Origin of the sequence: Microbacterium tenebrionis, from assembly GCF_903645325.1 — a bacterium.
In the GTDB taxonomy this organism is placed as follows: domain Bacteria; phylum Actinomycetota; class Actinomycetes; order Actinomycetales; family Microbacteriaceae; genus Microbacterium; species Microbacterium tenebrionis.
Genome location: NZ_CAHJXQ010000002.1, coordinates 115,344 through 171,128, shown reverse-complemented (window position 1 = coordinate 171,128; position 55,785 = coordinate 115,344). Strand labels below are relative to the sequence as shown.

Annotated in this window: 52 protein-coding genes, 2 pseudogenes and 2 riboswitches (2 of these 56 running past the window's edge); of the genes and pseudogenes, 29 read left to right on the top strand and 25 right to left on the bottom strand. The window is 69.7% G+C overall.

Annotated elements, in window-relative coordinates:
- Positions 1-816, bottom strand: the 5' portion of a protein-coding gene (gene nhaA / locus HWX58_RS04170) for a Na+/H+ antiporter NhaA (RefSeq protein WP_175985787.1). Its footprint begins 351 nt before the window's first position; the window shows 816 of its 1,167 coding nt (coding positions 1-816); the start codon lies at positions 814-816; its stop codon lies off the left edge, out of view.
- A 156-nt stretch (positions 817-972) separates the two neighbouring features.
- On the opposite strand from nhaA, the gene HWX58_RS04165 reads away from it, so the two are divergent.
- Together HWX58_RS04165 and gdhA are read left to right on the top strand one after the other, a co-directional pair.
- Positions 973-3,603 (top strand): phosphoenolpyruvate carboxylase, encoded by a 2,631-nt coding sequence (locus tag HWX58_RS04165; protein WP_250646124.1) that lies wholly within the window; start codon positions 973-975, stop codon positions 3,601-3,603.
- 122 nt (positions 3,604-3,725) lie between these two features.
- Entirely contained in the window at positions 3,726-5,093 is a 1,368-nt protein-coding gene (gdhA, locus tag HWX58_RS04160) for an NADP-specific glutamate dehydrogenase (protein WP_175985785.1), read from the top strand.
- Between the two features lie 49 nt (positions 5,094-5,142).
- Here gdhA and HWX58_RS04155 read toward each other — a convergent pair whose 3' ends face one another.
- The gene (locus tag HWX58_RS04155) at positions 5,143-5,739 is read right to left on the bottom strand and encodes a gamma carbonic anhydrase family protein (protein ID WP_175985784.1); all 597 of its coding nucleotides are present in this window, start codon (positions 5,737-5,739) and stop codon (positions 5,143-5,145) included.
- A 203-nt stretch (positions 5,740-5,942) separates the two neighbouring features.
- Positions 5,943-9,467, bottom strand: a complete 3,525-nt coding sequence (gene mfd, locus HWX58_RS04150; protein ID WP_175985783.1) for a transcription-repair coupling factor — start codon at positions 9,465-9,467, stop codon at positions 5,943-5,945.
- Positions 9,468-9,739: 272 nt separating this feature from the next.
- Here mfd and HWX58_RS04145 point away from each other — a divergent pair, with 272 nt between their 5' ends.
- The 8 genes from HWX58_RS04145 to HWX58_RS04110 all read left to right on the top strand — a co-directional run bounded on the left by HWX58_RS04145 (position 9,740) and on the right by HWX58_RS04110 (position 16,776).
- On the top strand, positions 9,740-10,309 hold the full coding sequence (locus tag HWX58_RS04145; RefSeq protein WP_175985782.1) for a GNAT family N-acetyltransferase: 570 nt from the start codon (positions 9,740-9,742) through the stop codon (positions 10,307-10,309).
- Between the two features lie 41 nt (positions 10,310-10,350).
- Positions 10,351-11,214, top strand: coding sequence for an Fpg/Nei family DNA glycosylase (locus tag HWX58_RS04140; RefSeq protein ID WP_175985781.1), 864 nt, complete (start codon positions 10,351-10,353; stop codon positions 11,212-11,214).
- A gap of 54 nt (positions 11,215-11,268) precedes the next feature.
- Positions 11,269-11,414: riboswitch (FMN riboswitch) on the top strand.
- A 52-nt stretch (positions 11,415-11,466) separates the two neighbouring features.
- Complete coding sequence (gene ribD, locus HWX58_RS04135; protein ID WP_175985780.1) at positions 11,467-12,498, top strand: bifunctional diaminohydroxyphosphoribosylaminopyrimidine deaminase/5-amino-6-(5-phosphoribosylamino)uracil reductase RibD; 1,032 nt, start codon at positions 11,467-11,469, stop codon at positions 12,496-12,498.
- Positions 12,498-13,127 carry a riboflavin synthase gene (locus HWX58_RS04130; RefSeq protein ID WP_175985779.1) on the top strand — a complete coding sequence of 210 codons (630 nt, stop codon included), beginning with the start codon at positions 12,498-12,500 and terminating at the stop codon, positions 13,125-13,127. Before ribD ends, HWX58_RS04130 begins: the two co-directional genes overlap by 1 nt.
- A complete protein-coding gene (gene ribA, locus HWX58_RS04125) occupies positions 13,124-14,398 on the top strand; it encodes a GTP cyclohydrolase II (protein WP_175985778.1) in 1,275 nt (424 codons plus the stop codon). The genes HWX58_RS04130 and ribA overlap by 4 nt, the downstream gene beginning before the upstream one ends.
- On the top strand, positions 14,395-14,889 hold the full coding sequence (ribH, locus tag HWX58_RS04120) for a 6,7-dimethyl-8-ribityllumazine synthase (protein ID WP_175985777.1): 495 nt from the start codon (positions 14,395-14,397) through the stop codon (positions 14,887-14,889). Before ribA ends, ribH begins: the two co-directional genes overlap by 4 nt.
- Before the next feature lie 56 nt (positions 14,890-14,945).
- A complete protein-coding gene (locus HWX58_RS04115) occupies positions 14,946-15,305 on the top strand; it encodes a Fe-S protein (RefSeq protein ID WP_175985776.1) in 360 nt (119 codons plus the stop codon).
- Positions 15,306-15,393: 88 nt separating this feature from the next.
- A complete protein-coding gene (locus HWX58_RS04110; protein ID WP_175985775.1) occupies positions 15,394-16,776 on the top strand; it encodes an MFS transporter in 1,383 nt (460 codons plus the stop codon).
- Between the two features lie 60 nt (positions 16,777-16,836).
- On the opposite strand, the gene HWX58_RS04105 is transcribed toward HWX58_RS04110, so the two are convergent.
- The 4 genes from HWX58_RS04105 to HWX58_RS04090 form a co-directional block, all read right to left on the bottom strand.
- Entirely contained in the window at positions 16,837-17,871 is a 1,035-nt protein-coding gene (locus HWX58_RS04105; protein WP_175985774.1) for a S66 family peptidase, read from the bottom strand.
- Between the two features lie 36 nt (positions 17,872-17,907).
- Positions 17,908-18,960 carry an alpha/beta fold hydrolase gene (locus tag HWX58_RS04100; protein ID WP_175985773.1) on the bottom strand — a complete coding sequence of 351 codons (1,053 nt, stop codon included), beginning with the start codon at positions 18,958-18,960 and terminating at the stop codon, positions 17,908-17,910.
- Positions 18,961-19,093: 133 nt separating this feature from the next.
- A complete protein-coding gene (locus tag HWX58_RS04095; RefSeq protein WP_217702944.1) occupies positions 19,094-20,125 on the bottom strand; it encodes a CdaR family protein in 1,032 nt (343 codons plus the stop codon).
- A gap of 57 nt (positions 20,126-20,182) precedes the next feature.
- A complete protein-coding gene (locus tag HWX58_RS04090) occupies positions 20,183-21,136 on the bottom strand; it encodes an alpha/beta hydrolase (RefSeq protein ID WP_175985771.1) in 954 nt (317 codons plus the stop codon).
- A gap of 141 nt (positions 21,137-21,277) precedes the next feature.
- Between HWX58_RS04090 and HWX58_RS04085 the strand changes: the two genes are divergently transcribed.
- Entirely contained in the window at positions 21,278-21,484 is a 207-nt protein-coding gene (locus tag HWX58_RS04085) for an AsnC family protein (protein WP_175985770.1), read from the top strand.
- Between the two features lie 27 nt (positions 21,485-21,511).
- On the top strand, positions 21,512-23,401 hold the full coding sequence (locus tag HWX58_RS04080) for an ABC transporter ATP-binding protein (RefSeq protein WP_175985769.1): 1,890 nt from the start codon (positions 21,512-21,514) through the stop codon (positions 23,399-23,401).
- 189 nt (positions 23,402-23,590) lie between these two features.
- Here the strand turns inward: HWX58_RS04080 and HWX58_RS04075 are convergent.
- Positions 23,591-25,365 (bottom strand): annotated as a pseudogene (locus HWX58_RS04075) (phosphoenolpyruvate carboxykinase (GTP)).
- Positions 25,366-25,573: 208 nt separating this feature from the next.
- On the opposite strand from HWX58_RS04075, the gene HWX58_RS04070 reads away from it, so the two are divergent.
- A complete protein-coding gene (locus HWX58_RS04070; RefSeq protein WP_175985768.1) occupies positions 25,574-27,016 on the top strand; it encodes a helix-turn-helix domain-containing protein in 1,443 nt (480 codons plus the stop codon).
- A 72-nt stretch (positions 27,017-27,088) separates the two neighbouring features.
- On the opposite strand, the gene HWX58_RS04065 is transcribed toward HWX58_RS04070, so the two are convergent.
- Together HWX58_RS04065 and HWX58_RS04060 are read right to left on the bottom strand one after the other, a co-directional pair.
- A complete protein-coding gene (locus HWX58_RS04065) occupies positions 27,089-28,162 on the bottom strand; it encodes a winged helix DNA-binding domain-containing protein (protein WP_175985767.1) in 1,074 nt (357 codons plus the stop codon).
- A gap of 119 nt (positions 28,163-28,281) precedes the next feature.
- Positions 28,282-29,730, bottom strand: coding sequence for a glyceraldehyde-3-phosphate dehydrogenase (locus tag HWX58_RS04060; RefSeq protein WP_175985766.1), 1,449 nt, complete (start codon positions 29,728-29,730; stop codon positions 28,282-28,284).
- A gap of 127 nt (positions 29,731-29,857) precedes the next feature.
- Here HWX58_RS04060 and HWX58_RS04055 point away from each other — a divergent pair, with 127 nt between their 5' ends.
- The gene (locus tag HWX58_RS04055; RefSeq protein WP_175985765.1) at positions 29,858-30,508 is read left to right on the top strand and encodes an HAD-IA family hydrolase; all 651 of its coding nucleotides are present in this window, start codon (positions 29,858-29,860) and stop codon (positions 30,506-30,508) included.
- Positions 30,509-30,521: 13 nt separating this feature from the next.
- Here HWX58_RS04055 and murQ read toward each other — a convergent pair whose 3' ends face one another.
- The 3 genes and pseudogenes from murQ to HWX58_RS04040 all read right to left on the bottom strand — a co-directional run.
- Positions 30,522-31,466 (bottom strand): N-acetylmuramic acid 6-phosphate etherase, encoded by a 945-nt coding sequence (gene murQ / locus HWX58_RS04050; protein ID WP_250646085.1) that lies wholly within the window; start codon positions 31,464-31,466, stop codon positions 30,522-30,524.
- Positions 31,456-32,343, bottom strand: coding sequence for an N-acetylglucosamine kinase (locus HWX58_RS04045; RefSeq protein ID WP_175985763.1), 888 nt, complete (start codon positions 32,341-32,343; stop codon positions 31,456-31,458). Before HWX58_RS04045 ends, murQ begins: the two co-directional genes overlap by 11 nt.
- 176 nt (positions 32,344-32,519) lie before the next feature.
- A pseudogene (locus HWX58_RS04040) lies at positions 32,520-32,888 on the bottom strand (phosphoribosyltransferase); the annotation flags it as partial.
- Positions 32,889-33,036: 148 nt separating this feature from the next.
- Here HWX58_RS04040 and HWX58_RS04035 point away from each other — a divergent pair.
- Together HWX58_RS04035 and HWX58_RS04030 are read left to right on the top strand one after the other, a co-directional pair.
- A complete protein-coding gene (locus tag HWX58_RS04035; RefSeq protein ID WP_175985762.1) occupies positions 33,037-34,806 on the top strand; it encodes a thiamine pyrophosphate-binding protein in 1,770 nt (589 codons plus the stop codon).
- A gap of 38 nt (positions 34,807-34,844) precedes the next feature.
- Complete coding sequence (locus tag HWX58_RS04030; RefSeq protein WP_175985761.1) at positions 34,845-35,693, top strand: PhzF family phenazine biosynthesis protein; 849 nt, start codon at positions 34,845-34,847, stop codon at positions 35,691-35,693.
- A gap of 9 nt (positions 35,694-35,702) precedes the next feature.
- Here the strand turns inward: HWX58_RS04030 and HWX58_RS04025 are convergent, their stop codons facing one another.
- The 7 genes from HWX58_RS04025 to HWX58_RS03995 form a co-directional block, all read right to left on the bottom strand.
- Positions 35,703-37,457: a Na+/H+ antiporter gene (locus HWX58_RS04025; protein ID WP_175985760.1), complete on the bottom strand. Its 1,755-nt coding sequence runs from the start codon at positions 37,455-37,457 to the stop codon at positions 35,703-35,705.
- A 100-nt stretch (positions 37,458-37,557) separates the two neighbouring features.
- Positions 37,558-37,938 carry a VOC family protein gene (locus HWX58_RS04020; protein WP_175985759.1) on the bottom strand — a complete coding sequence of 127 codons (381 nt, stop codon included), beginning with the start codon at positions 37,936-37,938 and terminating at the stop codon, positions 37,558-37,560.
- 83 nt (positions 37,939-38,021) lie between these two features.
- Entirely contained in the window at positions 38,022-38,645 is a 624-nt protein-coding gene (locus HWX58_RS04015) for a response regulator (RefSeq protein ID WP_175986127.1), read from the bottom strand.
- A gap of 80 nt (positions 38,646-38,725) precedes the next feature.
- Complete coding sequence (locus HWX58_RS04010) at positions 38,726-39,679, bottom strand: sensor histidine kinase (RefSeq protein WP_175985758.1); 954 nt, start codon at positions 39,677-39,679, stop codon at positions 38,726-38,728.
- A gap of 10 nt (positions 39,680-39,689) precedes the next feature.
- Complete coding sequence (locus HWX58_RS04005) at positions 39,690-40,445, bottom strand: ABC transporter permease (protein ID WP_175985757.1); 756 nt, start codon at positions 40,443-40,445, stop codon at positions 39,690-39,692.
- Between the two features lie 11 nt (positions 40,446-40,456).
- Positions 40,457-41,428 carry an ABC transporter ATP-binding protein gene (locus HWX58_RS04000; RefSeq protein WP_175985756.1) on the bottom strand — a complete coding sequence of 324 codons (972 nt, stop codon included), beginning with the start codon at positions 41,426-41,428 and terminating at the stop codon, positions 40,457-40,459.
- Between the two features lie 68 nt (positions 41,429-41,496).
- Complete coding sequence (locus tag HWX58_RS03995; protein WP_250646084.1) at positions 41,497-41,895, bottom strand: hypothetical protein; 399 nt, start codon at positions 41,893-41,895, stop codon at positions 41,497-41,499.
- A gap of 21 nt (positions 41,896-41,916) precedes the next feature.
- Between HWX58_RS03995 and HWX58_RS03990 the strand changes: the two genes are divergently transcribed.
- The 4 genes from HWX58_RS03990 to HWX58_RS03975 are packed head-to-tail and all read left to right on the top strand — an operon-like array spanning position 41,917 to position 43,750.
- Entirely contained in the window at positions 41,917-42,408 is a 492-nt protein-coding gene (locus HWX58_RS03990; RefSeq protein ID WP_438268236.1) for an FGGY-family carbohydrate kinase, read from the top strand.
- Positions 42,409-42,430: 22 nt separating this feature from the next.
- Complete coding sequence (locus HWX58_RS03985) at positions 42,431-43,189, top strand: DUF6882 domain-containing protein (RefSeq protein ID WP_175985755.1); 759 nt, start codon at positions 42,431-42,433, stop codon at positions 43,187-43,189.
- A 4-nt stretch (positions 43,190-43,193) separates the two neighbouring features.
- Positions 43,194-43,538, top strand: a complete 345-nt coding sequence (locus tag HWX58_RS03980; protein ID WP_175985754.1) for a hypothetical protein — start codon at positions 43,194-43,196, stop codon at positions 43,536-43,538.
- Entirely contained in the window at positions 43,499-43,750 is a 252-nt protein-coding gene (locus tag HWX58_RS03975; protein ID WP_175985753.1) for a hypothetical protein, read from the top strand. The genes HWX58_RS03980 and HWX58_RS03975 overlap by 40 nt, the downstream gene beginning before the upstream one ends.
- Positions 43,751-43,760: 10 nt before the next feature.
- On the opposite strand, the gene HWX58_RS03970 is transcribed toward HWX58_RS03975, so the two are convergent.
- Together HWX58_RS03970 and glyA are read right to left on the bottom strand one after the other, a co-directional pair.
- Entirely contained in the window at positions 43,761-44,645 is an 885-nt protein-coding gene (locus HWX58_RS03970; RefSeq protein WP_175985752.1) for a bifunctional methylenetetrahydrofolate dehydrogenase/methenyltetrahydrofolate cyclohydrolase, read from the bottom strand.
- Positions 44,646-44,760: 115 nt separating this feature from the next.
- Entirely contained in the window at positions 44,761-46,035 is a 1,275-nt protein-coding gene (glyA, locus tag HWX58_RS03965; RefSeq protein ID WP_175985751.1) for a serine hydroxymethyltransferase, read from the bottom strand.
- A gap of 37 nt (positions 46,036-46,072) precedes the next feature.
- Positions 46,073-46,156, bottom strand: a riboswitch (ZMP/ZTP riboswitch).
- A 38-nt stretch (positions 46,157-46,194) separates the two neighbouring features.
- Between glyA and nagA the strand changes: the two genes are divergently transcribed.
- The 6 genes from nagA (at position 46,195) to HWX58_RS03935 (ending at position 51,738) form a co-directional block, all read left to right on the top strand.
- Positions 46,195-47,343, top strand: coding sequence for an N-acetylglucosamine-6-phosphate deacetylase (gene nagA / locus HWX58_RS03960; protein WP_175985750.1), 1,149 nt, complete (start codon positions 46,195-46,197; stop codon positions 47,341-47,343).
- Between the two features lie 371 nt (positions 47,344-47,714).
- Positions 47,715-49,160, top strand: coding sequence for a sigma-70 family RNA polymerase sigma factor (locus HWX58_RS03955; protein ID WP_175985749.1), 1,446 nt, complete (start codon positions 47,715-47,717; stop codon positions 49,158-49,160).
- Positions 49,161-49,311: 151 nt separating this feature from the next.
- Complete coding sequence (locus HWX58_RS03950) at positions 49,312-49,563, top strand: hypothetical protein (protein ID WP_175985748.1); 252 nt, start codon at positions 49,312-49,314, stop codon at positions 49,561-49,563.
- Positions 49,564-49,572: 9 nt separating this feature from the next.
- Complete coding sequence (locus tag HWX58_RS03945) at positions 49,573-49,944, top strand: YrdB family protein (RefSeq protein ID WP_175985747.1); 372 nt, start codon at positions 49,573-49,575, stop codon at positions 49,942-49,944.
- A complete protein-coding gene (locus tag HWX58_RS03940; RefSeq protein ID WP_250646083.1) occupies positions 49,941-51,302 on the top strand; it encodes an FAD-binding oxidoreductase in 1,362 nt (453 codons plus the stop codon). The genes HWX58_RS03945 and HWX58_RS03940 overlap by 4 nt, the downstream gene beginning before the upstream one ends.
- On the top strand, positions 51,295-51,738 hold the full coding sequence (locus HWX58_RS03935) for an NUDIX hydrolase (protein WP_175985745.1): 444 nt from the start codon (positions 51,295-51,297) through the stop codon (positions 51,736-51,738). Before HWX58_RS03940 ends, HWX58_RS03935 begins: the two co-directional genes overlap by 8 nt.
- Here HWX58_RS03935 and HWX58_RS03930 read toward each other — a convergent pair.
- Genes HWX58_RS03930 through HWX58_RS03920 form a run of 3 tightly spaced genes read right to left on the bottom strand, consistent with a single transcriptional unit; the run spans position 51,735 to position 54,463 of the window.
- The gene (locus tag HWX58_RS03930) at positions 51,735-52,514 is read right to left on the bottom strand and encodes a glucosamine-6-phosphate deaminase (RefSeq protein WP_175985744.1); all 780 of its coding nucleotides are present in this window, start codon (positions 52,512-52,514) and stop codon (positions 51,735-51,737) included. The genes HWX58_RS03935 and HWX58_RS03930 overlap by 4 nt on opposite strands.
- 57 nt (positions 52,515-52,571) lie before the next feature.
- Complete coding sequence (locus tag HWX58_RS03925) at positions 52,572-53,759, bottom strand: ROK family transcriptional regulator (RefSeq protein WP_175985743.1); 1,188 nt, start codon at positions 53,757-53,759, stop codon at positions 52,572-52,574.
- Positions 53,756-54,463 carry a type III PLP-dependent enzyme domain-containing protein gene (locus tag HWX58_RS03920; RefSeq protein WP_175985742.1) on the bottom strand — a complete coding sequence of 236 codons (708 nt, stop codon included), beginning with the start codon at positions 54,461-54,463 and terminating at the stop codon, positions 53,756-53,758. The genes HWX58_RS03925 and HWX58_RS03920 overlap by 4 nt, the downstream gene beginning before the upstream one ends.
- 43 nt (positions 54,464-54,506) lie before the next feature.
- Between HWX58_RS03920 and HWX58_RS03915 the strand changes: the two genes are divergently transcribed.
- The 3 genes from HWX58_RS03915 to HWX58_RS03905 all read left to right on the top strand — a co-directional run.
- The gene (locus tag HWX58_RS03915; RefSeq protein WP_284690598.1) at positions 54,507-54,896 is read left to right on the top strand and encodes a RidA family protein; all 390 of its coding nucleotides are present in this window, start codon (positions 54,507-54,509) and stop codon (positions 54,894-54,896) included.
- A 117-nt stretch (positions 54,897-55,013) separates the two neighbouring features.
- On the top strand, positions 55,014-55,484 hold the full coding sequence (locus HWX58_RS03910) for a hypothetical protein (RefSeq protein WP_175985741.1): 471 nt from the start codon (positions 55,014-55,016) through the stop codon (positions 55,482-55,484).
- A 132-nt stretch (positions 55,485-55,616) separates the two neighbouring features.
- Positions 55,617-55,785 carry the 5' end (the start) of a L,D-transpeptidase family protein gene (locus tag HWX58_RS03905; RefSeq protein WP_175985740.1) on the top strand. The gene runs 1,286 nt beyond the window's last position, so only the first 169 of its 1,455 coding nucleotides appear in the window; it begins with the start codon at positions 55,617-55,619; its stop codon lies off the right edge, out of view.

Genomic DNA, 55,785 nt, shown 5'->3' with positions numbered 1-55,785 from the left:
CGGGATCACGACGAACGCGGCGACGAACGCGAAGATCGGGAGGATCCCGCCGTTCACCCACGGCTCGAGCGCGTACCGGGCACGCATCGACGGCGACTGGGCGATGGCCAGACCCAGCATGACGCCGGCGATCGTGGCGTGGATGCCCGAGAGCAGCACGAACAGCCAGACGAGGATGCCGACGACGATCATCGCGGCCACGATGAGGCCGGTGTTCCGCTCGGGAAGCATCCGCGAGAGGAAGCCGAAGACGACCACCCCGACGACCGCCAGCAGCAGGTGCAGCCAGTTCAGATCGTGGGCGAACAGCACGGCGATGAAGACGATGCCGATGATGTCGTCGAGGATCGCGAGCGCGAGGAGGAACACGCGCACGGCGGCGGGCAGGCCCTTGCCGAACACGGCGAGCACGCCGAGCGCGAAGGCGATGTCGGTCGCCGTGGGGATCGGCCAACCGGATGCCGTCGCCTCTCCCCCGGCGATCAGCAGGGAGATGATGATCGGCACGAGCACGCCGCCGGCCGCGGCGATCGCCGGCTGCAGCGCCTTGCGGAAGGAGTTCAGCTCGCCCCGGGTCAGTTCGTACTGGAGCTCCATCGCCACGACGAAGAAGAAGATCGCCAGCAGGCCGTCCGAGATCCAGTGCGCGACGGACAGGTCGATGCCCGTGCCCGGGATGGCGATGTGCGACTCCAGCACCGCGGCGACGGGGGCATGCGTGGGCAGATTCGCCAGAAGCAGACCGAGCGCGGCGGCCGCCAGCAGGAGCACGGCGGGGAACTGCTGGGAGCGGAGGAGGTTCCGGGAATCAGACATCGGCTCCATGCTATTCCCGCCCCGTCGCACGGCGTCACGTGGTCAAGCAGCCCCACGGCCCGCGGCTAACCTCGAAGAGTGACCCCCGAACCCACTCACACTGAGGCCATCCGCGTCATCGGGCGATTCGAAGCCGAGCGCGGGATCCCCGACGAGATGCGTGCGGACGTGCGCATGCTCGGCGCCCTGCTCGGGCAGGTGCTGCAGGAATGCGGCAGCCCCGGGCTCTTCGAGGACGTCGAGCGGCTGCGACTTGCGACCATCCAGGCGTACGAAGAGGACACCGCTCTGGTCCCCGGAACCGGCGCGTTCGATCGCGCGACCGAGATCGCCGAGTCGTTCAGCGTCGAGCGCGCCGACGAGGTCGCGCGGGCGTTCACGTGCTACTTCCACCTCGTGAACCTCGCCGAGGAGCACCAGCGTGTTCGCGTGCTCCGCGAGCGTGCCGGGCAGCCGGCGCCGTCAGACGAATCCGCGGGCGCCAGGATCCCCGACACCCTCGCCGCCGCGTACGCGCAGCTGCGCGGCGAGGTCGGCGACGACGAGGCGCAGCGGCGCCTGTCCGGACTCCGGTTCCACCCGGTGTTCACCGCTCACCCGACCGAAGCACGCCGTCGGGCCGTGTCGACGAGCATCCGCCGGCTCTCGGAGCTCCTCACCGACCACGATGCGGCCAGCGACGGCGGCGCGGAACAGCATCGCGCCCGGCGCCGGATGCTGGAGGAGGTCGACACGCTCTGGCGCACCGCTCCCCTGCGCGCCCAGAAGCCCTCGCCCACCGACGAGGTCCGCACGGTCATGTCGGTGTTCGATGAGACCCTGTTCACGACCGTTCCGCACGTCTACCGCCGCATCGACGACGCGCTGCGCGGCGAGGAGTCGGGGGCGAGCGCTCCCGTCGTCCCCGCGTTCGTCCGCGTCGGATCGTGGGTGGGCGGCGACCGCGACGGCAACCCGTTCGTCACGGCATCCGTCACACGGGAGGCGGCAGACATCGCCGCCGACCACGTGTTGCGCGGTCTCGAACGCGCGCTCGACCGGATCGGCCGCGGCCTGACGCTCGACGCCGAGGGAACCCCGCCGAACGCCGATGTCACGGCCCTGTGGGATGCCTTCGCCGCCGCGCAGCCGGACGTCGCTGCCGAGATCGCCGCACGGTCGCCGGAGGAGCCGCATCGGCGCGCCGTCCTGTCGTTCGCCCGCCGCGTCGCCGCGACCCGCCTCGGCTCGGCGAACCCGTATTCCGCGCCGGAGGAGCTGCTGGCGGACCTGCGAGCGGTACAGGCGTCGCTCGTGGAGTCCGGCGCCAAGCGGCACGCGTTCGGCGGCGTCCAGCATCTGATCTGGCAAGTGGAGACGTACGGTTTCCACCTCACCGAACTCGAGGTGCGCCAGCACTCGCAGGTGCATCGCGCGGCACTGGCCGAGCTCGACGCCGGCGACGAGCTCAGTGAGCAGACCCTCGAGGTGCTCGAGGTGTTCCGCGCGATCGCCGGCATCCAGCAGCGCTACGGACTGCGCGCGGCCGGACGGTACGTCGTCTCGTTCACGCAGTCCGCCGAGGATCTCGCGAACGTGCACCGCCTCGCCCGGCACGCGCTCGGCGACGACGGCCCCGTACTCGACGTCGTACCGCTGTTCGAGACGTTCGCCGATCTGCAGGCGGCCCCCGGAATCCTCGCCGAGGTGGTGGAGTTCCCGGAGTTCCGCGCACGGATGGCCGCGACCGAGAACCGCCTTGAGGTCATGCTCGGGTACTCGGACTCATCCAAGGACGTCGGCCCCGTCGCCGCGAACCTCGCGCTCTACGAGGCGCAGGAGAAGATCGCGCAGTGGGCGCAGGATGCCGGTATCACGCTGACCCTGTTCCATGGCCGCGGCGGCGCGCTCGGCCGCGGCGGGGGGCCTGCGAACTCGGCCATCCTCGCCCAGCCCCCGCACTCCGTCGACGGCCGGTTCAAGCTCACCGAGCAGGGCGAGGTCATCTTCGCCCGCTACGGCGAGCCGGCGATCGCCATGCGGCACATCGACCAGGTCGCCGCCGCCACGCTGCTCGCCTCGTCGCCGACGATCGAGGAGCGCACCAGCAGCGCCGCCGCCCGCTTCGCGGACGTCGCGCAGGTGATGGATGCCGCATCCCGTTCGCGTTTCTTCGACCTTGTGAAGGCCGACGGCTTCGCGCCGTGGTTCGCCACCGTGACGCCGATGGAGGAGATCGGGCTGCTGGCGCTGGGCTCGCGGCCCGCTCGCCGCGGCCTGTCCGTCGAGTCGCTCGAGGATCTTCGGGCGATCCCGTGGGTGTTCGCCTGGACGCAGGCTCGCATCAACCTCGCCGGCTGGTTCGGGCTCGGCACCGCGCTCGAAGCAGTCGGAGACGAGGCGCGCCTCGTCGAGGCGTACCGTGATTGGCCGCTGCTGCGCACGATGGTCGACAACGTCGCGATGAGCCTCGCGAAGACCGATGAGCGGATCGCGCGGCGCTATCTCGCCCTCGGCGACCGCGACGACCTCGCCCAGCTCGTGCTCGACGAGCTCGCGCTGACGCGCGAATGGGTCATCCGTCTCACCGGCGGAAGCGTGCTGCTGGAGAACAAGCCCGTCCTCCAGCGGGCGGTGGCGCTGCGCAGCCCGTACGTCGACGCACTGTCGCTGCTGCAGCTGCGCGCCCTGCGCGAGCTGCGCTCCGCCGCATCCGCTCCGGAAGGATCCGGCGCCGACGACGAACAGCGCCGACTGCTGCTCCTCTCGGTCAGCGGTGTCGCCGCCGGCCTGCAGAACACCGGGTGAGCGTCACCCGGAACACCGCACCGAAATCTGCGGGGTAAGGTGAAATCTCGCGCCCGATCCGGCGCCTCGATTCACGCGACACGATCGCCCCCTCAGCCACAGAACCAGAAAGCCGTCCCCGCGTGACCGCCACTCTCACCGACTTCCACCCGCTCGCCGAGTCCGTCCAGCCCGTTTTCGACACTGTGCTCGCCCGCAGCCCGCACGAGCCCGAGTTCCAGCAGGCCGTGCACGAGGTCCTCGGCACGATCGCGCCGGTGCTCGAGAAGCACCCGGAGTACGTCGAGGCCGGCATCCTCGATCGCGTCGTCGAGCCGGAGCGGCAGATCATGTTCCGCGTGCCGTGGGTCGACGACGCGGGCAGGCTCCAGGTCAACCGCGGCTACCGCATCCAGTTCTCGTCGGTCCTCGGCCCGTACAAGGGCGGACTGCGGTTCCACCCGTCGGTGAACCTGTCGATCATCAAGTTCCTCGGCTTCGAGCAGATCTTCAAGAACGCGCTCACCGGCCAGGGCATCGGCGGCGCGAAGGGCGGCTCGGACTTCGACCCGCACGGCCGCAGTGAGGCCGAGGTCATGCGCTTCTGCCAGTCGTTCATGAGCGAGCTGTACCGCCACCTCGGCGAGCACACCGACGTCCCCGCCGGAGACATCGGTGTCGGCGGCCGAGAGATCGGCTACCTGTTCGGTGCCTACCGCAAGATCACCAACCGTCACGAGTCGGGCATGTTCACCGGCAAGGGCACCGGCTGGGGCGGCGCCGAGGTGCGCACGGAGGCGACCGGCTACGGTGCTGTCTTCTTCGCGCAGGAGATGCTCGCGGTGAGGGGCGACTCCTTCGAGGGCAAGCGGGTCGGCATCTCGGGCTCGGGCAACGTCGCGATCTACGCGATCCAGAAGGCCACGCAGCTCGGCGCGACAGCGGTCACGGCATCCGATTCCTCCGGGTACGTCGTCGACGACGCCGGTATCGACCTGGAGCTGCTGCGTCAGATCAAAGAGGTCGAGCGCGGCCGCATCGTCGAGTACGCGAATCGTCGTGCCAGCGCACGGTTCGTCGAGGGCGGCAGCGTCTGGGACGTCCCCGTCGACATCGCCGTGCCCTCTGCCACGCAGAACGAGCTGAGCCTCGCGGATGCCGAATCGCTCATCGGGAACGGCGTGCTCGCCGTCTCGGAGGGCGCGAACATGCCGTGTGTTCCGGATGCGGTCGCAGCGTTCCAGCGCGCGGGCGTGCTGTTCGCACCGGGCAAGGCCGCGAACGCCGGCGGTGTCGCGACCTCGGCGCTCGAGATGAGCCAGAACGCTTCGCGTCAGCGCTGGACGTTCGGCGACAGCGAGAACAAGCTGCGCGAGATCATGAGCGACATCCACCGTGCGGCTTTCGACGCGGCGGAGAAGTACGACGTCGGCGGAGACTACGTGGCAGGTGCGAACATCGCCGCGTTCCAGCGCGTGGCCGCCGCGATGCTCGCCCAGGGCGTCATCTGAGGTTCGGCTTCGACTCGTCGCTGAGCGAGCCGACGGCGAGTCGAAGCCTTCACACCGCCTGATCGTCTGCGTGGCGGGCGAGCGACGAGCCGTAGCGCTCCGTGAGCTGCACCATGAGGTCAGGCGTGTCGCGGTCGACCCCGAACACGTGACCGGGGAAGTCGAGGTCGGGCTGCGCTGCCGCGATCGCATCCGCCTGATCGGGTGAGAACAGCTGCACCGGGTCGCCCGCGGCCACCCACCCGATCGGCACGACGGTGCCTTCGGGAAGCACGGCCCTGCGGGTCACGATCGCGTTGACGCGGATCTCGCAGCGTGCCCCGACGATCGACCCGTTGAAGACGCGAGCGCCGGAGGCGAAGAACACCTCTTCGCCGACGGTGGCGCCGGCGATGCTAGCGAGGGTGCCGATGAGCGTGTGATCGCCGATGTGCACGGCGTTGGCCGCGGTGGCGCGGATGAGCGCGTTCTCCATGACGATCACGTGCTCGCCGAGCGTGATCGGCCCGCCCTCAGCAGTGATCACGGCACCGTGCAGCACCTGGCAGTTCGGGCCGATCTCCACGTCGCCGGAGATCACAGCGGTCGGCGCGACGACGGCGGTGTCATCGATGCGGGGCCGAGCCCCGAGGTGCTCGTACAACATGCCGTCAGACTAGTCCGACCGCGTCACCTGCGTGCGCAACCGACGCCGCCACCGTGCACAACTTCGGACGGCACCGGCGACACGCCGTAGCATCCGCCTCGGCACCGGCGCGTCGCGCGCCGGATCCGAAGTCGTGCATGGGATGCCGAAAGCGCGGTACCGACCGTGGGATGCCGCTGTCAGGATGCCGGGAGCCGGCAGGCTCAGGCGACCGCGACCGACTCCGGGAACATGGCCGTCAGCAGGGCGCTGACCCACTCGAGGATCGTGACGTCCTCCGGCACGGGGACCAGCAGCGCCTCTCCCCCGGCGACGATCTTCGCCTTCGGATACAGCCGCTGCAGCCGCACCTTCATCGAGTCCTCCAGGCGCGCAGGAGCGACCCGCAGGTTCGATCCCATGACGACGACATCGGTGAGGCCCGCCGATGCCGCCCGACGGCGCAGCCGCGCGACGGCGATGAGCCCGTCGACCTCCTCGGGAGGCGTGCCGTAGCGGTCGGTGAGCTCCTCGATCACGAGGTCGATCGCATCGTCCTTCGCGCTCGGCGCCGCGGCGGCCGACAGCTTCTGATACGCCTCGAGGCGCAGCCGCTCGCTGTCGATGTACGTCTCGGGGATGCGGGCATCCACCGGGATCTCCATCCGCAGCTCCACGTCGCCCTGCGTGTCCTCCCCGCGGAAGTTCGCCACGGCTTCGCCGATCATCCGCAGATACAGGTCGAAGCCGACCCCCGCGATGTGTCCTGCCTGCTCGGCCCCGAGCATGTTGCCCGCACCGCGCAGTTCGAGGTCCTTCAGCGCCACCTGCATGCCCGAGCCCAGGTCGTTATTGATCGCGATGGTCTGCAGCCGGTCGGCCGCCGTCTCGGACAGCGGCTTGGAGTCGTCGTAGAGGAAGTAGGCGTACGCCCTCTCGCGTCCGCGGCCGACGCGGCCCCGGAGCTGGTGCAGCTGCGAGAGTCCGTACTTGTCGGCCTTGTCGATGATGATCGTGTTGGCGTTGGAGATGTCGAGGCCGGTCTCGATGATCGTCGTCGACACGAGCACGTCGTATTTGCGCTCCCAGAAGTCGTCGACGACCTGCTCGAGCTGATGCTCGCCCATCTTTCCGTGCGCCACGGCGATGCGCGCCTCGGGCACGAGCTCGGCGAGCTCGGCGGCGACGCGCTGGATCGACTGCACCCGGTTGTGCACGAAGAACACCTGTCCCTCGCGGAGGATCTCGCGGCGGATCGCCGCGGCGATCTGCTTGTCGCTGCGTGCGCCGACGAACGAGAGGATCGGATGCCGGTCCTCGGGTGGCGTCGCGAGAGTCGACATCTCGCGGATGCCGGTGACCGCCATCTCGAGCGTCCGCGGGATCGGGGTCGCACTCATGGCGAGGATGTCGACGTTGGTCTTCAGCTTCTTGAGGCGATCCTTGTGCTCGACGCCGAAGCGCTGCTCCTCATCGATGATGAGCAGGCCCAGGTCCTTGAACATCACCTGATCGGTGAGCACGCGGTGCGTGCCGATGACCATGTCGACCGAGCCGTCCAGCAGACCTTCGAGGGTGAGGCGAGCCTCCTTGTCGGTCTGGAAGCGCGACAGCGGCCTGACCTTCACGGGGAACCCGGCGAAGCGCTCGGTGAACGTCTCGAGGTGCTGCTTGACCAGGAGTGTGGTCGGCACCAGCATCGCGACCTGCTTGCCGTCCTGAATCGCCTTGAACGCCGCTCGCACCGCGACCTCGGTCTTGCCGAACCCGACATCCCCCGACAGCAGCCGGTCCATGGGGATCTCGCGCTCCATGTCGGCCTTGATCTCGTCGATCGTCTGCAGCTGGTCCTGCGTCTCGGCGAACGGGAAGGCCTCTTCGAGCTCGCGCTGCCACGGGGTGTCGGGCGAGAACGCGTAGCCCTTGGCCGCCATGCGCGACGAGTACAGCTTCACGAGCTCGACCGCGATGTCGCGGACCGCCTTGCGGGCCTTGCCCTTGGCCGCCGACCAGTCGCTGCCGCCCATCTTCGACAGGGTCGGGGCCTCGCCGCCGACGTACTTCGAGAGCAGGTCGAGCTGGTCGGTGGGCACGTAGAGCTTGTCGCCCGGGTAGCCGCGCTTGGACGGCGCGTACTCGAGGACGAGGTAGTCACGGGTGGTCTTGGTCGCGTTTCGACCGCCGGTGGACACCTCGCGCTGGGTCATCTCGACGAACTTCGCGATGCCGTGCGTGGCGTGCACGACGTAGTCGCCGTTCTTGAGCTGCAGCGGGTCGACGACGTTGCGCCGACGCGAGGCCAGCTTCTTGACGACGCGCTGGTCGCCGCCGATCGTGCGCCCGTAGAACTCGTTGTCGGTGAGGACGGCGAGCTTCGCCTCTGGTACCTGGAACCCGGACTCGAGAGACCCGATCACGAGGGTCGCGACGCCGGCATCCGGTGCATCCGGCAGGGTCTCGACGGCTCGCGCGGCGAGTCCCCGGTCGGAGAGCACGTCCCGCGCGCGATCGACGAGACCGGTGCCGGATGCCACGACCACGACCCGCCAGCCGTCCGTCAGGCGGGCTTCGACGAAGGCGATCGCGCCGTCGACGTTGCCGTGGAAGGAGGGGATGATCGACGCGTCGATGTTCTCGGCATCCGCATCGTCGGTCGCGAACGGGCTGAACCGCCACCAGACGCCGTCACGCTCGCGGACGATCTCGCGCAGTCGTGCCACGCTGAGGAAGTCACCGGCGCCCAGGTCGATCGGGGCGGATGCGCCGGAGGTCGCCGCGCTCCACGCGGCATCCAGGAACTCCCGGTTCGTCTCGCCCAGGCTCTGCGCGCGGGCGCTCGCCCGCTCGGGGTCGACGAGGGCGACGGCCGTTCCGGGCGCGAAGTACTCGGCGAGCGAAGTGAGAGGGCCCGCGACGGCGGGCAGGAGCGACTCCATGCCCTCGACGGGGATTCCTTCGGCCATCTTCTCGAGCATCCCGGCGATCGCGGGGAAGCCGCCGACGAGCGATCGGGCCCGCTCACGCACCTCGGTCGTGAGAAGCAGTTCGCGCGTCGCGGGCAGTTCGACGAGATCGACGTCACCCGGCAGCGAGCGCTGGTCGGCGACCGAGAACGCGCGGATCTGGTCGATCTCGTCACCGAAGAACTCCACCCGGTACGGATGCTCGCTCGTCGGCGGGAAGACATCGAGGATGCCGCCGCGCACGGCGAACTCGCCGCGCCGGGACACCATGTCGACGCGGGTGTAGGCGCGCTCGACGAGCTGCTCGATGGCGTCGTCGAGCTCGAGGCCGCGAGCGCCGAGCGCGAGGGCGAGGGGTGCGGTGTCACCGAGATTGCCGGCGATCGGCTGCAGCGCGGCGCGCACCGAGGCGACGACGATGAGCGGGCGCTCGCCCGACCACGTCGTGATGCGGCGCAGGGTGTCCAGACGCCGCCCGACCGTGTCGGGGCTGGGGCTCAACCGCTCGTGCGGCAGGGTCTCCCAGGCGGGGAAGCTGAGGATCTCGGCATCCGGCACGAAGGACCCGAGCGCCCCCGCGAGGGACTCGGCACGCCTTCCGGTGGGCGCGATGACGAGGAGGGATGCCGGATGCCCCGCGCTGTGGCGCTTGTCGAGGAGACCGGCGATCGCCGGCGCGTCGAGGCCGTCGACCAGGCCGAGATCGGCGTCCGTCTGCGCCCAGGTGAGGGCGTCGCGGTACAGGGGGGCCTCTTCCAAGGCGCGCAGAATCCCGGGAACAGTCACCAGACAAGCTTAGACGCGGCCTCCGACACTGGAGGCGGCTCCTTGTCGCGCGTCACCCCGGCAACGGCTTTCGGGTGCGAAGCGACACCGCAGAGGGGTCGCAGGCGGTTGCCCCCGCGCCGGTATGGCGGCCATTCGCGGCCCCTGCTCGTACAGGCGATCCACTGAGGGGCCGTAAACGGTCGCCTCCGGGCCGCCGAGGCCACTACTTGCGCCCCCTCGCATGATGTCTGCGAGCGCGCTCCGATGTCGAGCCTGCATAGGATGCCGGGATGGAAACCGTCACGCTCCGCACCGACCGCCTCGTCCTCCGCCCACCCGCAGCGGACGACGTCGACGCGATCTTCGAAGCGTGCCAGGACCCCGAGATCCCGCGCTGGACGACCGTGCCGAGCCCGTATACGCGAGAGCACGCCGAGGGCTTCGTCGACCTCATCGCGCGCTGGTGGGCCGATGGCAGCCAGACGATCTGGGGCATCGTCCACGGCGATGTGCTCGTGGGCGTGGTCGGGCTCCACCACATCACCCCGCACGACACGGGCGGATCCGCCGAGCTGGGGTACTGGGCGACGGCCGAGTCACGCGGCAGGGGCTTCATGGTCGAGGCATCCCGTGCTGTGATCGATTGGGGGTTCGCCGAACTTGGCCTCGCCCGCATCGTCTGGCGGGCCGTCGCGGGGAACATCCCATCCGCCCGCACAGCCCGAGCGCTCGGATTCCAGTACGAGGGGCTCATGCGCCAGGCGCTGACGAGTCCGCGCGGGCGCGATGACGGATGGGCGGCGGGGATCCTGGCATCCGACGATCGGATACCGGTGGCCTGGCCGGTCGCGCTCGGCTGACGCCCCTCCCCGATGTCGGCGGCCGGTGGCAGGATGGGCTCATGCCTGAGATGCCGGAGATCCAGGGGCTCGTCGACTTCCTCGGCGAGCGCGCCGTCGGGCACGCGATCACCCGCACGAGCGTCGGCGAGATCGCAGCGCTGAAGACATACGATCCGCCGAACACGGCCCTGCACGGTGCGACGATCACGGCCGCGAGGCGGCACGGCAAGTTCGTCGTGCTCGCGTGCGGGCCTGAACTGCACCTCGCATTCCACTTGGCGAAGGCGGGATGGCTGCGCTGGTACGAGCTGCTGCCGACGACGCTCATCAAGCCGGGCAAGTCGCCGATCGCCCTGCGGGTGGCGCTGGACGACGACAGCGGGTTCGATCTCACCGAGGCCGGCACGAAGAAGTCCCTCGCCGTGTACGTCGTGCGCGATCCGATGAACGTCCCGGGCATCGCCCGCCTCGGGCCGGAGCCCCTCGACGACGGATTCACCCGAGACGTCTTCGCCGGGCTGCTCGAGGGCAGGCGGATGCAGATCAAGGGGCTGCTGCGCGATCAGTCCGTGATCGCTGGCATCGGCAACGCCTACAGCGACGAGATCCTGCACGCCGCCCGCATGTCGCCGTACGCGATCAGCGGCAAGCTCGACGACGCCGAGATCGACCGGCTGTACGAGGCGATGCAGACGACGCTGAAGGATGCCGTGGCTGCGGCATCCGGCAAGCCGCCGTCCGATCTGAAGGACGCCAAGCGCGCCGGCTTCCGTGTGCACGCGCGCCGTGACGAGGCATGCCCGGTCTGCGGCGACACGATCCGCAGCGTCTTCTTCGCGGATCGCTCACTCGAATACTGTCCGACCTGCCAGACCGGAGGCAAGCCGCTCGCCGACCGCCGACTCTCCCGGCTGCTGAAATGACGTCGCGCAACGCGGAATGAAACGCCGCCGCGCGCGTTCGGTACACTGAGCATCAACGTGCTCCGGGGTCGGTGAGAATCCGAACCGGCGGTGACAGTCCGCGAGCGCCTCGGCCGAGCCGAGGTGCCGATCCGGTGGAATTCCGGGACCGACGGTGATGCGAGAGAGATCTCGCTAGTCCGGAAGGGAGGCAGCACGGTGCGCGAAAGCGCGCGTTCTGTCATCCCCGGACTCTGGACAGAAGGACGACGGATGGCAGTGACCGAGGCGGAGCGCCGCGCGATGACGCATGCACTCGCACTCGCCGCCAGAGGCCCGCGCGGTCCGAACCCGCAGGTCGGCGCCGTCATCCTCTCCGCTGCGGGCGAGGTCATCGCCGAGGGCTGGCATCGCGGTGCCGGCACTCCGCACGCCGAGGTCGACGCCCTCTCGAAGCTCCCCCCGGATGCCGCACGCGGCGCGACCGCGGTCGTGACGCTCGAGCCCTGCAACCACACCGGGCGCACAGGCCCCTGCGCGCTCGCCCTCATCGACGCGGGCGTCTCCCGCGTCGTGTACGCACTCGACGACCCCGGTGCCGTCTCGGGCGGCGGCGCCGAGCGTCTGCGCACAGCCGGCGTCGAAGTCGAATCCGGCGAGCAGGCGGATGCCGCCACCGCCCTCATCACCGACTGGCTCACCGCGCAGCGGCTCGGCCGCCCGCACGTCACCGTGAAGTGGGCGCAGAGCCTCGACGGACGCGCCGCCGCCGCCGACGGCACCAGCCAGTGGATCACCGGCCCCGAAGCCCGCGGCGATGTGCACCGCCGTCGCGCCGTCGCCGACGCGATCGTCGTCGGCACCGGTACCGTTCTCGCCGACGACCCGGCGCTGACCGCACGCGACGGCGATGCCCTGTTCGAGCATCAGCCCGTCCCCGTCGTCATCGGGTCGCGCGAGACGCCGGCAGATGCCGCGCTGCGCCGCCACCCGCATGAGCCCCTGTTCTTCGACACCCGCGACCTGACCGCGGTTCTCGCCGACCTCCATGCCCGCGGCATCCAGACGGTTCTCGTCGAGGGAGGCCCGACGCTGGCGAGCGCCTTCATCGCGGCGGGGCTCGCCGACCGCGTCCTCGCCTATCTTGCGCCCGTGCTGCTCGGCGGCGACCGGCTCGCCCTGACCGACATCGGCGTCGCATCCATCGTCGAAGCCCGCAGACTCACGATCGACGAATGGGTGCCGCTCGGCGCCGACCTGCTCGCGATCGCCCACCCCGCACGCACAGAAGAAGGAGAACTCTGATGTTCACCGGAATCATCGAGGAGATCGGCGAGATCACCGCCATCGAGCCGTCGGGCGACGGCTGGCGCCTCACCGTCCGCGCACCGAAGGCCGCGCAGGATGCCGTGCACGGAGAATCGATCGCCGTCTCCGGCGTCTGCCTCACCGTCGTCGGATCGACGTCCGAGAGTTTCGACGCCGACGTCATGAAGCAGACCCTCGACGTGTCAGCTCTGGCGACGGCATCCGTCGGTACCCGCGTGAACATCGAGAAGGCGATGCCGGTCGGTGCGCGCCTGGGCGGTCACGTCGTGCAGGGGCACGTCGACGGCACGGGCGAGATCGCCGAGGTGCGACCCGGAGACCGGTGGAGCGTACTGCGCGTCACGATTCCCGCCGACCTCGCGCCCCTGGTCGTCGACAAGGGCTCCATCTCGATCGACGGAACCTCGCTCACCGTGAGCGCGGTCAGCACCGCGGGCGGCGACGAGCACTGGCTCGAGGTCTCCCTCATCCCCGAAACCCTCTCCGCCACGACACTCGGAGGCCGCGCCGTCGGCGATCGCGTCAACCTGGAGACCGACATCCTCGCCCGTCACGTCGAACGCCTGCTGGCGTTCCGGGCTGTACCGGAAGGAGGCTCGCGATGAGCCTTTCCACCATCGAAGAAGCCCTCGAGTCGCTGCGGGCGGGGCGGCCGGTCATCGTCGCCGACGACGAAAACCGCGAGAACGAGGGCGACGTCATCCTCTCCGCCGAACTCGCCACCCCCGAGTGGGTCGCGTGGACGGTGCGCTGGTCGTCCGGCTTCATCTGCGCCCCGATGCCGTCGGATCTGGCCGACCATCTGAACCTGCCGCCGATGGTCGAGGCCAACGAGGACGCGCGCTCGACCGCCTACACGGTGAGCGTGGATGCCGCGGAGGGCATCACGACCGGGATCAGCGCGTCGGATCGCGCGCACACCCTGAACGTTCTGGCGAACCCGGCGTCGACCTCGACGAGCGTCATCCGCCCCGGTCACGTCCTGCCCCTGCGCGCCGTCGACGGCGGCGTGCGCGAGCGCGGCGGTCACACCGAGGCCGCTGTCGACCTGATGAAGCTCGCCGGTCTCCAGCCAGTGGGCGCGATCGCCGAGGTCGTCGCCGAGGACGGCAGCATGATGCGCCTGCCCGGCCTGAAGGAGCTCGGCAAGCGCGACGGGGTTCCGGTCATCACTATCGAGCAGCTCATCGGCCATCTCAACGAGATCGACCCGTTGGAGGGGCCGGTGACCTCGTCCCGGACCGGACGGCGCCGCGTGAGCCTGCGAGCCGACGCCACAGTGCCGACCGAGCACGGCGTATTCCGCTTCCTCGCCTACAAGGACCGCGTGACGGGCACCGACCATATCGCGGTCGTCTCGGGCGAGCCCGGCGAGACCGCTCTGGTGCGCGTGCACTCCGAGTGCCTGACCGGTGAGGCGTTCGGTTCGCTCAAGTGCGAATGCGGTCCTCAGCTGGACGCAGCCCTCGACGCGATCGAGCAGGATGGCGGCGTCGTCATCTACATGCGCGGCCACGAGGGCCGCGGCATCGGCCTGATCAACAAGCTGCGCGCGTACAGCCTGCAGGAGGAGGGGCTCGACACCGTCGACGCCAACCTCGCCCTCGGCCTTCCCGCCGACGCCCGCGAATACGCTGCGGCCGCCGGCATCCTCGGCGACCTCGGCATCGCGAAGGTGCGTCTGCTCACCAACAACATCGACAAGGTGAGCCAGTTGCGCGAGCTCGGACTCGACGTGATCGAACAGGTTCCGCTGATCGTCGGCGTCGGACCCAACAACCATCAGTACCTCGAGACCAAGCGCGACCGCATGGGGCACATCATCGGCGAGGCAGAGCTCGCCGAGGCCCTCGCGCACGGAAAGGACCAGGCATGAGCCGCGCAGGAGCACCTTCCCCCACCGAGAAGATCGACGGCACGGGACTGCGCGTCGTCGTCATCGCCGGCACCTGGCACGACGTGATCACGAACGGACTGATCGCGGGCTCCGAGCGAGTGCTCACGGCATCCGGGGCGACCTACGAGATCGTCCGCGTGCCGGGATCTTTCGAGCTCGCCGCCGCGGCACAGGCCGCCTTCGCCGGCGGCGCGGACGCCGTCGTGGCGCTCGGCGTCATCATCCGGGGCGCCACCCCGCACTTCGAGTACGTGTCGGCGGCGACGACCGACGGCCTCACCCGCGTGGCACTGGATGCCGGCAAGCCGGTCGGCTTCGGCGTGCTCACCCTCGACGACGAGCAGCAGGGTCTGGATCGTGCGGGCCTCGAGGGTTCGAAGGAGGACAAGGGCGCCGAGGCTGCGGATGCCGCGCTGCGCACCACCCTGGTCGTGCGGGCCCTTCGACAGGCTCAGGGACCGCGCGGCTGAACCCGCTGAGGTTCACCTGGCTAGCGGACGCCGCAGCGCAGGGCTAGCCTGACGGCATGGAGACCCTGCGCCACGTCGTCGTCCTCGTCCACCTCGTCGGTTTCGCCGTGCTGTTCGGCTCGTGGGCCGTACAGGCCTTCGGCGGCAAGCGCCAGATCACGAAGATCATGGACTGGGGTCTCGCGATCGCCGGCGTCGCCGGACTCGCCCTCGCCGCACCCTGGGGCCTCGCCGACGGCGTTGAGATGAACTACGCCAAGATCGGCACGAAACTCGTGGTGCTGCTCATCATCGGCGCACTGCTGGGCATCGGCGGCGGACGGCAGAAGCGCGGTGCCACCGTGCCCCCCGCGATTTTCTGGCTCGTCGGCATCCTGACGCTCGCGAACGCCGGCATCGCCCTGCTCTGGCGGTAACACGCGGCGAGCTGTGCACAGCTGATTCTCAGGAAGGCGTAAACTCCCCGGGTGCTCGTTCATCGGGCACCCGATCGTCAGGAGCACCTTGAGCACCACAGTCAAACCCGCCAATCCCCGGTCGCGCGTCATCACGGCGAGCCTCGTCGGCACCACCATCGAGTTCTACGACTTCTACGCCTACGCGACGGCCGCTGTCCTGGTCTTCCCGATCCTGTTCTTCCCGAGCGACAACGAGACCGCGTCGCTGCTGGCATCCTTCGCGGTCTTCGGCGCCGCCATGGTCGCCCGCCCCATCGGCGCGATGGTCTTCGGACACTTCGGCGACAAGTACGGCCGCAAGGCGACGCTCGTCGCATCCCTGCTCACCATGGGCATCGCGACCGTCCTCATCGGCGTTCTGCCGACGTTCCAGCAGATCAACTGGGTCGCGCCCCTCCTGCTGCTCATCCTGCGTCTCGCGCAGGGCTTCGCGCTCGGCGGCGAATGGTCGGGAGCGGCCCTGGTCGCCACCGAGAACGCCCCGAAGGGCAAGCGCGCCTGGTACGGCTCGTTCCCGCAGCCCCGCGCCCCGGTCGGCTTCATCCTCGCCAACTTCATCTTCCTGGGGATCAACTGGCTGCTGCCGCACGCCGAGGACCCGTCGCTGAAGTCCGAGGCTTTCCTCGCGTGGGGCTGGCGCATCCCGTTCCTGTTCTCGGCCGTCATGGTCATCATCGGCCTGTGGGTGCGGCTGAAGCTCGTGGAGTCCGACACGTTCAAGAAAGCGTCGGAGGTCGGCGCGATCCGCAAGATGCCGCTGGCGACCGTGTTCCGCCACTACTGGAAGCAGCTGATCCTCGGCACGTTCATCATGCTGGCGACGTACGTGCTGTTCTACCTGATGACGAACTTCACGCTGACCTACGGCACCGCGCAGACCGACGCCGCCGTACCTGGTCTCGGATTCGCGTACACCGACTTCGTGCTCATGCAGATCATCGGCGTGGTGTTCTTCGGCATCTCCACGTTGCTGTCCGGCCCGGTCGCGGATGCGGTCGGCCGACGCCGCCTGCTCATGTGGGTGACGGCGGCGATCATCGTGTTCGGGCTGTCGTTCAACCTGTTCCTGCTGCCGCAGGCCGACCCGAAGTTCACCGGTGCTCTCACGCAGGCGCTGCTCGTGATCGGCTTCATGCTGATGGGCACGACGTTCGGCCCGATGGGAGCGCTGCTCCCGGAGCTGTTCCCGACCAACGTCCGTTACTCGGGCTCCGCGATCTCGTACAACGTGTCGTCGATTCTGGGCGCGGCGGTGGCTCCGTTCATCGCCGTGGCGCTGTGGAGCGCCGCCGGCGGATCGCCCGTGCTCGTGGGCGTGTATCTCGCGGCCATGGGCGTGCTGACGTTCATCGCGCTGATCTTCACACCCGAGACCAAGGACCACGACTACGAGGCAGACCTCGGCCTCGCGCAGAGCGCGGAGCTGTAACCCTTTTCAAGTAACGCAAATGACCGCATCTCACGCTGAGATGCGGTCATTTGCGTTACTTCAGCGGTAGTCGGCGAATACGCGCTGCACCGAGCCGTCGAGCACCATCCGGCCGCCGTAGGGAACGATCCACTGCGGTCGGGTGTGACCGAAGGGCACGCCGACGCAGACCACGGCATCCGGGTTGTAGCGGGCGACGGTCTCGATGACGACATCGCGCTGGGCAGCGCGCAGCGCCGCGGCCTCGTCCTGCGACGGACGGAACTCGAAGTCGCTCACCGGCGGACGCGCGACCAGGACGCCGGCGATCGCCGAGAGGATGCCGCGCTCCCCCAGGCCGCGCATCCATCGGCCGACCCAGGACGCCGGCGGCCGCTCCTCGCTCGTCTCGATGAGCAGGATCGCACCCTCCAGATCGGATGCCGCCGGCAGCCGCCCCGCGAACGCCAGCCCGTCGAGCACCTCGAGGCATCCGCCCCATGTGCGTCCCTCGACGCGCTTCGCAGGCCCGGCCCACGCCCAGGGTTCGGTGGGGACGCGATCGCCGAACTCCGTGAGGGCGCGCGGGTCCTCCCAGCGCCGGCCGACGTCCTCGGATTCGCCGGGTTCGGTCAGCTCGAGCTCGCCGCCGTCGAGCAGCGCCGCGCGCAGCGATCGCGCGTGGATGACGTCGACCGCAGGACCCGGCCCGAGGTGCACGGCCGTCGAGCCGCCGTAGAAGCCGGGGATGCCGAGGTCCCACAGCCAGTTCAGGATGTTCGTGTTGTCGCTGTACCCGATGAACGGCTTCGGGTCGGCCTGCGCGATCGCGGCGTTCAGATGCGGCACCACGAGGATCTGATCGTCCCCGCCGATCGTCGCGAGGATCGCCCTGATCGACGAGTCGGCGAACGCCGCGTTGACATCCGCCGCTCTCGCCTCGGGCGAGGCTCCGAGTTCGCGTGTCGTCGGGTACTCCACCGGAATCAGACCGGTCAGTTCCGTGAGCCTGCGCATCGCCTGCTCATGCAGGGCCGGAGCGATTGCGGGTGCGGCGAACGCCGGCGAGAGCACCGCTACACGGTCGCCGGGGGTGAGCATGGGCGGTGTCAGCATCAGGCCATCATGACATCACCGACACCGCCTGCCGCCTCACTGGGCGGCGAGGAGCTCGCGGAGAGCGGCATCCACCTGCGGGATGAAGGCGGGATTGATCGCGAACAGCCCGAGGTGCCCGGATACGTCGTCGATCACTCGCAGTTCGCTCCGCGGAATAAGCGCCTGCTCGGCCGCGCAGTCACGAACGGGGAAGAACATGTCCTCGCTGATCGGCATCACGAGCACCCTCGCCGTGATGCGAGCCAGCGCTGCCGCGAGGTCTCCGTCGGTGTGGCGGGAGACATCGCCGCGTTGCCACTTCCAGGCCATGGTGAGCAGCGCGTTGGGATCCATCGCGGTGAAGTACGGCTCGAGGAAGTCGCTCAGAAACGCGTCGCACGACGCGAACCCGAGGTCTGCCCATTTCTCCTGCTTCCAGAACTCCGTGGAGAATCCCATGGTCGCCCACAGGTGAGAATGACGTGCAAGACCGTCGTGCACATCGAGGTTCGATGCGTACTCGCCGCCGTTCCAGCCCGGATCCGACCAGATCTGCTCATTGAGCGTCTCGGTGAAGAGGAAGTCGTGAGGGGTGTTCTTCGCCGTTCCGGCGATCGGCGCCGCGCGGAGCACCTTGTCGGGAAAGCGTACCGCCCATTCGTAGGTCTGCTGCGCGCCCATCGATCCTCCGACGACCAGGGCCAGCCGCTCGATGCCGAAGTGCTCTCGCAGCAGTCGCTCCTGCGCGACCACGTCGTCACCGATGCGCACGTGGGGGAACCGTGACGCGGAGATCGATGCGTCCGCTGTGTTGTGCGGCGAGACGGACAGGCCGTTGCCGATCTGGTTCACGCACACGATGAAGTACTTCTCGGGGTCGAGCGCGTGCTCGGGGCCCACGTACGCGTCCGCCCAGATCTGATGAGTGCCGGAGTACCACGTCGTGATCAGGATCGCGTTGTCCCGCGCCTCGTTCAGCGTGCCCCAGGTGCGCACGGCCAGCGTGCAGTCGGGAATCACGCCACCTTCCTCGAGCGCGAGTTCGCCGATGGATATCAGCGTGAAGTCCTTGTGGACGTCAGCGGTGTAGTACGGGTTCTCAAGCATGGCGACACTCCTTCGTGATCGGGTCCGCACGATCCTCTCCGATCGACGGCACCCTCATCGTGTCGTGCCGCGCAAGCCCGCGGTACAGACAGGTGCGCGCGATGCGGGGTTGCGGCACCGACGATTGTCGGGGTCAGTCGGCGGGGACCGTCACCGCGTCGAGCACGGTCGAGCTCTGCACGCGCCACAGCAGGAAGCCGATGCCCATTCTCGTGCGGCCGAGTCCGGTCATCGGGTCGAAGCCCAGCGCGGCGGTGAGGGAATCCACCCGCGCGGCCATGGTACTCGGATGGATGCCGAGGACACGCGCTGCTTCACGCATCGTCGTCGTGCGGATGATCGCGTCCAGAGTCGACGCGCCCCAGCTGTGTGCGGTGACGCTCGTGATGCGATCGCGGTCCTCGTGCCCGCTCTGCTGCGCGAGATCGGCGAGCGTCACGGCGAGGCCTCCGAGATCATCCGCGTGGGATGCCTCCGCTGATCTGGCGTCGTGGAGTCGCACCGCCACCATGGCCGTGCGAAAGGACGTCGGCAGATCGCGCAGTGGTGTCGCGACTCCGATTCCCGCCGGTGTTCCCTCCGGACGGTCGCTCCCCCGGATGAGCGCCACGTGCAGCGGCCCGGATGCCGCCGGCACGACGTCTTCGGGTCCGCGCGGATGCGTCTTCCAGGTCGCGAACAGCGGAGCGAGGACGACACGGAACGTCTCCTCCGACGACAGCCGCAGCCGCGACGCCGCCTCGAGGCGGTCTGGTTCGGGAACAGTCGGATCGATGAGGAGCGCGAGATCCCGGCGGGGTGGTGTGCGGTCGGCATGATCTCGTCGCATCCGCACGGCGAGTGACAGCCGCTCGAGAAGCAGGTCATCGTTGAGGCGCACAGCATCCTCGTCGCCCTCGATCCACACCCGCACGCCATCGTCATCGTGCGCTCGTCTGACATGGGCCGTCTGATCAGCGACAAGCGCATCACCCGAGCGGGCGACGCGCATGAATCTGCCGGAGTATTCCGCGCCGGCCGTCGACCCCGAAAGGGCGGCGGCAGCCGCGACCAGCCCGTGGATCGACACTCCTCCGGCCATGAGCTCGTCGAAACAGGCGATGATCCGGATGCTCTCGCTGGCGTGCGGATCGAGCGAGTGGATGCGTCCGAGCAGCTCCTGCATCATGTCTCCTTCGCCAGGACTCCATTATGTCCCCGGGGCTGTCCGAGCGCGGCTGTCTCACGGCAGCAGAGTGCGCCGCACCCAGTCCGTGCGCGCACGGATCATCGCGCGCGCGATGGTCGTGTGCGGCGCGAAGATGTCGCAGGCGTGGAATGCGCCCGGCCAGACATGGAGCTCAGTCGGCACCCCTGCGTGCCAGAGGCGGGCGGCGAACTCGACCGATTCGTCACGGAAGATTTCCTCGGTGCCGACGTCGATGAAGGCGGACGGCAGTCCCGAGAGGTCCGTCGCCCGAGCGGGTGCCGCATACTCCGACACGTCGTCGGAGCCCACCGACTCGCCGAGCAGCGCGCGCCAACCGGTCTCGTTGCTGACGCGATCCCACACGCCGATGCCGTCGAACTCCGATGCCGAGGCTGTCACGCCTCGGTCGTCGAGCATGGGGTAGTCGAGCAGCATCCCGCACGCCTGCGGGCCGCCTCGGTCTCTGGCGAGGAGCGCGACGCCGGCGGCGAGCCCCGCACCGGCACTTGCTCCGGCGAGCAGGATGCGGTCCGGATCGATCTGCAAGGCGGCGGTCTCCTCGACGAGCCACACCAACGCGGCGTAACAGTCCTCGACGGGAATCGGATGCGGATGCGCCGGCGCAAGCCGGTATTCCACCGTCACGAGTCGCACGCCGAGTTCGGCGACGAGCGTGAGAGCGACGTCCATTCCGCTGAACCGATCGCCGAACATCATGCCTCCGGAGTGGAACGCGAGCAGTGCGGGAAGAGACCCGCCGGTGCCTTCAGGTGACACGATCGACGCGCTGAGGAGGGCACCCTGATATCCGGGGAACTCGATGTCATCGACCGTCACCGCGAGGCCCGCGAGAAGCTCGTCCCGCGGACCCGACGCATAGGAGCGGCGCATGAACGGTATGAGCTCCGGAGTGATCGTCGGCGGAAAGACTCCACCCACGATGGTCAGGGCCGCGCGCAGTTCCGGATCGATACGCGGATGCCGCATGATGTGCTCCTCATCGGGGTCTTCGCCGCTGTTTTCATGATCACATGCGCAGCACGTGCACGGAGTCACAATCCATGGACACGACGGTCCGGTGTCAACATCGCTTGACGATCCACCCGTCGTCAACGTACATTGACGTCCATGACCGCACACACCGCGCAGGCACTCGACCCGGACGGCGAGCCGATCGCCGAACTGCACCGGCTCGCCGGCATCCGTCTCGATATCACCCGCGCCGAAGAGGCGCAGGTGCGCCGCGCACGTCTGGCGGGATACTCCTGGCAGGCGATCGCCGGCGCCCTCGGCGTGACGAAACAGGCCGCGCACAGGAAGTACGGTCGTAGGTAAGCCCTTTTCTTCAGATCGAGGTCACGCATGTCTCGTACGGCGCCCACTCGCCGACGCGGACGCGGCGCGCCGCAGGACGGTCCGCGCGCCACCTTCCGCCAGCTCCTCCCCTTCCTGTTCGAGCACAAGCGCACGCTGATCGTCGTCGCCGTGCTCAGTGTCATCGGAGCGCTGACCTCGCTCGTCCAGCCGCTTCTCGTCGGCCAGGTCATCGGGTTCGTCCAGGACGGCAAGCCGCTCGGGATGCTCGTGTGGGCGCTCGTCGCATTCGTGATCATCTCGTCGGTGATCTCGGGTTACCAGCACTATCTGCTGCAGCGCACCGGCACGGCCGTGGTGCACTCCAGTCGCCGGAAGCTCATCGCCCGCATCCTGCACCTGCCGATCCGCGAGTTCGACGCCCGCCGCACCGGCGACCTCGTCTCGCGCGTCGGCACCGACACGACCCTCCTGTACGCCGTGCTGACGCAGGGTCTCGCGGATGCCGTCGGCAGCGTCCTGCTCTTCCTGGGCGCCCTGATCGCCATGCTGATCATCGATCCGCTCCTGCTACTGATCATCGTCGTCGTGGTCGGCGTCTCGCTCGCGGTCGTCGTGCTGCTCAGCGGCCGGATCCGCACAGCGTCGGCCGCGCAGCAGGTGAAGGTGGGCGAACTCGCATCGGCCGTGGAGCGCGCGGTGGGCTCGATCCGCACCGTGCGCGCATCCGGGGCGACCGAGCGCGAGACGGATGCCGTCAGCGGGCTCGCGGGCGAGGCGTACGGCATCGGCGTGCGGATCGCGAAGGTCTCCGCCCTCGTCGTGCCGATCGCTGGCGTGGCTCTCCAGTTGTCGTTGCTGGCCGTCCTCGGCGTCGGCGGCTTCCGCGTCGCGGCCGGGGCGATCAGCGTCGCATCGCTGGTGACATTCGTGATGTTCCTCTTCATGCTCATCATGCCGCTCGCGACGACGTTCGGAGCGATCACCTCGGTGAGCCAGGCGCTCGGTGCGCTCGGGCGGATCCAGGAGGTGCTGGACCTGCCGACGGAGGATCAGGAGGATGCGACGATCGCCGCATCCCTCTCGGACGACCGGTACGGCGATGCGGATGCCGCCGCCATCTCGTTCCGCGATGTGCGGTTCCGCTACCCCGACGCCGTGATCGCCGCCCGCGAGGCGGCCGCGAATGAGGCGCGCACCCTGCTCGTCGACGCGCACCTGGAGCGGGCGGACGACGACCGCGATCCGGTCGAGAACGCCGAGGTGCTGCGCGGGGTGTCCTTCGACGTTCCGCGCGGCGCCCGGGTGGCGCTGGTCGGTCCGAGCGGCGCGGGCAAGAGCACGATCCTGTCGCTCATCGAGCGCTTCTACGACCCCACGGGCGGCTCGATCCGGCTGCACGGACACGACATCCGCACGTATCCGCGCGCCGAGCTGCGCGCGAACTTCGGTTACGTCGAGCAGGATGCCCCGACGCTCGCCGGCACGCTCGCCGACAACCTGCGCCTCGCTTCCCCTGACGCCACGGATGCCGACTGCGAGCGCGTCCTGCGCGCCGTGAACCTCGGCGACGTGCTCGAACGCGGCCCGCTCGGTCTGCAGACTCCGGTCGGCGAGGACGGCGTGATGCTCTCGGGCGGCGAGCGCCAGCGTCTCGCGATCGCACGGGCGCTGCTGACTGAGGCGCCCATCCTGCTGCTGGACGAATCGACGTCATCTCTCGACGGCGTGAACGAGCAGCGCATGCGCGAGGCCATCGACGCGGTCTCGGCCGATCGGACACTCGTCGTGATCGCGCATCGGCTGTCGACCGTTGTCGACAGCGACGTGATCGTCGTGCTCCAGGACGGCGAGGTCGTCGGCACCGGCACGCACTCCGAGCTCGTCGAGCAGGTACCGCTGTACCGCGATCTCGCCAGGCATCAGCTCCTGGCGTAGCATCCACTCGCGTCGCGATATGCGGACGCTGTCCCGATCTGCAGACTGATTCCCCCGAAACGTCCGCAGATCGGGACAGGCCCGGTCGATCGGACGCGGAGCACCCGGCTGTGGTCGCGGCGGCAGGATGGCGGGACCACTCAGCCATGGGTTCGTCCCTGCCATCCCGCCGACGCGGGTCTTGTGCGGCTACTGCGCCTTCTCGAGGCGGTAGCGGAGCGAGGCGAGCTCGGTGCGCAGCGCAGCCGGCAGCGTCTCGCCGAAGGTGTCGTAGAACGCCTCGGTCGAGTCGGCCTCTGCCATCCACGCCTGAGCGTCGACGGAGAACAGCTCCTCGAGGTCCTCGGCCGGCACGTCGATGCCGTCGAGGTTCAGGTCCTCGACCAGCGGCAGGCGGCCGATCGGGGTGTCGACCGCTGCCACCTCGCCGCTGATGCGGCGGATGATCCAGTCGACCACGCGGGCGTTGTCGCCGAAGCCGGGCCACAGGAAGCGGCCGTCGGCGCCGCGGCGGAACCAGTTGACCTGGAAGATGCGCGGGGCCCGGTCGAAGCGCAGCTCGCGACCGACCTGGAGCCAGTGCGCGAAGTAGTCGCCCATGTTGTATCCGCAGAAGGGCAAGATCGCGAACGGGTCGCGGCGCGCTCGCCGAGCGTCCCCTCGGCGGCAGCGGTGCGCTCCGACGAGATCGTGGAGCCGAGGAAGACACCGTGCGTCCAGTCGGTCGCCTCGACCACGAGCGGCACGTTGGTGGCCCGGCGGCCGCCGAAGAGGATCACGTCGAGCGGGACGGCCTCTTCCCAGTCGTCCGAGATCTGCGGGCACTGCGCCGCCGCGACCGTGAACCGCGAGTTCGGGTGCGCCGCGGGACGGCCCGACTCGGGCGTCCAGTCGTTGCCCTGCCAGTCGATGAGGTTGGCCGGCGGTGTGTCGGTCAGCCCCTCCCACCAGACGTCGCCGTCGGGGCGGAGCGCGACGTTCGTGAAGATCGTGTTGCCCCAGAGGGTCTCGATCGCCGTCACGTTCGTCGACTCACCGGTACCGGGTGCGACGCCGAAGAAGCCGGCCTCAGGGTTGATGGCCCACATGCGGCCGTCCTCACCGGGGCGGATCCAGGCGATGTCGTCGCCGAGAGTCTCGACCTTCCAGCCCGGGATCGTCGGGCGCAGCATCGCGAGGTTCGTCTTGCCGCAGGCCGACGGGAACGCCGCGGCGACGTGGTACGCCTTGTCCTGGGGGTCGATGACGCGGATCAGCAGCATGTGCTCGGCCAGCCATCCCTCGTCGCGGGCGATCACCGACGCGATGCGCAGCGCGAAGCACTTCTTGGCGAGGATGGCGTTGCCGCCGTAACCCGATCCGTACGAGTAGACCTCGAGCGAGTCGGGGAAGTGGACGATGTACTTGTCGTCGTTGCACGGCCACTCGACATCCGCCTCGCCCGGTGCGAGCGGGGCGCCGACGGAGTGGACCGTCTTGACCCACGGCGCGCCCTCGGCGATCTGACGCGTGACCGCATCGCCGACGCGGGTCATGATGCCGATGGATGCCACGGCGTATGCGCTGTCGGTGACCTGGACGCCGATGTGCGACAACGGGCCGCCCACGGCCCCCATGGAGAACGGCACGACGTACATCGTCCGACCTCTCATCGAGCCCTCGAAGAGACCCGTCATCTTGACGCGCATGTCGGCGGGGTCTGCCCAGTTGTTCGTGGGGCCGGCATCCTTCTCGTGCTCGGAGGCGATGAACGTGCGCGCCTCGGTGCGGGCGACGTCGCTAGGGTGCGAGCGGGCGAGGTAGGAGCCGGGACGCCATTCGGGGTTGAGCTTGATGAGCTTGCCCTCGTCGACCAGCCCGCGCAGCAGCGCGTCGTTCTCGGCGGCCGAGCCGTCGACCCAGTGGACCGCTGCGGGCTGGGTGAGTTCGCGGATCTCCTCGACCCATGCCGTGAGCTCTGCCATGGCCGGCGTGTCATAAGTCGGAGCCGCGCCCAGGGTTCGCGCTGCGGAGACCGCGGGAACGCGAGGGGTGAAGGTCTCGACCATAGCCATGTCTGCTCCTTGATAGGGATCGTAGAGATCGGTTCTTGCATCTATTCTCCGAACCCAGGCGAGTGTTTTCGGCCACTTTCGATCTAAAGAACTGCGTTTCTTTCGCTATGCTCAAGGAATGAGCAGCTCCGGCATCCATCTCACCACCCTCGGTCATCGCATCCGGCACCACCGCCTCGCGCAGGGCTTCACCCTCGACGAACTCGGCGCGAAGGTCGGTGTCGCAGGCTCGCAGCTCAGCCTCATCGAGAACGGCAAGCGCGAGCCGAAGCTCTCTCTGCTGCAGGCCATCGCACAAGCCACCGGCACCGAGGTCGCCGACCTCATCTCGGGCGAGCCGCCGAACCGGCGGGCGGCGCTGGAGATCGAACTCGAGAAGGCGCAGGCGAGCCCCGTCTTCCGGCAACTCGGTGTCAGCCCGGTGCGCGTCTCGAAGGGGATGCCGGACGAGACGATCGAATCGATCCTCGGGCTGCACCGCGAGCTGCAGCGCCGCGAGCGCGAGGCGATCGCCACGCCCGAGGAGGCCCGCAGAGCCAACACCGAGCTGCGCCTGCGGATGCGCGCGCAGAACAACTACATCGGCGACATCGAGAAGCTCGCCGAGAAGCAGCTGAAGTCGGCCGGGCACGTCAGCGGCGCGCTCACCCACCGGACCGTGATCATCATGGCCGAGAAGCTCGGGTTCGAGCTCATCTACGTCAACGACCTGCCCCACTCGACGCGCTCGGTCACCGACCTCGAGAACAGCCGGATCTACCTGCCGCCGGCATCCATCCCCGGCGGTCACGGCCTGCGGTCCATGGCCCTGCAGGCGATGGCGCATCGCCTGCTCGGCCACACGCCGCCGACCGATTACGCCGACTTCCTGCAGCAGCGTCTCGAGATCAACTACTTCGCGGCCGCGTGCCTCATCCCCGAGACGGCGGGCATCGCGTTCCTGCAGCAGGCGAAGAAGGACCGCAACCTCGCGGTCGAGGACTTCCGCGACGCGTTCGGCGTCACGCACGAGGCCGCGGGCATGCGGATGACGAATCTCATGACCGAGCACCTCGGCATGAAGCTGCACTTCCTGCGCGTCGAGGGCAGCGGCGCGATCACGCGCGTGTACGAGAACGACGATCTGCCGCTGCCGATGGATGTCACCGGCGCCGTGGAAGGTCAGCCGGTGTGCCGCAAGTTCCAGGCACGGGCTGCGTTCGAGCAGCAGAACCGCACGACGGAGCGCTACCAGTACACCGACACCCCGTCGGGCACGTTCTGGTGCGCGACGCAGACGGGTTCGGGCAGCGACGGCGAGTACTCGGCCACGGTCGGCGTGCCCTTCGACGACGCACGGTGGTGGCGCGGACGGGAGACGTCGGACCGTGCGGTGTCGACGTGTCCCGACGAGGCGTGCTGCCGGCGACCCGACCCGCGCTTGGCGGATCGGTGGAACGGCCGCTCCTGGCCCAGCGCCCGCGTGCACACGCACATGTTCTCGCCGCTCCCCCGCGGCGCGTTCCCCGGCGTCGACGACAGCGAAGTGTACGCGTTCCTCGATCGGCACGCAGCGGAGTGATCTGCGGAGCACGCGATGCTGGATGCTTTCGGTCGGTTCCGAGCGCGTGAAACCGACGAAAAGCATCCAGCATCACCCCGTGATGAAGGCGGCGTAGCGGTCGAGCGCTGCGCCGATGTCGGCCGCGTCCGCGGCGCCTGGCGTCAGGAGCTCGGGGATGGGATCTTCGGCGTGCCGGCCGATCGCCGTCGACTGCCGCCAGGTACCGATCACGACGCCGTCGCGGACGATGATCGGGCGCACCATGCCGTTGTTGCCCGGCCCAACGGCGGCCAGGCGCTCGGGCGGGCACGCGACCGTGCGATCGGCGTACGAGATGTAGTACTCCTCGAATGAGGCGAGCGCGAGCACGGATGCCGCGCGCGGGCTGCGCCGCGGCCGGTTGCTCGCCGCGAAGAGCCCGTCGTCCACTTCGTGGATGCGCTCGTCATTCTGCGCCGCCGATGCCGCGGCGCGCGCCGCCGTGAGCGTGAGACCGGCCCACCATGCGAAGTCGGCGGCCGTCGCCGGACCGTGCCCGCCGATGTATCGCGCGAACATCTCGGCGGCGGGATCGACGGGCGATGCGGACTCGCCGATGTGCTCGTCGACGAGCACGAAGTACTGCTCGCGGCTCACTCCGCCCGGTCGCGCGACGGTCGGTCCCTGGCAGATGATGCCGCGCAGCGCTAGGGCTCCGATCGCGTGGGCGCCGCGCTGCCCGGCGGGGTCGATGCCGATGCCGACGAACAGGTCCAAGAGTTCTGCGCGTGTCAGGGCGTTGCCGCCTCGCAGCGCCGTCCGAACGACGTGCTCGACCCGCTTCAGCGCCTCGGCGTCGAGTCCGAGCTCGCGCAGCCGCGGCTCCTGCGCGCGCATCTGGCGTGCACCGGTCACCTGCAGCATCCACGCGAGGTCTTGTGCAGGGACGATGTGCAAGGTGCCGCGCTGCGTCCACGCGCGTACGAGGACACCGCGGTCGAACAGGCCGTCCACCGCGCTCACTGTCGGCGTGCCCGCGGTGCGGGAGGCCAGCGCCCAGCGACCGGCCCAGAACTCCTGCGCCTGCACGGCGAGCATGTGCTGCGCGGCATCCGCCACCGAGCGCGCAGGGGCCGACAGCCGGTGCGACCGCAGCCGCTCCTGACGCAGCATCTCCGGCCTCATGCCCCCATCTTGCCCTGCGCGTCGGACATCGCCGCTCGGCGGTATCGATCCGCGGGTTCACCGGGTACGTGGATGCCGACCTGACCGCCTGCGTCGACCGCTGACACGCGGCCTGCACGTCAGCCCTGCAGCGTCACCTCGCGGCGGGGCGGCAGCACGACGGGGTGGGAACCTGCCATGACCTCGAGCACGCGGATCACCTGGCACGAGTAGCCGTACTCGTTGTCGTACCAGACGTACAGCACGACGTCGCGGTCGTTCGCGATCGTCGCGAGCCCGTCGACGATGCCGGCGCGGTGCGAGCCGACGAAGTCCGTCGAGACGACCTCGGGGCTCTCGACGTAGTCGATCTGCTGGCGGAGCTTCGAGTGCAGCGAGACGCGGCGCAGATAGTCGTTGAGCTCGTCCCTGGTCGCCGGGTTCTCGAGGGTCAGGTGCAGGACGGCCAGCGACACGTCGGGGGTGGGCACGCGGATCGCCGAACCCGTCAGCTTGCCTTCGAGCTCGGGCAGTGCGCGGGCGACGGCCTTGGCCGCTCCGGTCTCGGTGATGACCATGTTCAGCACGGCCGACCGGCCGCGACGGTCGCCGGAGTGGAAGTTGTCGATCAGGTTCTGGTCGTTCGTGAACGAGTGCACGGTCTCGACGTGGCCGCGCACGATGCCGTACGCCTCGTCCATGGCCTTGAGCGCCGGCGTGATCGCGTTCGTCGTGCACGAGGCCGCCGACACGATGCGGTCGGAGTCCTCGATCGTGGCGTCGTTGATGCCGTGGACGATGTTCTTCAGCGCCCCCTTGCCGGGGGCCGTGAGCAGAACACGGGCCGCGCCCTTCGCCTCGAGGTGACGGCGCAGACCCGCCTCGTCGCGCCAGCGACCGGTGTTGTCGACGACGATGGCGTCGCGGATGCCGTACGCGGTGTAGTCGACGGATGCCGGGTCGTTCGAGTAGATGACCTGGATGCGGGTGCCGTTGGCGATGATCTGCTCGGCGTCCTCGTCCACGGTGACCGACCCCGCGAAGCTGCCGTGCACCGAGTCGCGCATGAGGAGCGAAGCACGCTTGACGAGGTCGTTCTCGGATCCGCGCCGGACGACGATGGCACGCAGGCGCAGTCCGCTGCCCCCGCTGTTGTGGGCGATGAGAATGCGGGCGAGCAGGCGTCCGATGCGCCCGAAGCCGTAGAGCACGACATCGGTGGGCTCGGCGGGCTCGGCGCCCATGGCAGGTGCGAGCGCCTCGCGCAGGTACTCGTCGAGCGGAGCATCCGTGTCGGAGAGCCCGGCGACGAGCCGCGCCACGTCGATCGACGATGCGCCGGGCGCGAGATCGCGGAGAGCCTCGAGAACGGCCAGGGTGTCTTCGAGAGCGAGCTCCTCGTGGCCGAGCTGGGCGACGCGCTCGTGCAACTCGATGATGCCCGTCGTCGAGAGCCCCAGCAGCCGGTGCCCGTGCAGCGACGTCACCACCTCATGATCGCGGCGGAGCGCGCCGATGAGCGGGACCATCCGCTCTGCGAGCTCTTCTGAGACCATCCAGTCATCACGGTGTGCCGCGAAGTCGTTCATCTGCGTCCTTGCAAGTTCTGAGCGCACCGAAGATCGTCCGGCGCGCGGGTTGCCGGGTGGAACATCGGGGGATGCTTCAAGAATAGTCCGCGACGGAGCCGTCCCTCACCGGGGCTAGCCTGGATGCATGGCGACGACCTTCACTGCCCGCGCTGCCCTGCTCGACATGGACGGCACGCTCGTCGACTCCACGGCCGTCGTCGAGCATCTGTGGCTGGAATGGGCGGAGCCGCACGGCCTGGACCGCGAGACGGTGCTGCGGACCGTGCACGGCCGCCAGGGGTGGCAGAGCATGGCGATCCTGCTGCCCGAGCGCGATCACGAGATCAACCTGATCGAGAATCAGCGGATGCTCGCACGCGAGAGCGCCGAGACCGACGGTGTCGTCGCGATCCGCGGCGCCGACGACCTGCTGCGCGCGCTGGACGGCCTCCCCCACGCCATCGTCACCTCGGCGAATGTCGCCCTCATGACCGCGCGCATGGGGGCCGCACGGCTGACCATCCCCGAACTCGCGGTCACCGCCGAGCGTGTGACGAACAGCAAGCCCGACCCGGAGGGGTTCCTGCTCGCGGCATCCCTGCTCGGCATCGCGCCCGCGGACTGCGTCGTGTTCGAGGACTCCGGCGCCGGCATCCGCGCCGGACTCGACGCCGGGATGACGGTCGTCGGCGTCGGCCCGCACGCGCCGTTCTTCGGTCCGGCGCATCACGTCGACGATCTCACGCAGGTCGAGATCGTGCCCGCGGCCGACGGGTTCGAGGTCAGGATCGGCTGAGCGCCCTGTCTGTTCAGCCCAGGGACGCGATCGCCTCGCGCAGGATGCCGTCCGCTGCGGCGAGCGCGTCGCGCGCACGGGACGCCTCGGCGCCCGTGATGGTCATGAGCAGCGCGAGCTTGACCGATCCGTCCGCAGCCCGCAGCGCCGCATCCGCCTCATCGACGCCGACGCCGGTCAGTTCCGCGACGGTGCGGATCGATCGTGCGTGCAGCTTCTCGTTCGTGGCGACGAGGTCGACCATCACCCCGCGATAGGTCTTGCCCAGTCGGATCATCGACAGCGTCGTCAGCATGTTGACGACGAGCTTCTGGGTCGTGCCCGACTTCAGCCTCGTGGACCCGGAGATGAACTCCGGACCCGTGACGATCTCGATGGGGATCTCCGCCACCGCACCGATGGCGGAGTCGCTGTTCGACGCGATCGCCACCGTGAGCGCCCCGATGCCGCGGGCGTACTCGAGTCCGCCGATCACGTACGGGGTCCGGCCGGATGCCGAGATGCCGACGACGGTGTCGCGCTCGGTCAGCCCGAGTTCGCGCAGCGACACGCCTGCGGCGTCGCGGTCGTCCTCCGCGTTCTCGACGGCGGATCGCACTGCTCTCTCCCCTCCCGCGATGAGCCCGATGACCATCGAGGGGTCCGTGCCGAACGTGGGAGGGCACTCGCTCGCGTCGAGCACGCCGATGCGTCCGGCCGTCCCGGCGCCGATGTAGATGAGCCGGCCGCCACGGCGGAAACACTCGGTGATCCCGTCGACGGCGCGAGCGATGTCCGCCGCGCGCTCGGCGACGGCCGCGGGCACCCGCTGGTCCTCGGCGTTCATGAGCCGGACGAGCTCGACGGTGCTCTGCAGGTCGAGATCACCGCGCTCCGTGGTCGCGGCCTCGGTGTCGAGCTGGGCGAGCTGTCCGATGAGGGCGGACAGGCGATCGGAGGAACGAGGGTCATCGGACACGGTGGACGAACCTTTCGTGAGGTGTGTCCGCGCGCAGCGCGAGCAGGGCAGCACCATCGAGGGCGTCCCCTCGGGCGGGCACCGGCGCGCGGCCGGCGTCGGTCAGGGAGCGCTCGAGCTCGGCGCGGAACCACAGATGCTCGGTGAGCCCGCCGTGCACGACTACGCCGGGGTGGTCGGATGCCGCGACGGCGGATGCCGTGAGCAGACGAACCGCCTCCGCGGCGATCTGTGCGGCGATCTGGTCGCCGTCGCGCGCGGCATCCAGGACGAGCGGGGCGATCCCGGCGAGCTGCCGCGCGACGGGGAGGAGGCCTGCGAGCCAGGCGACGGCATCCGGAGCGGGAGCGATGTGCGCGGCGATCGCGTCGGACAGCACGGTCGGCTGCCCGAGCCCGTCGCGGGCGCGCAGCGCGGCGCGCACGCCCTCCCGGCCGATCCACGACCCCCCGCCGAGGTCCCCGATGTCGGGGCCCCATCCGTCGATGAGCCGGGTTCCGGCGTCGGCGACGCCCAGCGCCGCAGCTCCTGTGCCGGCGATGAGCAGCGTGCCCTGCCCGCCGTCCAGCGCACCGGCGTGAGCCGTGACGACATCCGATGCGACGGCCACCTGTGCCCCGGTCGCCTCCGCGAGACGTCGCGCGAGGTCGTGCGCGGCATCCGGATCCGCCCAGGCGCCGGCCGCACCGACGGCGAGCACCTCGAACCGGCCCGCCTGCGCGGCGAGCGGCTCGATCGCGGCCCGTGCGGCATCGACACCGCCGGACGTTGCCAGCCCAGGGGCGCCCGGTCCGGTGCAAACGCGCCGGGCGCCGGCATCCATGATCGCGACCCGGCAACGGGTCTTGCCGAGATCCACGGCGACGGTGATGGGCATGGGGCGGCTCTCAGGACGGGGAGATGCGCCGATCAGCGACGCGCAATTGTAAAGAGTCTATGCATAATGCTGGGCTGCGCGCTCGTGCCGCGACGGCGGCGACCTCGTCCGCGGCCCGCAGGAACATCATGATCCAACTGAAGATGACGATCGCCGCGATGAGTTCGACCGCGTCATACCGAGCGCACCTCGGCGCCCTTGGCCTCCAGGAGCTCCACGGCGAGCGCGAGCGTGCGCCCGGAATCGGCCACGTCATCGACGAGCAGCACGCGGCGTCCGTCGAGGTAGGCCATGTCGAGCTCGGGCGGCAGCACCTCCGGAGCATCCAGCACAGTGCCGATCCCCGTGTAGAACTCGACGTTGATCGCGCCGCAGTTCTTCGCGCCGAGGCCGTAGGCGATCGCTCCGGCCGGGAGCAGCCCGCCGCGGGCGATCGCGACCACCACCTCCGGCTCGAAGCCGCTGTCGAGGATGCTGCGGGCGAGATCCCGCGTCGCCGATCCGAATCCGTCCCAGGTGAGGGTCTCGCGCACGTCAGCCGTCATGCGACCATTCTTCCGCCTCCCCCGCAGTAGAATCGACGGGTCCGGCCGAGCCGGTGCTCGAAAAAAGGGCACGAAGCAGGCAACGCATCGAAGCGCCGCGCGAGACACATACGGAATCCATCCCGATACCGTCTCGAAAGGCTCCACCATGCCCTCCGTCTCCGCACACGTCGCCCTCACCCTCGCTCAGCACGTCGACCACGTCTTCGGCGTCATGGGCAACGGCAACGCCTACTTCCTCGACGCTCTCGAGCGCGACACCGGTGCCGAGTTCACGGCGGTCCGCCACGAGCAGGGCGCCGTGGTCGCCGCCGATGCGCACTACCGCGCCTCGGGCAGGATCGCAGCGGGCACGGCGACCTACGGCGCCGGGTTCACGAACACGCTCACGGCTCTGGCCGAGTCCGTGCAGGCCCGCATCCCGCTCGTGCTCGTCGTCGGCGACGAGCCGACGTCGGGCCCGCGGCCCTGGGACGTCGATCAGATCGCGCTCGCGTCCGCCGTCGGCGCGCGCACGTACACGGTCGGTCGGGCGGATGCTGCGGCGACCACGATCATCGCGGTCGAGCACGCCCTCACGTATCGGGTGCCCGTGGTGCTTGCGGTCCCCTACGACGTCGCGTCGCTCGAGGCGGGCGCGGTGCCGGATGCGCCGGCTCCGCGCGTTCCCGCAGCGCTCGCCCCCGCGGGCGAGTTCGCCGACGGGATGCTCGACGAGATCGCTGCGGCGCTGCGCGGCGCCGAGCGTCCGTTCCTGCTGGCCGGGCGCGGAGCGTGGCTGGCGGGCGCGGGTGAGCCCCTCGGCGCTCTGGCGGACGCGACCGGTGCCCTCACAGCATCCACCGCTCTGGGCCGCGGCGTGTTCCCGGCTGCCGAATACGACCTGGGAGTCACGGGCGGTTTCGGCGCCGAGGACGCGATGCGGCTCGTGCGCGAGGCCGATGTCGCGGTCGTGTTCGGCGCGTCGCTCAATCAGTTCACGATGCGCTTCGGCGACCTCTTCGCACCCGGGACACGGGTGTTCCAGGTCGATGTCGCGCCGGCGGCGACGCACGCGCACATCGGCGGCTTCGTGCGCGGCGACGCCCGCCTCGTCGCCGAGGCCCTCGTCGCGCGCCTCTCCCCCGCTCTCCCCGCGCACAACTTCGGATCCCAGGCTGAACACGCCGCGGATCCGGGCGGCGCCGACGGCGAGTCGCCCGCGGCATCCGAAGCTGTGCCCGGCTTGGGCGCGGAGCAGAAGCATGAGCAGGGGCGGATGCCGTGGCGGGAGAGCGTCGATGTCGCCGCCGCCCGCACGTATGACCGCGGCGACGACCTCGCCCCGGGCGGCCGACTCGACCCGCGGTCCGCTGCTCGCCGCATCGCCGAGATGCTGCCGGCGGATCGTGTCGTCGTCTCGGACGGCGGACACTTCATCGGCTGGGCCAACATGTACTGGCCGGTGGCATCCCCCGATCGGATGATGATGGTCGGAACAGCTTTCCAGGCGATCGGGCAGGGCTGGCCGAGCGTGGTCGGCGCGACCCGTGCCCGTCCGGAATCGACGATCGTGCTCACGAGCGGCGACGGCGGCGGTCTCATGGCCATCGCCGACCTCGAGTCGGCGGTGCGCTCCGCCGGCGGACGCGGCTGCGCCGTGATCTGGAACGACGCCGCCTACGGCGCCGAGGTGCACCTGTACGGGCTCAAGGGCCTCGCCGAGGACCCGATGCTGATCCCCCAGGTCGACTTCGCGGCATTCGCCGCCGCCGTCGGTGCCGAGGGCGTCGTCGTCGAGACCCTTGCCGACCTGGACCGCCTGGCGACGTGGTCTGCGCAGCCCGCCGAGGAGCGTCCGTTCCTGCTGTTGGATCTGCGGGTCTCCCCCGCCGTCGTCGCGCCCTATCAGCAGGAGATCATCCGGGTGAACAGCTGAGAGGGCTGGTCGTCGCGTGGTCCGATAGGCTCCTCGCCATGGCAGAAGACCCCGAGGTCCTGCGGTACAGCGCATTCGCGGCGACTGCGGAGGGCGGCAATCCGGCCGGGGTCGTGCTGGACGCGTCGCGCCTGGACGACGCTGCGATGCAGCGGATCGCCGCCGAGGTCGGGTACTCGGAGACCGCGTTCGTCGTCGGCCAGGATGCCGATGAGCCGACCTATCGCGTTCGGTTCTGGTCACCCGCCGCCGAAGTCCCGTTCTGCGGCCACGCCACCGTGGCGACGGCGGTCGCTCTGGCCGAGCGCGACGACGCGGGACGTGTCGCGTTCGAGACGTTGGGCGGGCGGGTCGAACTGCGGTCGGCGACCGACGAGACCGGAGCCGTGACGGTGTCCTTCACCAGCGTGGACCCCGAGGTGCGCGACATCGACGACGAGGTGCGGGATGGCCTCCTGGCGCTTCTCGGACTCACCGGCGCCGACCTCGATCCCCGCTTTCCCGTCCGCGAGGCGTACGCGGGCAACTGGCATCCCATCGTGGTCATCGCCGAACTCGACCTGTTCCACCAGTTCCGTTTCCTTCCCGCCGATGTCGCGGCGATCATGCGCGAACTGGGCTGGCTGGGCACGGTGACGGTGCTGCACGAGCTCCGCCCCGGGGTCTTCGAGGCCCGCAACCTCTTCCCGGTCGGCCGGATCACCGAGGCCCCGGCGACGGGTTCTGCTGCGGCATCCACCGGAGCGTACCTGCGCGAGCACGGCTACCCGGAGCGCACGATCCGCATCGAGCAGGGCCGTCATGTCGGCAGGCCGAGCGCGCTCGTCGTCACGATCCCCGACTCGGGCGGCATCGAGGTCACCGGCGGCGCGACGCGGATCCGCTGACCAGCCCTGTCACTCGATCAGTTCGAGCCCCTGCACGCGGACCTGCTCGAGGTCGAGGTTCGCCGAGATTCGGCGGACGATCATGTCGTCCACGGCACCGGAGCGGCGTAGGCCGAAGAGCACCTCGCGCTTGTGATCGAGAACCGCGAGCTTGAGGCGGGCGAACTCCTCATGACGGATGATCGGCGACCGTTGCTCGAGATCGACGTCAGTGGAGGTCGCGACCATCTGCAGCGTCGTGCCCCGCACGCCGATCGCCGAGGCCTGCACGTCCGTCGACGCGTCGCCGAACTCGACGGATTCGTCGGCGAGCGGATCGGGCGCGTCGAGCATGTCCTCCATCGCCCCGACCTCGGCGTCGATGAGCGCGCGCTCCCTCGCCATCGCCCGTGCGTTCGCGAGCTCGAGGCGCTCATACCCCTCGCGCCTCACGCGGTCACGGATCTCGTCGCTGATGCCGTTCTCGGCGGCGAGGGCATCGAGGGCGGTCATGGCGGCGCCCGAGATCGCGCGCTCGGCGAGTTCGAACTCCTCGTCCTCGCCGTGGTCGACCGGAAACCGCGCCCAGCGGACGACCGCCGGCAGCAGCGGGCCCTGCACCAGCAGGCTCAGCAGGATGACCCCTGCGGTGACGAAGATGATGTCGTCGCGGCCGTCCAGCGGCGCACCGTCGGGCGCGGCCAGCGGCACGGACAGCGCGATCGCGAGCGACACAGCGCCGCGCATGCCTGCGACCGTCGTCACGATCTGCATGCGCGTGCGCAGTCCGCGCGGAGGCCGCGCACTCTCTCCGACGCGCTGGAACGGCATCGCCAGCAGCTGGAACGCGAACCGCACCGCGAGCAGCACGAGCCACACGGCGAGTGTCGCGAGCACGAGCCAGCCGATCTCGCGCAGCGAGGTCTGGTGCACGACCCATTGCACCTCGATCCCGATGAGCACGAACAGCGCGCCGTTGAGGAGGAACACTCCGAACGGCCACACCGTCTCGGCCTGACGGCGGGATGCGGCGGTGCTGATCGCCGGATTGATGTACGCGACGATGAGCCCTGCGACGACCACGGCGAGCACACCGGAGGCGTGGATCATCTCGGCGACCATGAACGCCGTGAGCGGAACGAGCAGCAGCGTCACGTTGATGACGATGGTCGCCCGCGGGGTCCGCAGCAGCAGCCAGGCGAGAGCGGCGACCACGACGCCGACGGCGATGCCGCCGAGGTACGAGACGATCACGCTCCAGGTCACCGAGAGCGGGGTGATCTGCCCGCCGACGGCGAGCGAGACGGCGATCGCGTACAGAACGAGAGCCGTGCCGTCGTTGGTCAGGCTCTCGGCCTTGAGCTTCATGAAACTGCGCCGCGGCAGAAGCCGACCCAGGGCCGCGACCGCGGTGGCATCGGGTGGCGCGACCGCGGCGCCGAGAATCAGAGCGATCTCCCACGGCATCCCGAACAGCACGCCGACAGCCGCCACGGCGAATGCGGAGGCGACCACCAGCAGAGTGCTCATCGGCAGGATGTACCGGAAGTCGCGACGGATCGACCGCAGCGACGTCGTCAGGCTCTCCCAGAACAGCATGACCGGCAGGAACAGCAGCAGGACGGTCTCGGGCGGCAGCTGAACCTCGCGCAGCGCCGGGACGAAACCGAGCAGCAGACCGAACACGACCAGCACCAGGGGCAGCGCGAGGCGCACCCGCGGCGCCAGCAGCGTTCCGACCAGGATCGTCAGTCCGAGCAGGACCGTGACCTCAAGACCCTCCATGCGCGCACCCCATCCGCCGTCACGAGTGGGCGCGACGTGCGAAGAAGCACAGCGCCCGTCAGGCAAACGGTATTCCCGTCGGTGCGCGCACGGAAGAGGTTCACCCCTGCGCGCTGTAGTCCGGCAGCTCCTGCAGAGTCCACGTGTTGCCGTCGGGGTCGTCGAAGGTCACGAAGCGGCCCCATGCCTGCTCGTCGACCCCGTTCGCCTCGACGCCGGCGTCACGCAACTGGGCCAGCGCGGCATCGGCATCGGGCACGACGACCTGGATCGTGTTCTGCTGACCCGGCTCGAGGTCGAGCCCCAGGCCCTCGCCGAACGCGATCGAGCAAGCCGAACCCGGCGGCGTCATCTGCACGAACCGCAGGCCCTCGTGGACGACCTGATCGTGATCGGCGTTGAACCCGATCTTCACGTAGAAGTCTTTCGACCGGTCGACGTCGCTGACCGGCACGTGGATGAGTTCGATCTTCCAGTCCATCACTCACTCCTCCTGGCGAGCATCGGCGCCCGACCGCGGCCAACGCTACGCGCGGGGTCGGACATCGCACAGGGCACGGACGTCTAGATCCAGCCCTTGTCCTGCGCGATGCGCACCGCCTGCGCCCTGTTCGCCGCCCCGACCTTGCCGATCGCCGCCGACAGGTTGTTGCGCACGGTTCCCGCCGACAGGAACACCTCCGCCGCGATCGCCGCGGCGGACCGCCCGTCGGCCGCGAGCCGCAGCACCTGGCGCTCGCGCTCGCTCAGCGGGTTGGCGCCGTCGAACAGGCTGGCTTCGGCGAGCGCGGGATCGACCACCCCGAGCCCCACGTGCACCCGTCGAACGGCGTCGGCGAGCTGCTCGGCCGGCGCATCCTTCACGACGAAGCCGCTCGCACCGGCATCCAGCGCCGAACGCAGGTAGCCGGGTCTGGCGAACGTCGTCACGATGAGCACCCGGGTCGCAGGGCTCGCGGCCCGCACGGCCTGCGTCGCCGCGATCCCGTCCATGCCGGGCATCTGGATGTCCATGAGGCAGACGTCCGGCGCTGCGTCGGACGCGACGCGCACGGCCTCGTCACCGTCACCTGCGACGCCGACGACGGTGAGGTCGGCTTCGAGTTCGAGGAGAGCGGCGAGGGCTCCGCGGAGCATCGCCTGATCGTCGACGATGACGAGTCTGATCGGATCGGACGACGTCACCACGTCACCTCCACCCGCGTGCCGCCGCTCTCCGGCGCGCTGACGGCCAGGGTCGCGCCTCCCGTTGTCGCCCGCGCAGTCGCTCACGGCGAGCTGGATCCTGCGCGAAGCGACCACGAACGTGCTGCGGCATTCCCCTCGACGTGCAGGGCGATGTCGGCGGCGGCCAGAGCCTCGCGGCAGGACTGCAGCTGATCCGAGAGCGTCGCGCTGCGCACGCCGGCGACGGTCGCCCTGACGCCCGCGATCGCCTCCGCCGTGAGGAATTCGATATCGGCCAGCTCGGCCTTCGCGCGTTCCGGGTCGGTGTCCATGAGTCGGCGCACGAGCTGCGCCTTGATCTTCACGACCGTGAGCGAGTGCCCGACGAGATCGTGCACATCCCGCGCGACGGCCTCGCGTCCCTCGCTCGTGGCGAGCTCGAGCCCCAGCCGCTCGGCCTCGGCCGAGCGGATGATGAGACTCGTCGAGACCGTGTTCACGACGCCCAGCAGCACGATGATCGCGAGGATCGACACGTACGACAGGCCGTTCGGCGTCAGGAAGACGAGTATCGCCGTGATGGTGACGCTCGCGGCCGCCGTGACCCAGTGCGCGAGCCGGTTCAGACCGTACGAGGCGAACGACATGATGAACGGCAGGAAGCCGACGGCGTATCCGCCGATGCTGGGGATCGTCAGCGCGGCGCACGCGATCATTCCGCCGAAGGCGATCCACTGGATGGGCCTGGGCGGGTCGACGAGCCCTCCGCCGCCGAAGCTCATACCGTTGATGAAGCCGGCTACGTAGACGACGACGAACGTCGCGAACGCCGCCCAGCCCGTGACGATCCATACCTGCGCTGCCTCGGAGCGGGCGAGCTCGATGAGCGGGTACACGAGGAACACGAGCCAGATCACGGCCATCAGCCAGCCGTAGCGCTCCCACGGCGACCCGGAACCCTGCCGGGGCCGCCTGGCGCCGGACGCCGCCCATGCCGCCGGCGCGGCGCCGGCCTCTGAGGCCGACACCGCGTCGCGGGTCACGTCTTCCGCCATGCAGTCGACCCTAGCGGCGCGACCGCGAGCGCTTGACGCCCGCCGCGACGAGCACCGCGAAGATCACGAGCCACACCACGACGTTCAGCACGACCCCCCAGAGCGGATCGGTCTGCCCTGTGGTGAGGGTTCCCTCCGTGAGCGGCCAGCGGCTCAGCGCCACGAAGCCGTACAGCGGGGTGAAGCGGGCGATGTCGAGCATGACGCCGTCCAGCGGAATGAAGACGTTCCCGAAGAATGCGAAGAACGTCATCGAGATGGATGCGAGCGCCGCCGCCGTATCGGAGTTGAAGAACAGTCCGACGCCGAGGCCGTAGAGACCGAACATGAGCCCGATGCCGAGGATGATCCCGGCCGCAGCCCACCAGCGCCAGGCATCCGTCGCCTCGGCTCCCGTGAGGATGCCCGCCGCGAACACGAGCAGGACGGCCAATGCTGCGAACGCCACGGCGGTGAGCAGCTTGATCGTCGCGTACCCGGCGGTGCTCAGCGGCGTCATCCCGAGCTGGCGTCCCCAGCCCTGCTTGGCCTCGGTGGCGGCGAGCGAGGTGAGCGAGCTCATCGCGACGGCGGTTCCGTAGGCGGCCATCGAGACCATCACGTAGAACTTGACGTTCCCGTTGCCGGCCGACATCGAGCCGTAGCCCATGCTCGCCCCGAAGAGCAGATACATCGCCACCGGCATCCCGAGCGTGAACGCGAGCGTGTAGGGGTTGCGGATCTGGCGGATCGCCTCGACGCGCAGCATCGTGGGTGAGATCGACATGGTCATGATGGTCAGTCCTCCGTGAGAGCCGTGAAGGCGGTTTCGAGGGTGGGAGCGGCGATCTCCAGGTCATGGGCGCCGGCGTTCAGAAGGGCGGATGCCGCGGCATCCGAGTCGAGCGCCCGCAGCGTCACGCGCTCGGCGTCGACGCGCACGTCGCTGATGCCGTCGGTCTGCTCGAGCCCGCGGACCAGTTCCTCCGCCCCGACGGCGGGGAGGTCTGCGGCGAGCGTGCGCCCGCCGAGGTTGGCGCGCAGCTGCGCCGTGGCGGCATCGGCGACGATGCGGCCGCGATGCATGACGACGGTGCGCCGGGCGAACTGCTCGGCCTCCTCGAGGTAGTGCGTGGCGAAGATGATCGTGCGCCCGGCATCCGCATCGGCGCGCATGACGTCCCAGAAATGGCGGCGGGCGGTGACGTCCATGCCGGCGGTCGGCTCGTCGAGGACGAGGATGTCCGGGTCCGAGACGAGCGCGAGGGCGAACTTCACCCGTTGCTGCTCTCCGCCGGAGCATTTGACGATGCGCCGACGGGCGATCCGCGCGAGTTCCGTGCGCTCGAGGATCTCGGGGACCCTGGCGAGGGACTCGCGGCCGTGCAGAGACGCGATCACCTCGACCGTCTCGCGGACGGTGAGATCCGACAGCAGTCCGCCCGTCTGCAGAACACCGGCGATCACGCCGGAGCGCGCAGCCCTCACCGGCCGCTGCCCGTAGACCGTGATCGTGCCGTCAGTGGGATCGGTGAGTCCCAGCAGCATGTCGAGCGTGGTCGTCTTGCCGGCCCCGTTGGGCCCGAGCAGGGCGACGACCTCTCCGCGCCGAATGCTGAGATCGATGCCGTCGACGGCCTTGACGGCCCGCTCGCCGATGCCGAAGGAGCGCCGCAGGCCCGAGATGGCGACGGCATCGTCCTGGCCGGCGTCCTTCCGGGCTGCGGCCGCCTGCGTCGTGCGTGACTGCGTGTGCGCTGTTGTGCTCATGCATCCAGCCTGGTCGCGCGGGCGAGCACGATCAGGAGGCCGCTGTCACGGCATCCGCATGACACGTGTCACGCGGGCAGGAACACCCCGTCCAGGAACGACTCGAGTGCGGCGACACCGTCCAGCGGCAGGACGGCGTCCACGTACTGATCGGGGCGCACGACCACGACCACTCCGTCGCGCGACAGCTCGCACTCGTCGAAGATGTCGGTCCGGCACCAGGCATTGGGCGCCGCCGAGTACACCTTCTCCCAGTCGATCAGCCCGAGCGGGCCCGTCTTCGGCAGAAACAGCTCGGGCGATGGCAGCTGCTCGACCTCGTCGAAGCTCTCCTGATAGATCACCTTCGCATCGATCACGGCATCCGCATCGGCATCCGCCGGCGTGACCCGCGCGATCAACGGCGTCACGGCCGACGCCCACTCGCCGCTCTGCCAGCGTGCGACCAGTTCCGCGATGGAGACCACGGCGTCAGCGGCCGCCGGCACGTGGATGAGCTCGAGCCGCGCGCGTGCGCGCAGACCTCCGCCGAGACTGACCGCACCGATCTCGATCGCGTCGACCTCGGGGTTCACACCGAGCCGGGTGAGGGCGGGCTCACGCTCGTGCCGTACTTCGAGGGCGAGCGCACCCCGAATCTGCCGGATGCCACGGCCGCGTTGTCCGGCATGACGCTGTCCTCGACGACTAGGCCCAACCTCGCCCGCGCAGCCGTCGAAGGGATGCTGCGCGGCCTCGGCGCCGGAATCCAGGCGCTCCGCGACCTCGGCATCCCGCTCGAGCGCGCACTGCTGATCGGCGGCGGTGCGCAGTCCGAGGCCGTGCGCCGGATAGCCCCCGACGTGCTCGGCGTCCCGGTCGAGGTGCCGGAGCCCGCGGAGTACGTCGCTCTGGGCGCGGCACGACAGGCGAGCGGCGCGGTTCCGAGCGTGTGGCGGATGGGAAGGACTGCCCAAGCGGTGGAGGTGGCGGAATCATAGGATCTGCGGCAACACTGGACGCATGACCTTCGCATCCCTTCAGCCCCTCGCCGATCGCGCCGCCCTCTTCGCCGCCCTCCGCCAGGACGCGCTCTCCGAAGCCCTCGACAGCCTCGGCGAGCACCGGTGGGATGCCGACATGGCTGCGGGCACGCTCTCGTTCAGCTCGACCACCGACCCGTCGCGCATCCTCGAGACCCGTCCCCACCTGATCGCGACGATCGCGCCGGGACCGCGATCGATGCTGTGGGCATGGGCCCACCCCCAGGGCGACGCGCAGGGCGTGGCTGCGCAGTTGCGCGACTACGGCGCCCAGTACAGCCTCGACGAGCTCACCCAGGCCGAGTTGGCGTTCCCCGAGGATGCGCCAGCGAACGGTGACGAGCTCGGTGCGTGGATCGCCGACACGGCGCACCAGATCGGCAGGATCGCCGTCGAGATCACCGGGCGCTCGCCCTACTACTCCGCACCGATCGGCGGCGGCACCCGTGCGGTGTTCCTCCTCGATGCCCCGGTGCCGCCGACCACGGTCGCCGAAGCCGTCACGAAGATGCCGCGCCTGCTCGCGGGCCTCGAGCTCAGCGACGCCCGCGGGTCAGTGTGGGATGCCGCGCGCCTGGCCGGCTGGAACATGCAGTGGACCGACGAGGAGTTCACAGGCGCGACCGTCAGCGACGCGTCGGGGTCGGCCACGTTCCGGTTCGACGATCAGGCGCGCATCACGAACATCGAAGGCGCTCTCGGCGGGGGTGCCGCCGAAAGCGCCGCTGTGCCAAGCTGAGCGCATGAAGAGCTGGTTGATCCGCGCCGTCTCGCTGTACGTCTTCAACGTCGTCGTCCTGCTGCTGATCGGCCTGCTCATGCGCAGCGTGAGCGTCGGCTGGGACGCGCTGTGGGCAGCCGTCATCCTCACCCTCGCGACGCTGGCGCTCAAGCCCGTGCTCCTGAAGGCGTTCCGCGGAGCAGCCTCGAAATCGGCATCCAGCCGCACGAAGGTCGGCGAGAAGATCGTCCAGTACGTGCTGGTCTTCGTCGTCGAACTCATCGTCTGGGTGCTGACCGTGCTGCTGAGCGGCGTCGACGTCCGCGGATGGTTCTGGGGCTACGTCCTCCGCCGCTGTTCCTGCTGATCGCGTGGGTCATCTACGACCAGATCGACGACCGCATCGAGGCGAAGACGGGCGAGGTGATCGGCTCGGTCTCGTCGCGCACGAAGCGGACGGATGCCGCGGCATCCTCCCCCGCCTCCGCACCGGCCGCCTCGCCCGAGGCGAGCATCGGACGCGACGAGCTGCGCGATGGACTGACACCAGAGCAGCGTCGGATGCTCGACAACCTCTGAACGGGCTCGTTCAGTCGGCGGCGGACCGCTCCGCGGCCTCGACGACGTTCGTCAGCAGCAGTGCGACGGTCATCGGTCCGACCCCGCCGGGGTTCGGCGAGATGAAGCCTGCGACGTCCGCGACATCCGGATGCACGTCGCCGAACACCTTGCTCTTGCCGGTCTCGGGGTCGTCCTCACGCGTGACGCCGACGTCGAGCACTGCAGCACCCGGCTTCACGTCCTCGGCGCGGATCAGGTGCTTGACGCCCGCGCCGGCGACGATCACATCGGCCTGACGCAGGTACGGACTCATGTCGGGCGTGCCCGTGTGCACCTGAGTGACGGTCGCATTGATGTCGCGACGGGTCAGCAGCAGGCCCATCGGGCGACCGATCGTCACGCCGCGCCCGACGACCACGACGTGCTTGCCCCTGAGGTCGTAGTCGTTGCGCAGCAGCAGTTCGATCACACCGCGCGGCGTGCACGGCAGCGGCGTGTGGATCGGGGCATTGACGTTGAGGACGAGCCGGCCGAGGTTGGTCGGGTGCAGGCCGTCGGCGTCCTTGGCGGGGTCGATGCGCTCGAGGATCGCATCCGTGTCGAGATGCTTCGGCAGCGGCAGCTGCACGATGTAGCCGTGGCAGGCCGGGTCCGCGTTGAGCTCGTCGATCAGCGCCTCGACCTCTTCCTGCGTCGCATCGGCGGGCAGCTCGCGCTGGATCGAGTTCATCCCGACCGCCTCGGACTGCCGGTGCTTCATGCCCACGTACAGCTGGGATGCCGGGTCGGCGCCGACGAGCACGGTCGCGATGCCGGGAACGATCCCCTGCTCGCGCAGCGCCGCGACCCGCTTGGTGAGCTCGGCCTTGATCTCCGCCGCCGCGGCCTTGCCGTCGAGAATCCGTGCGGTCATGTCATTCCTCTCATCGACCACTGCGCCGAGACGGGGTTTGCAGCATGAGACTCGTGCCAGAGAGCCCCGTCTCGTGCCGCAAACCCCGTCTCGAGACGAGTGGGACTGCTGGTGCTTACTGCTGCAGGTCGGGGTACAGGGGGTACTGCGAGGCGAGGGCATCGACACGCGCGCGCAGCGCGGCGGCGTCGGCGCCGGGCAGCAGCGCGAGGGCGATGATGTCGGCGACCTCGGTGAACTCGGCATCCCCGAACCCGCGGGTCGCGAGGGCGGCTGTGCCGATGCGGAGCCCTGAGGTGACCATCGGCGGGCGCGGGTCGTTCGGGACGGCATTGCGGTTGACCGTGATGTGGATGTCGTGCAGCAGATCCTCGGCCTGCTTGCCGTCGATCGCGGCATTGCGCAGATCCACGAGCACGAGGTGCACGTCGGTGCCGCCGGAACGTACCGAGATGCCGGCATCCGCCACGTCCTGCTGCGTGAGCCGGTCGGCGAGGATGCTCGCACCACTGAGCGTGCGCTGCTGGCGATCCTTGAACTCCGGGGTCGCGGCGAGCTTGAACGCCGTGGCCTTCGCGGCGATCACATGCATGAGCGGTCCGCCCTGCTGGCCCGGGAAGACGGCGGAGTTGATCTTCTTCGCGACCTCGGGGTCGTTCGAGAGGATGAAGCCCGAACGCGGTCCGCCGATCGTCTTGTGCACGGTCGAGGAGACGACATGCGCGTGCGGCACCGGGTTGGGGTGCAGGCCCGCGGCGACGAGGCCGGCGAAGTGCGCCATGTCGACCCAGAGGTACGCACCGACCTCGTCGGCGATCTCGCGGAACTTCGCGAAGTCGAGCTGACGCGGGTACGCCGACCAGCCGGCGACGATGACCTTGGGCTTGTGCTCGATCGCCAGGCGGCGCACCTCGTCCATGTCGACGAGCGAGGTCTCGGGATCGACGCCGTAGGCGACGATGTCGTACAGACGGCCCGAGAAGTTGATCTTCATGCCATGCGTGAGGTGTCCGCCGTGATCGAGCGAGAGGCCCAGCAGCGTGTCTCCGGGGCGAGCGATGGCGTGCATCACGGCCGCGTTGGCCGTCGCACCGGAGTGCGGCTGCACGTTCGCGAACTCGGCGCCGAACAGCGACTTGACGCGCTCGATGGCGAGGGACTCGGCGACGTCGACCTCTTCGCAGCCGCCGTAGTAGCGGCGACCCGGGTAGCCCTCGGCGTACTTGTTCGTGAGCACCGAGCCCTGCGACTGCAACACCGAGACCGGCACGAAGTTCTCGGATGCGATCATCTCGAGGAATGTGCGCTGACGGTTCAGCTCGCGGTCGAGGACCTCGGCGATCTCGGGGTCGACCTCGGCGAGCGGGGCGTTGAAGTACGGATCGGTCATGGCGTTCTCCTGTCACACACGGGAAAGGGGGGTGTTCCTCATCGGCCCAGGCGCGCGGTCGAATTCCGTAACGGTCGCTCCCCGGTGGTGACCCACCCAGACGCCAGTCGCGACGGTTCGAGCATAGCGGACTCCCCCGTGCGCGATAGGTTTCTGTTCATGGTCTCCCGCGTCATCCACTCCGCCCGGCTGATCACCGACGGTGCCGAGACGCCCGATTCCTGGGTGCGATTCGAGGACGGGTACGTGACGGCCGTCGGCACGGGGCGCACCTGGACGGATGCCGACACCGTGGTCGATGCGATCGAGATCGCCGGGCAGGATGCCGTGCTCACCCCCGGTTTCGTCGACATCCACGCGCACGGGGGCGCCGGAGCAGCCTTCGACGACGGCGCAGACGCCATCCGCATCGCCCGCGACCTGCACTGCGCGCACGGCACGACCCGCTCCGTGATCTCGCTCGTGACCGCTCCGCTGGACGTTCTCGCAGAACAGGTCAGTGCGATCGCCGATCTCATGCGGACGGATGCCGACATCCTCGGCTCCCACCTCGAAGGGCCGTTCCTCGACCCGGCGCACCACGGCGCCCATGAGCCCTCGCTGCTGCGCGAACCGGCCGCGGCCGACGTGCAGCGCCTTCTGGATGCCGGTCGCGGAACCGTGCGGCAGGGCACGATCGCCCCCGAGCTGCCCGGCGGGCTCGACGCGATCCGGATCGTCGTCGCCGCGGGCTCTGCCGCCGCCGTCGGACACACGAGCGCGGATGCCGCGCAGACCGCCGCTGCCTTCGACGCGGGTGCGACGATCCTCACCCATGCGTTCAACGCGATGCCCGGCATCCACCACCGCGAGCCGGGGCCCGTGCTGACGGCGGCCGCGGATCATCGCGTGGTCCTGGAGGGGATCGCCGACAACGTGCACCTGCATCCGACGGTCATCAGGCTGCTGTTCGACTCCGCGCCGGGTCGCGTCGCCCTGGTGACGGATGCCATGGCCGCAGCAGGGAGCGCGGACGGCAGCTACGACCTCGGCGCCGTGAAGGTGACCGTGATGGACGGCATCGCCCGGGCCGACGACACCGGATCGATCGCCGGGTCGACCCTCACCCAGGATGTCGCACTGCAGCGCTCGGTCCAGGCGGGTGTTCCACTCGCCGATGCCGTGCGCGCGCTGACGGCGACGCCGGCGCACGCGGTCGGTTTCGGCGCGCAGCTCGGGAGTCTCGCGCCCGGCTTCCTCGGGGATGCCGTGGTGCTGGATGCGCGGCTGCAGGTGCGGCATGTGCTGACAGGCGCGCGCATTCGCTGACGCTTGGGCCGGACCGGCCGGGGGCCGCCGCCGCGGCAGCGGCCCCAGCGCTTCTCCGGTCGAGAGAGCCGGGCCCGGGCGCTCCTCCCCCGAGGCTCCCGAGCCCGGCCGACCAGCGCCCTGCCCCCGCGCTGGTGCCAGAACACCGTTCCCCTGAGGAGTTCATGGCCGTCTCTGATTGATGAGACGACGACGTACCCGTTTCATTACGCGGAATGGTGAAACTTTTCCCGGGAGCGTTCCCGCGACTTGTTCACAGGGGTGGTCTCACTCAGCATTTCGAGAGACAATGGCTCGGGCGCGCGCGGAGAACCGTTCCACGCGCCCATGCCTGTGGAGGCCCACGACCGCCCCACGACCGATGGAAGATTGTGCACCACGACCTCGAGACCGACCAGACCGCCGACGCCGATCTGATTCTGCGCACGCGATCCGGAGATGCCACCGCGTTCAGCGAACTGTGGCGACGCCACTACCCCTCCGGTATGGCTGTCGCACGGTCGATCACCTCGAGCATCGATCCCGACGACCTCGTCCAGGAGTCGTACACGCGCATCTATCAGGCCGTCCTCAAGGGAGGCGGTCCGAACGGATCGTTCCGGGCGTACCTGTTCACGAGCATCCGCAACACCGCCGCCGCCTGGGGTCGCGCCCGCCGCGAGATGCCCATCGACGAACTCGAGTCCGTCGTCGATCCCGACAGCACCGATGAGGCCGTCGGCGACGCGCTCGACCGCAGCCTCACTGCGCAGGCGTTCCGGAGCCTTCCCGTCCGCTGGCAGGAGGTGCTGTGGTACACCGAGATCGAGCAGATGAAGCCCGCCGAGGTCGCCCCACTGCTCGGGATGAAGGCCGGTGCCGTCTCGCAGCTCGCCTTCCGCGCCCGCGAGGGCCTGCGCGAGGCGTGGATCCAGGTGCACGTGCAGAGCACGTCCTCGGATTCGGAGTGCCATTGGACGATCGCGCATCTCGGCGCCCACTCCCGCGGCAACCTCAGCACCCGTGATCAGAAGCGCATGGACGCGCATCTCGACGACTGCACCCGGTGCCTCATCGTCGCCGCCGAGGCGAAGGACGTCTCCGGCCGCCTCGCGCTCGTCATGCTCCCGCTCGTCCTCGGCGTCGCCGGGGCCGCCGGCTACGCGCAGCTCCTCCAGCACGGCGGTGTTCCCGCCGTCGCAGCGGCGACGATGCCCGTGAGCGTCGTGGCGGGCCCGGCGTCCGCCGATGGCGGCGCCGGCTCGATCGGCGTCGAGGGCGCGGTGCTCGGCGGTACGGGCACCACGACCGGCGGCACCGTCTCGGGCGGCGCGATCACCGGTCTCGGCGCTCTCGTCGGCGCGGGCTCTGCAGCTCTGGTCGTCGCCGGCGTCGTCGCGGCCGCCACGATCGTCCCCGGCCTGGTCAGCGCCAGCCCCATCACGTCCCTGCCGAGCGCCGGGGATGCCGACGGCTCATCGATCTCGTCCGAGGTCCTCCCTTCTCGCGACATCGAGTCCGAGGAGATGCTCGTCCTCGAACTCCCGGCTCCCGAGGAGGAGCACGAGACGCCCGCCCCGCGCGATGTCCCGCCCCGAGCACGGCTCCGCAGGAGCAGACCGCCCCGCCCGCCGCGCCGGACGAGACCACCGCCGACAAGCCGGCGAGTGGCGAGGGCGGCGATGAGAGCGAGACCGTCGAACCGCCGACCGGCCCGGGTGAAGAGGTCGATCCCGAGGAGCCCGGCGAGCCGGTGGACCCGGTCGACCCCACCGACCCGACCAACCCCACGGACCCCACGGATCCCGATGTTCCGGACGGCGGCGGCGAGACCGTGACCCCGAGCCTGAACCCACCCCCACGCCCGAGCCGGAGCCCGAGCCGACGCCCATCACCGGCCCCGTCGCCCTCGGGCAGACCGAGGTCTGGATCGACGGGAGCCTGAAGACGCATCTGACCACGCCGGTCACCGGCGTCCCCGGCACGACGGTGCAGGCGCTGATCGACGGAAGCACGGGAGGAGCCGATCAGATCGTCCTCGACGACGCGGGCAGCGGCACCATCGACCTGCGCCCGACGCTGTCCCAGATCCTCCGCGACGCCGACGTCACGATCCAGTACGTCACGGACGATGGCCCGATCCATCCGATCCACACGACTCTTTCCGCGCTCGGCGGCGCACAGGCTCTCGCCGCGTCCGCGGACACCGCGACAGCCGAGGGGACCGCGCCCGCCGAATAGACTGGAGGCATGTCCGAAGCCACAGACGCCGTGCCCGGTGTCAACCGTCCGAACATCACTCCGCTCGACATCATCCGGGCCGTCGTCCTCGTCGCAGGTCTCGCCTCACTGGCGCTGTGGGGCTTCGCGATGTGGGAGTTCCCGTGGAACCTCGTCTTCGGCATCGGCACGCCGCTCGTCGTCCTCGTCGTGTGGGCGCTGTTCCTCTCGCCGCGCCCTGTCCTGCGGCTGCATCCCTTCATCCGCGCCGCGGTCGAACTCATCATCTACGCCGGCGTCACGCTCGCCTGGTGGTCGATGGGCCAGGCATGGGCGGGCGTCGCGTTCGCGGTGGTCGCGGTCGCCGCCGGGCTGTTCGCGGGTCGGAGAAGCCTGAGGTGAGCGCCCTCGCGGCACTGCGCGACGCCCTCGGCGACATCGTCGACGTCTCGGATGAGACCCTCGAGACGGCGCGCGCGGACCGCTCCGGGCACCGCTCCCCCGGCAGGCCCATCGCTGTCGTCCATGCGCGCACCGTCGACGACGTCCAGCAGACGATGCGGATCGCCGCCGCGACGCGGACGCCCGTCGTCGTGCGCGGCGCTGGCACCGGCCTCGCCGGCGCTGCGAACGCCGGGCCCGGCGAGATCGTGCTCTCCACCCTCCGGCTGAACCGTGTGCTCGAGGTCCGCCCCGACGACCTCCTCGCCGTCGTCGAACCCGGCATCCTCAACGCCGACCTCAACGCCCGCCTCGCCGAGCACGGTCTGTGGTGGGCGCCCGACCCCGCCAGCCGCGACATCTCGACGGTCGGCGGCAACATCGCCACCGGCGCGGGCGGACTCCTGTGCGCCAAGTACGGGGTCGTTCGGGATGCCGTCCTCGGCGTCGACCTCGTGCTCGCCGACGGGCGGCTTCTGCACCTCGGGCACCGCAGCGTCAAGGGCGTCACCGGGCTCGATCTGACTTCCCTCGTGATCGGCTCCGAGGGCACGCTCGGCGTCGTCGTCGGCGCGACGCTCAAACTGCGGAGGATCACGCCGGGCGACACCTGCACGCTCACGGCGCTGTTCCCGACCGTGCGCGCGGCGGCCGTCGGATCCGCCGCGATCACGGCATCCGGCGTACAGCCCGCGATCATGGAGTTGATGGATGCCGCGGCGCTCACGGCCGCCCACGACCTCCTCGACCTCCCGGCGCCTCCGGTCGGGGCCTCGCAGTTGACGATCCAGACCGACGGCCCGGCGGCCGCCGCCGAGGCCGAGAGCATCGCGGGCACGTTGCGCGCGGCCGGCGGCGACGTGATCGTCACGACCGATCGCGCCGAAGGCGAGCGCCTCCTCGCGATCCGCCGCGCGATGCATCCGGCGATGGCGGCGCTCGGCACGACGCTCATCGAGGACATCGCCGTGCCCCGCAGCGCGCTGCCCGACATGTTCGACGAGATCGCGCGGATCGAGCAGACCTACCGCCTCGCCATCCCGACGGTCGCGCACGCCGGCGACGGCAACCTGCACCCGAACTTCATCTTCGACGGCGACGAGGTTCCCGCGGTCGTCTGGGACGCCGCCGACGAGCTGTTCCGCGCCGCCGTGCGCCTGGGAGGCACCCTCACCGGCGAGCACGGGATCGGGATACTCAAGAGCCGGTGGCTCGCCGACGAACTCGGTGACGATCAGTGGGAGCTGCAGCGGCAGATCAAGCGCGTCTTCGATCCGCTCGGCATCCTGAGCCCCGGGAAGGTGTTCGCCGATGCCTGACATCCACGTCAGCGCCGCCGTCATCGACGACGGGCACGGCCGTATCCTCGTGGTCCGAAAGCACGGCACCACCGCGTTCATGCAGCCCGGCGGCAAGCCCGAACCGGGCGAGAATCCCGCGCAGACACTCGCCCGTGAGCTCCACGAGGAGCTCGGCCTGCACGTCGCGGAGACCGCGATGCGGCCGCTCGGCCGATTCGTCTCCGCCGCGGCGAACGAACCCGGCCACCGGGTGATCGCCGACGCCTTCTCGTTAACGATCGATGCGGATGCCGTGAGCGTCCAAGCCGAACTCGCCGAGCTCCGCTGGATCACACCCGACGCGATCGGGACGATCGAACTGGCGCCGCTCAGCCTCGAGCACCTGCTGCCGATCGCGTGGCCGGCCCTTCGACAGGCTCAGGGATCGGAGCAGGAGCGGCGCAGGGACTCCTAGATCCCCTGCCAGGCCGGCTTGTTGGCGAACGTGTATCGGTAGTAGTCGGCGAGCGTCAGCTCGGAGGCCGCCGCCTCGTCGACCACGACAGTGACGTGCTCGTGCAGCTGGATCGCGGAGCCCGGCAGCATCGCGCTGACCGGACCCTCGACGGCCGCGGCGACGGCCTTCGCTTTGCCTGCGCCGAACGCCAGCAGCACCAGGTGGCGCGCCCGCAGGATCGTGCCCAGGCCCTGGGTGATGCAGTGCATCGGAACGTCGTCGATCCTGTCGAAGAAGCGCGCGTTGTCCTTCCGCGTCTGCTCAGTGAGCGTCTTGACCCGCGTGCGCGATGCGAAGGACGAACCGGGCTCGTTGAACCCGATGTGACCATCTGTGCCGATGCCCAGGATCTGCAGGTCGACCCCGCCGACAGCCTCGATCGCTGCCTCGTAGTCGTCGCCGGCGTGCTCGACGCCGTCGATCTGCCCGTTCGGCGTACGGATCAGTGCGGGGTCGAGCCCGAGCGGCTCGACGACCTCGCGGGTGATCACGGAGCGGTAGCTCTCGGGGTGCGCCGGGTCGATGCCGACGTACTCGTCGAGTGCGAATCCGCGCACGCGCGAGACGTCGAGTCCCGCGACTCGGGGCGCGAGCGCCTCGTACACGGGCAGCGGCGTCGATCCGGTCGCGAGCCCCAGCACGGCATCCGGCTTGGCAGTGATCAGGCGGACGATCTCGTCGGCGACCAGCGCTCCGGCGGCGGGGGCGTTCTCGACGATGACGACTTCAGCCATGTGCGGCGATCTCCTGTTCGAGGGCGGGTGATTCGATTGTTTCGGAGCGGGAGCGCTCTAGGAGACGCCGAGCTGGCTCGAGAGCACCATCACGGCCGCACCGCGCAGCACGATGTCCGGCTGCTGCGTCGGCCGGATCACGACGTCGTCGAAGACGCCCTCGAGCGTGCGCGAGCGCAAGGTCCTCGTCGCCGCATCGATGAACACCCCGTCGAGCAGGTCGACGGGGCCTGCCAGCACGATCTCCGACAGATCCAGCGCGGTCACGATCGGGGCGATGGCGATCGCCATGCGCGTGCCGGCATCGCGCAGCACGGCATCGCGCGACGAGGGGACGGCTGCGATCTCGTCGCGGAGCCTGCTGACGCTGAGCCAGGCCTCCAGGCATCCGTCGCGCCCGCAGACGCAGTGCGGGCCGCCGTCCGTGCCGACGACGACGTGGCCGATCTCACCGGCGGCGTAGCGGCTGCCCAGCAGCGGCTGACTGCCCGAGATGAGCCCGGCGCCGACCCCGAAACCGATTTTGATGAGGATGAAGTCCGAACGCGCCCCGCCGAAGGTGTACTCCGCGAGCACCGCGGCGTTGGCGTCGTTGCGGGCGATCACGGGCATGCCGAGGTCGCGGCCGAGTTCGGCCTCCAGCGCGAAGTCCGTCCATCCGAGGTTCGGCGAGCTGAGCACGACACCGTCCGGACGCACGATGCCCGGGGTGCCGATGCCGACCCCGAGGAGGGTCGCGGTGGATGCGGCGACGAGCTCCTGCGCCAGCCCTCGGACGGCGGCGTAGGCTGCTTCGCCGTCGGATTGCGCCGGACGGGGGATCTCGCGGCGCTCGATCACGTCGCCGTCGAGTGTGAGCACGGCGCCGCGGTACGCCTCCGCGTCGGAGAGGTCAAGGCCGATGATCTGATGGCCGAGCCGGTCGATGTCGATGAGGATCGGGGGCTTGCCCGGTCCGACCGTCTCGCGGATGCCGAGCTCGACGACGATGCCGTCCGAGATGAACTCCGCGACCAGGTCGGAGATGGTGACGCGGGTGAGCCCGGTCTCCCTCGACAGGTCGGCCCTGCTCATCGACCCCGAGTGATAGAGCGTCTGGAGGACGAGTGCCCGGTTGTGGCCCCTCGCATGCTCGGGGAGCACCTTGGTGCGCGAACGCAGGTTCTGGGCGGGCCCGAAGGCATGCGTCGCCGAGCCGGTCCGCACGGCCGGTGCCGTCTGTCGCGATTCACCTGTGTCGGTCATTCGTCGTCGCTCGCTTCGGGGACAGTGGTCTGCGCATGCAGGAGGCCGTCGACCAGCTCGGCGACGATCCGCTCTCGATCTGCGAAGCCCATCGGCTTCCCGGGGATGCCGTCGCGTCGCTGAAGGGGTGTCGGGCCCTGAAGCCGACGATACTGCACGCCGGAGGCCGCCAGACGCCGCAGGTGCACGGGCAGTCGCCGGAGGAATCCGGTGAGATCGCCGGGTTCTCCCCCGGCCCACAGCCGCTCGGCGATCGCGCTGAGCCGGGGGAACATCGCGTAGTCGACGCGGTCCCTGCTCGGCAGCGCGTAGAACCCGTCGTCGTGGATCTGGAACGCGCCGGAGCGCAGGACGATCTCCGCCTCATCGCGCAGCGGTGCGAGCACGGCTGCTGCGCGATCCGGGAAAACGCTGCCGCCGGCGGTGAGGATCGGGCGCGTGCCGCCCTCGTAGTGCAGGCGGCTGTGCAGTTCGACGATCGTGCCGAGCAAGTCGTCGACCGCGCGGACCGACTCCGGGCTGCGATCGGGACCGAACGGCCCCTCGTAGCCGCCGGCGCCGGCCAGACGCAGTCCGGGCGGCGTGCTGAAAGCCGACAGTCTCAGACCGGCCGTCGGCGGCTCGCTGAGGCGGAGGCCGTGAGAGCCCGCGGGGAACGCCTTCGCCCAGGTTCCGAGCACAGGATCCGGAATTAGTAGAGGCATCTAACAAGGCTACTAGGCTGAGAGCATGAGCTAGAAGACCCGGATCACCACCGATGCTGCCCCCGCCCCCGCTCACATGCTCTCGCAGGGCGTGCGCAAGGGACCGTTCGTCCAGGTTTCCGGCCAGGGCCCGGTCGACCCGGCCACGAACGAGTACGTCTTCGAGGGCGACGTCGCCGCCCAGACCACGCGGACACTCGAGAACGTCAAGGCCATCGTCGAGGCGTCGGGTGCGACGTTCGACGACGTCGTGATGCTCCGCGTCTACCTCACCCAGCGCTCCGATTTCGCGGCGATGAACGACGCCTACGGCGCCTTCGTCGCCGCGCACACACCCAGCGGCGTGCTCCCGTCGCGCGCCACCGTGTTGACCGGACTCCCCCGCGAGGAGATGCTCGTCGAGATCGACGGGATCGCCGTCGTCGACGCCTGATCGCCCTCGCCGCGGGTCGAACTCCCCATCGTGGCTTTCCAACCGAGTGTGCTTGACTGGGCCTCCGACCGGAGAGACGCGCCGCGTGAGCGGCGCCACCACTGAGGGGATAGTCACATGAACCGTCGTATTGCAGCATTCACCATCGCCGCCATCGCCGTCCTCGGCCTGACCGGCTGCGCCGGTGCCGCTGACGAGTCGTCGAACGACAACGCGGACGCCGGCGACTCGGCACCCGTCGAGGAGACCGGCACGGACCAGTCCGTCGAGGATGCCTGCGGCATCGTCATCCCCCAGCTGACCGAGGCCAGCCAGGCGATGGGCGACATCGATCCGGCCTCGGCCGACCCGCAGGCCACCGTCGACCAGTTCAACGAGTACATCGCCAAGCTCGGCGAGACCGTCGACAGCGTCTCGAACAGCGAGGTCAAGGCGGCTACTGCCGCCGTCCACGAGGACTTCGTCGCCATGGGAGACGTCCTCACCAAGGTCGTCGTCGAGCAGGACCTCGACGCCGCTGGCGACCTGAGCACCATCACCGGCGATGTGACCGAGTCGGCCACCGCGCTGCAGGAGCTCTGCAGCTGACGTCCAGTCGCGCATCGATGCCCCCGGGATCCCCGCGATCCCGGGGGCATCGTCGTCCGAACCGTTGCCTGCCCGTTACCTGCGGCCGCGTATGATAGAGAAACTGTCGCGCTGACTCTCGGGGGGTGAATCGTGACCGACCTCGTTGCCGCACCCGGTGCCGCCGATTCCACGGCGAGCACCGAGGTCCTGCCACCGATCGACGGCGAGCGACCCGTCGAGTGGGCGCCGCATGAGCCCGCGCCCAAGAAGCACCGCGCCGGCCTGTGGGTCGGACTCGGTGTCGGAGCGCTGCTGGTCT

What these genes read in the sequence shown, in the direction of transcription:
- HWX58_RS04010 (WP_175985758.1), bottom strand. Translation starts at nt 39,679, where the DNA reads ATGGCGGAAGACGTGACCCGCGACGCGGTGTCGGCCTCAGAGGCCGGC.
- HWX58_RS04100 (WP_175985773.1), bottom strand. Translation starts at nt 18,960, where the DNA reads ATGCTTGAGAACCCGTACTACACCGCTGACGTCCACAAGGACTTCACG.
- HWX58_RS03910 (WP_175985741.1), top strand. Translation starts at nt 55,014, where the DNA reads ATGAACCGTCGTATTGCAGCATTCACCATCGCCGCCATCGCCGTCCTC.
- HWX58_RS04055 (WP_175985765.1), top strand. Translation starts at nt 29,858, where the DNA reads ATGGCGACGACCTTCACTGCCCGCGCTGCCCTGCTCGACATGGACGGC.
- HWX58_RS04165 (WP_250646124.1), top strand. Translation starts at nt 973, where the DNA reads ATGCGTGCGGACGTGCGCATGCTCGGCGCCCTGCTCGGGCAGGTGCTG.
- ribH (WP_175985777.1), top strand. Translation starts at nt 14,395, where the DNA reads ATGAGCCGCGCAGGAGCACCTTCCCCCACCGAGAAGATCGACGGCACG.
- HWX58_RS04020 (WP_175985759.1), bottom strand. Translation starts at nt 37,938, where the DNA reads ATGGACTGGAAGATCGAACTCATCCACGTGCCGGTCAGCGACGTCGAC.
- HWX58_RS03975 (WP_175985753.1), top strand. Translation starts at nt 43,499, where the DNA reads ATGGTTCTGGGGCTACGTCCTCCGCCGCTGTTCCTGCTGATCGCGTGG.
- nagA (WP_175985750.1), top strand. Translation starts at nt 46,195, where the DNA reads ATGGTCTCCCGCGTCATCCACTCCGCCCGGCTGATCACCGACGGTGCC.
- HWX58_RS04080 (WP_175985769.1), top strand. Translation starts at nt 21,512, where the DNA reads ATGTCTCGTACGGCGCCCACTCGCCGACGCGGACGCGGCGCGCCGCAG.
- HWX58_RS03970 (WP_175985752.1), bottom strand. Translation starts at nt 44,645, where the DNA reads ATGACCGCACGGATTCTCGACGGCAAGGCCGCGGCGGCGGAGATCAAG.
- HWX58_RS04085 (WP_175985770.1), top strand. Translation starts at nt 21,278, where the DNA reads ATGACCGCACACACCGCGCAGGCACTCGACCCGGACGGCGAGCCGATC.
- glyA (WP_175985751.1), bottom strand. Translation starts at nt 46,035, where the DNA reads ATGACCGATCCGTACTTCAACGCCCCGCTCGCCGAGGTCGACCCCGAG.
- HWX58_RS04070 (WP_175985768.1), top strand. Translation starts at nt 25,574, where the DNA reads ATGAGCAGCTCCGGCATCCATCTCACCACCCTCGGTCATCGCATCCGG.
- HWX58_RS03935 (WP_175985745.1), top strand. Translation starts at nt 51,295, where the DNA reads ATGCCTGACATCCACGTCAGCGCCGCCGTCATCGACGACGGGCACGGC.
- HWX58_RS04105 (WP_175985774.1), bottom strand. Translation starts at nt 17,871, where the DNA reads ATGCTGACACCGCCCATGCTCACCCCCGGCGACCGTGTAGCGGTGCTC.
- HWX58_RS03980 (WP_175985754.1), top strand. Translation starts at nt 43,194, where the DNA reads ATGAAGAGCTGGTTGATCCGCGCCGTCTCGCTGTACGTCTTCAACGTC.
- HWX58_RS03945 (WP_175985747.1), top strand. Translation starts at nt 49,573, where the DNA reads ATGTCCGAAGCCACAGACGCCGTGCCCGGTGTCAACCGTCCGAACATC.
- HWX58_RS03930 (WP_175985744.1), bottom strand. Translation starts at nt 52,514, where the DNA reads ATGGCTGAAGTCGTCATCGTCGAGAACGCCCCCGCCGCCGGAGCGCTG.
- HWX58_RS03985 (WP_175985755.1), top strand. Translation starts at nt 42,431, where the DNA reads ATGACCTTCGCATCCCTTCAGCCCCTCGCCGATCGCGCCGCCCTCTTC.
- HWX58_RS04095 (WP_217702944.1), bottom strand. Translation starts at nt 20,125, where the DNA reads ATGCAGGAGCTGCTCGGACGCATCCACTCGCTCGATCCGCACGCCAGC.
- HWX58_RS04030 (WP_175985761.1), top strand. Translation starts at nt 34,845, where the DNA reads ATGGCAGAAGACCCCGAGGTCCTGCGGTACAGCGCATTCGCGGCGACT.
- HWX58_RS04045 (WP_175985763.1), bottom strand. Translation starts at nt 32,343, where the DNA reads ATGCCCATCACCGTCGCCGTGGATCTCGGCAAGACCCGTTGCCGGGTC.
- HWX58_RS04145 (WP_175985782.1), top strand. Translation starts at nt 9,740, where the DNA reads ATGGAAACCGTCACGCTCCGCACCGACCGCCTCGTCCTCCGCCCACCC.
- HWX58_RS04140 (WP_175985781.1), top strand. Translation starts at nt 10,351, where the DNA reads ATGCCTGAGATGCCGGAGATCCAGGGGCTCGTCGACTTCCTCGGCGAG.
- HWX58_RS04035 (WP_175985762.1), top strand. Translation starts at nt 33,037, where the DNA reads ATGCCCTCCGTCTCCGCACACGTCGCCCTCACCCTCGCTCAGCACGTC.
- HWX58_RS04060 (WP_175985766.1), bottom strand. Translation starts at nt 29,730, where the DNA reads ATGAACGACTTCGCGGCACACCGTGATGACTGGATGGTCTCAGAAGAG.
- HWX58_RS04005 (WP_175985757.1), bottom strand. Translation starts at nt 40,445, where the DNA reads ATGTCGATCTCACCCACGATGCTGCGCGTCGAGGCGATCCGCCAGATC.
- HWX58_RS04065 (WP_175985767.1), bottom strand. Translation starts at nt 28,162, where the DNA reads ATGAGGCCGGAGATGCTGCGTCAGGAGCGGCTGCGGTCGCACCGGCTG.
- HWX58_RS04130 (WP_175985779.1), top strand. Translation starts at nt 12,498, where the DNA reads ATGTTCACCGGAATCATCGAGGAGATCGGCGAGATCACCGCCATCGAG.
- HWX58_RS04155 (WP_175985784.1), bottom strand. Translation starts at nt 5,739, where the DNA reads ATGTTGTACGAGCACCTCGGGGCTCGGCCCCGCATCGATGACACCGCC.
- HWX58_RS03920 (WP_175985742.1), bottom strand. Translation starts at nt 54,463, where the DNA reads ATGCCTCTACTAATTCCGGATCCTGTGCTCGGAACCTGGGCGAAGGCG.
- HWX58_RS04025 (WP_175985760.1), bottom strand. Translation starts at nt 37,457, where the DNA reads ATGGAGGGTCTTGAGGTCACGGTCCTGCTCGGACTGACGATCCTGGTC.
- HWX58_RS04000 (WP_175985756.1), bottom strand. Translation starts at nt 41,428, where the DNA reads ATGAGCACAACAGCGCACACGCAGTCACGCACGACGCAGGCGGCCGCA.
- ribD (WP_175985780.1), top strand. Translation starts at nt 11,467, where the DNA reads ATGGCAGTGACCGAGGCGGAGCGCCGCGCGATGACGCATGCACTCGCA.
- ribA (WP_175985778.1), top strand. Translation starts at nt 13,124, where the DNA reads ATGAGCCTTTCCACCATCGAAGAAGCCCTCGAGTCGCTGCGGGCGGGG.
- HWX58_RS04090 (WP_175985771.1), bottom strand. Translation starts at nt 21,136, where the DNA reads ATGCGGCATCCGCGTATCGATCCGGAACTGCGCGCGGCCCTGACCATC.
- HWX58_RS03925 (WP_175985743.1), bottom strand. Translation starts at nt 53,759, where the DNA reads ATGACCGACACAGGTGAATCGCGACAGACGGCACCGGCCGTGCGGACC.
- HWX58_RS04115 (WP_175985776.1), top strand. Translation starts at nt 14,946, where the DNA reads ATGGAGACCCTGCGCCACGTCGTCGTCCTCGTCCACCTCGTCGGTTTC.